45 protein-coding genes (2 of these 45 running past the window's edge) are annotated in these 57,671 nt (G+C 73.1%); 23 read left to right on the top strand and 22 right to left on the bottom strand.

The window, feature by feature from the left end; all coding sequences use genetic code 11:
• Together CRP52_RS17280 and CRP52_RS17275 are read right to left on the bottom strand one after the other, a co-directional pair.
• Window positions 1–712 carry the 5' portion of a chlorinating enzyme gene (locus CRP52_RS17280; protein WP_097237228.1) on the bottom strand. It extends 245 nt beyond the left edge of the window, so the window shows 712 of its 957 coding nt (coding positions 1–712); its start codon is at window positions 710–712; its stop codon lies beyond the left edge, outside the window.
• Between the two features lie 10 nt (window positions 713–722).
• The gene (locus tag CRP52_RS17275; protein WP_097237226.1) at window positions 723–977 is read right to left on the bottom strand and encodes an acyl carrier protein; all 255 of its coding nucleotides are present in this window, start codon (window positions 975–977) and stop codon (window positions 723–725) included.
• Between the two features lie 132 nt (window positions 978–1,109).
• Between CRP52_RS17275 and CRP52_RS17270 the strand changes: the two genes are divergently transcribed.
• The 5 genes from CRP52_RS17270 to CRP52_RS17250 are packed head-to-tail and all read left to right on the top strand — an operon-like array spanning window position 1,110 to window position 8,923.
• Complete coding sequence (locus CRP52_RS17270; RefSeq protein ID WP_097237225.1) at window positions 1,110–2,156, top strand: pyridoxal-phosphate dependent enzyme; 1,047 nt, start codon at window positions 1,110–1,112, stop codon at window positions 2,154–2,156.
• Window positions 2,153–3,604 (top strand): argininosuccinate lyase, encoded by a 1,452-nt coding sequence (locus CRP52_RS17265; RefSeq protein WP_097237224.1) that lies wholly within the window; start codon window positions 2,153–2,155, stop codon window positions 3,602–3,604. Before CRP52_RS17270 ends, CRP52_RS17265 begins: the two co-directional genes overlap by 4 nt.
• Window positions 3,601–4,812 (top strand): ATP-grasp domain-containing protein, encoded by a 1,212-nt coding sequence (locus CRP52_RS17260; protein ID WP_097237223.1) that lies wholly within the window; start codon window positions 3,601–3,603, stop codon window positions 4,810–4,812. Before CRP52_RS17265 ends, CRP52_RS17260 begins: the two co-directional genes overlap by 4 nt.
• Window positions 4,813–4,829: 17 nt before the next feature.
• Window positions 4,830–7,994: a non-ribosomal peptide synthetase gene (locus tag CRP52_RS17255; RefSeq protein ID WP_097240139.1), complete on the top strand. Its 3,165-nt coding sequence runs from the start codon at window positions 4,830–4,832 to the stop codon at window positions 7,992–7,994.
• Between the two features lie 5 nt (window positions 7,995–7,999).
• Complete coding sequence (locus CRP52_RS17250; RefSeq protein ID WP_257032535.1) at window positions 8,000–8,923, top strand: GHMP family kinase ATP-binding protein; 924 nt, start codon at window positions 8,000–8,002, stop codon at window positions 8,921–8,923.
• On the opposite strand, the gene CRP52_RS17245 is transcribed toward CRP52_RS17250, so the two are convergent.
• From CRP52_RS17245 to CRP52_RS17225, 5 genes are all read right to left on the bottom strand, one after another.
• Window positions 8,910–9,860, bottom strand: coding sequence for a TauD/TfdA family dioxygenase (locus CRP52_RS17245; RefSeq protein WP_097237222.1), 951 nt, complete (start codon window positions 9,858–9,860; stop codon window positions 8,910–8,912). The genes CRP52_RS17250 and CRP52_RS17245 overlap by 14 nt on opposite strands.
• A gap of 3 nt (window positions 9,861–9,863) precedes the next feature.
• On the bottom strand, window positions 9,864–22,493 hold the full coding sequence (locus CRP52_RS17240) for a non-ribosomal peptide synthetase (protein ID WP_097237221.1): 12,630 nt from the start codon (window positions 22,491–22,493) through the stop codon (window positions 9,864–9,866).
• 1 nt (window position 22,494) lies between these two features.
• Window positions 22,495–24,777 (bottom strand): ACP S-malonyltransferase, encoded by a 2,283-nt coding sequence (gene fabD, locus CRP52_RS17235; protein ID WP_097237220.1) that lies wholly within the window; start codon window positions 24,775–24,777, stop codon window positions 22,495–22,497.
• 54 nt (window positions 24,778–24,831) lie between these two features.
• Window positions 24,832–25,620 (bottom strand): DUF6039 family protein, encoded by a 789-nt coding sequence (locus tag CRP52_RS17230; RefSeq protein WP_097237219.1) that lies wholly within the window; start codon window positions 25,618–25,620, stop codon window positions 24,832–24,834.
• 80 nt (window positions 25,621–25,700) lie between these two features.
• Window positions 25,701–26,564: a DUF6039 family protein gene (locus CRP52_RS17225; protein WP_097237218.1), complete on the bottom strand. Its 864-nt coding sequence runs from the start codon at window positions 26,562–26,564 to the stop codon at window positions 25,701–25,703.
• Window positions 26,565–26,710: 146 nt separating this feature from the next.
• On the opposite strand from CRP52_RS17225, the gene rfbD reads away from it, so the two are divergent.
• From rfbD to CRP52_RS17210, 3 genes are read left to right on the top strand one after another with little or no spacing between them, the layout of a single operon-like run.
• Window positions 26,711–27,580 carry a dTDP-4-dehydrorhamnose reductase gene (gene rfbD / locus CRP52_RS17220; protein WP_097237217.1) on the top strand — a complete coding sequence of 290 codons (870 nt, stop codon included), beginning with the start codon at window positions 26,711–26,713 and terminating at the stop codon, window positions 27,578–27,580.
• Window positions 27,570–28,319 (top strand): TylF/MycF family methyltransferase, encoded by a 750-nt coding sequence (locus CRP52_RS17215; protein ID WP_097237216.1) that lies wholly within the window; start codon window positions 27,570–27,572, stop codon window positions 28,317–28,319. Before rfbD ends, CRP52_RS17215 begins: the two co-directional genes overlap by 11 nt.
• A 16-nt stretch (window positions 28,320–28,335) precedes the next feature.
• The gene (locus CRP52_RS17210; protein WP_097237215.1) at window positions 28,336–28,719 is read left to right on the top strand and encodes a DUF3224 domain-containing protein; all 384 of its coding nucleotides are present in this window, start codon (window positions 28,336–28,338) and stop codon (window positions 28,717–28,719) included.
• 61 nt (window positions 28,720–28,780) lie between these two features.
• Here CRP52_RS17210 and CRP52_RS17205 read toward each other — a convergent pair whose 3' ends face one another.
• From CRP52_RS17205 to CRP52_RS17180, 6 genes are read right to left on the bottom strand one after another with little or no spacing between them, the layout of a single operon-like run.
• Window positions 28,781–30,034 (bottom strand): cytochrome P450 family protein, encoded by a 1,254-nt coding sequence (locus CRP52_RS17205; protein ID WP_097237214.1) that lies wholly within the window; start codon window positions 30,032–30,034, stop codon window positions 28,781–28,783.
• Window positions 30,031–30,843: an enoyl-CoA hydratase-related protein gene (locus CRP52_RS17200; protein WP_097237212.1), complete on the bottom strand. Its 813-nt coding sequence runs from the start codon at window positions 30,841–30,843 to the stop codon at window positions 30,031–30,033. The genes CRP52_RS17205 and CRP52_RS17200 overlap by 4 nt, the downstream gene beginning before the upstream one ends.
• A gap of 7 nt (window positions 30,844–30,850) precedes the next feature.
• Window positions 30,851–32,083, bottom strand: a complete 1,233-nt coding sequence (locus CRP52_RS40510) for a hydroxymethylglutaryl-CoA synthase family protein (protein WP_179852828.1) — start codon at window positions 32,081–32,083, stop codon at window positions 30,851–30,853.
• A 5-nt stretch (window positions 32,084–32,088) separates the two neighbouring features.
• Window positions 32,089–32,940 carry a DUF6039 family protein gene (locus tag CRP52_RS17190; protein ID WP_097237211.1) on the bottom strand — a complete coding sequence of 284 codons (852 nt, stop codon included), beginning with the start codon at window positions 32,938–32,940 and terminating at the stop codon, window positions 32,089–32,091.
• Window positions 32,937–34,157 carry a nucleotide disphospho-sugar-binding domain-containing protein gene (locus tag CRP52_RS17185; RefSeq protein WP_097237210.1) on the bottom strand — a complete coding sequence of 407 codons (1,221 nt, stop codon included), beginning with the start codon at window positions 34,155–34,157 and terminating at the stop codon, window positions 32,937–32,939. Before CRP52_RS17185 ends, CRP52_RS17190 begins: the two co-directional genes overlap by 4 nt.
• Window positions 34,158–34,160: 3 nt before the next feature.
• Window positions 34,161–34,520 carry a nuclear transport factor 2 family protein gene (locus tag CRP52_RS17180; RefSeq protein WP_097237209.1) on the bottom strand — a complete coding sequence of 120 codons (360 nt, stop codon included), beginning with the start codon at window positions 34,518–34,520 and terminating at the stop codon, window positions 34,161–34,163.
• 127 nt (window positions 34,521–34,647) lie between these two features.
• Between CRP52_RS17180 and CRP52_RS17175 the strand changes: the two genes are divergently transcribed.
• The 7 genes from CRP52_RS17175 (at window position 34,648) to CRP52_RS17145 (ending at window position 40,847) form a co-directional block, all read left to right on the top strand.
• Window positions 34,648–35,847, top strand: coding sequence for a class I SAM-dependent methyltransferase (locus CRP52_RS17175; RefSeq protein ID WP_097237207.1), 1,200 nt, complete (start codon window positions 34,648–34,650; stop codon window positions 35,845–35,847).
• A gap of 1 nt (window position 35,848) precedes the next feature.
• Window positions 35,849–36,241, top strand: a complete 393-nt coding sequence (locus tag CRP52_RS17170) for a RidA family protein (RefSeq protein WP_097237206.1) — start codon at window positions 35,849–35,851, stop codon at window positions 36,239–36,241.
• Window positions 36,242–36,292: 51 nt separating this feature from the next.
• On the top strand, window positions 36,293–37,141 hold the full coding sequence (locus CRP52_RS17165; RefSeq protein ID WP_097237205.1) for a hypothetical protein: 849 nt from the start codon (window positions 36,293–36,295) through the stop codon (window positions 37,139–37,141).
• Window positions 37,142–37,170: 29 nt separating this feature from the next.
• Complete coding sequence (locus CRP52_RS17160; protein ID WP_097237203.1) at window positions 37,171–37,380, top strand: hypothetical protein; 210 nt, start codon at window positions 37,171–37,173, stop codon at window positions 37,378–37,380.
• Entirely contained in the window at window positions 37,373–37,759 is a 387-nt protein-coding gene (locus tag CRP52_RS17155; protein WP_097237202.1) for a DUF3224 domain-containing protein, read from the top strand. The genes CRP52_RS17160 and CRP52_RS17155 overlap by 8 nt, the downstream gene beginning before the upstream one ends.
• Complete coding sequence (locus tag CRP52_RS17150; RefSeq protein WP_097237200.1) at window positions 37,749–39,233, top strand: class I adenylate-forming enzyme family protein; 1,485 nt, start codon at window positions 37,749–37,751, stop codon at window positions 39,231–39,233. The genes CRP52_RS17155 and CRP52_RS17150 overlap by 11 nt, the downstream gene beginning before the upstream one ends.
• 87 nt (window positions 39,234–39,320) lie before the next feature.
• A complete protein-coding gene (locus CRP52_RS17145) occupies window positions 39,321–40,847 on the top strand; it encodes an MFS transporter (protein WP_097237199.1) in 1,527 nt (508 codons plus the stop codon).
• 79 nt (window positions 40,848–40,926) lie between these two features.
• Here CRP52_RS17145 and CRP52_RS17140 read toward each other — a convergent pair whose 3' ends face one another.
• Genes CRP52_RS17140 through CRP52_RS17125 form a run of 4 tightly spaced genes read right to left on the bottom strand, consistent with a single transcriptional unit; the run spans window position 40,927 to window position 45,810 of the window.
• Window positions 40,927–42,519, bottom strand: a complete 1,593-nt coding sequence (locus CRP52_RS17140) for an ABC transporter ATP-binding protein (protein WP_097237198.1) — start codon at window positions 42,517–42,519, stop codon at window positions 40,927–40,929.
• On the bottom strand, window positions 42,516–43,304 hold the full coding sequence (locus tag CRP52_RS17135; RefSeq protein WP_097237197.1) for an ABC transporter permease: 789 nt from the start codon (window positions 43,302–43,304) through the stop codon (window positions 42,516–42,518). Before CRP52_RS17135 ends, CRP52_RS17140 begins: the two co-directional genes overlap by 4 nt.
• Window positions 43,301–44,257 carry an ABC transporter permease gene (locus CRP52_RS17130; RefSeq protein ID WP_097237196.1) on the bottom strand — a complete coding sequence of 319 codons (957 nt, stop codon included), beginning with the start codon at window positions 44,255–44,257 and terminating at the stop codon, window positions 43,301–43,303. Before CRP52_RS17130 ends, CRP52_RS17135 begins: the two co-directional genes overlap by 4 nt.
• A complete protein-coding gene (locus CRP52_RS17125) occupies window positions 44,257–45,810 on the bottom strand; it encodes an ABC transporter substrate-binding protein (RefSeq protein ID WP_097237195.1) in 1,554 nt (517 codons plus the stop codon). Before CRP52_RS17125 ends, CRP52_RS17130 begins: the two co-directional genes overlap by 1 nt.
• A 179-nt stretch (window positions 45,811–45,989) precedes the next feature.
• Here CRP52_RS17125 and CRP52_RS17120 point away from each other — a divergent pair, with 179 nt between their 5' ends.
• Genes CRP52_RS17120 through CRP52_RS17105 form a run of 4 tightly spaced genes read left to right on the top strand, consistent with a single transcriptional unit; the run spans window position 45,990 to window position 49,413 of the window.
• Window positions 45,990–46,250: an acyl carrier protein gene (locus CRP52_RS17120; RefSeq protein WP_097237194.1), complete on the top strand. Its 261-nt coding sequence runs from the start codon at window positions 45,990–45,992 to the stop codon at window positions 46,248–46,250.
• Window positions 46,251–46,254: 4 nt separating this feature from the next.
• Window positions 46,255–47,394, top strand: coding sequence for a beta-ketoacyl-[acyl-carrier-protein] synthase family protein (locus CRP52_RS17115; protein WP_097237193.1), 1,140 nt, complete (start codon window positions 46,255–46,257; stop codon window positions 47,392–47,394).
• Window positions 47,391–47,969, top strand: a complete 579-nt coding sequence (locus tag CRP52_RS17110) for a hypothetical protein (RefSeq protein WP_097237192.1) — start codon at window positions 47,391–47,393, stop codon at window positions 47,967–47,969. Before CRP52_RS17115 ends, CRP52_RS17110 begins: the two co-directional genes overlap by 4 nt.
• 49 nt (window positions 47,970–48,018) lie before the next feature.
• Window positions 48,019–49,413: a class I adenylate-forming enzyme family protein gene (locus CRP52_RS17105; RefSeq protein ID WP_218893098.1), complete on the top strand. Its 1,395-nt coding sequence runs from the start codon at window positions 48,019–48,021 to the stop codon at window positions 49,411–49,413.
• Window positions 49,414–49,513: 100 nt separating this feature from the next.
• Here CRP52_RS17105 and CRP52_RS17100 read toward each other — a convergent pair whose 3' ends face one another.
• Window positions 49,514–50,323, bottom strand: coding sequence for a class I SAM-dependent methyltransferase (locus CRP52_RS17100; protein ID WP_097237189.1), 810 nt, complete (start codon window positions 50,321–50,323; stop codon window positions 49,514–49,516).
• A gap of 18 nt (window positions 50,324–50,341) precedes the next feature.
• The gene (locus tag CRP52_RS17095; protein WP_179852827.1) at window positions 50,342–50,746 is read right to left on the bottom strand and encodes a pyridoxamine 5'-phosphate oxidase family protein; all 405 of its coding nucleotides are present in this window, start codon (window positions 50,744–50,746) and stop codon (window positions 50,342–50,344) included.
• Between the two features lie 172 nt (window positions 50,747–50,918).
• Here CRP52_RS17095 and CRP52_RS17090 point away from each other — a divergent pair, with 172 nt between their 5' ends.
• On the top strand, window positions 50,919–51,452 hold the full coding sequence (locus tag CRP52_RS17090) for a DUF1697 domain-containing protein (protein ID WP_097237187.1): 534 nt from the start codon (window positions 50,919–50,921) through the stop codon (window positions 51,450–51,452).
• 91 nt (window positions 51,453–51,543) lie between these two features.
• On the opposite strand, the gene CRP52_RS17085 is transcribed toward CRP52_RS17090, so the two are convergent.
• The 3 genes from CRP52_RS17085 to CRP52_RS17075 all read right to left on the bottom strand — a co-directional run bounded on the left by CRP52_RS17085 (window position 51,544) and on the right by CRP52_RS17075 (window position 53,998).
• Window positions 51,544–52,923 carry a cation:proton antiporter gene (locus CRP52_RS17085; RefSeq protein WP_097237186.1) on the bottom strand — a complete coding sequence of 460 codons (1,380 nt, stop codon included), beginning with the start codon at window positions 52,921–52,923 and terminating at the stop codon, window positions 51,544–51,546.
• 1 nt (window position 52,924) lies between these two features.
• Window positions 52,925–53,632, bottom strand: a complete 708-nt coding sequence (locus CRP52_RS17080) for a Crp/Fnr family transcriptional regulator (RefSeq protein WP_218893097.1) — start codon at window positions 53,630–53,632, stop codon at window positions 52,925–52,927.
• Between the two features lie 81 nt (window positions 53,633–53,713).
• Window positions 53,714–53,998 carry a hypothetical protein gene (locus tag CRP52_RS17075; RefSeq protein WP_097237185.1) on the bottom strand — a complete coding sequence of 95 codons (285 nt, stop codon included), beginning with the start codon at window positions 53,996–53,998 and terminating at the stop codon, window positions 53,714–53,716.
• 631 nt (window positions 53,999–54,629) lie between these two features.
• Between CRP52_RS17075 and CRP52_RS17070 the strand changes: the two genes are divergently transcribed.
• The 3 genes in view from CRP52_RS17070 to CRP52_RS17060 are tightly spaced (each overlapping or abutting the next) and all read left to right on the top strand, a layout consistent with a single transcriptional unit that may run on beyond the window.
• On the top strand, window positions 54,630–56,375 hold the full coding sequence (locus CRP52_RS17070) for a type I restriction-modification system subunit M (protein ID WP_097237184.1): 1,746 nt from the start codon (window positions 54,630–54,632) through the stop codon (window positions 56,373–56,375).
• Window positions 56,372–57,628 (top strand): restriction endonuclease subunit S, encoded by a 1,257-nt coding sequence (locus CRP52_RS17065; RefSeq protein WP_218893096.1) that lies wholly within the window; start codon window positions 56,372–56,374, stop codon window positions 57,626–57,628. The genes CRP52_RS17070 and CRP52_RS17065 overlap by 4 nt, the downstream gene beginning before the upstream one ends.
• Window positions 57,628–57,671, top strand: the 5' portion of a protein-coding gene (locus CRP52_RS17060) for a type I restriction endonuclease subunit R (protein WP_097237183.1). The gene runs 3,100 nt beyond the window's last position; the window shows 44 of its 3,144 coding nt (coding positions 1–44); it begins with the start codon at window positions 57,628–57,630; the stop codon falls past the right edge of the window. Before CRP52_RS17065 ends, CRP52_RS17060 begins: the two co-directional genes overlap by 1 nt.

Raw genomic sequence — 57,671 nt, 5'->3', positions numbered from 1 at the left:
AGAACATGATCGCCTCACCGGGGCGCATGACCATCGGCACGGCCCGGGACTCGTCCGGGACGAAGTCCTCGTCGATCTGCAGCTCGCGGTAGTCGTAGCCGAAGAAACCGCGCTTGATGCCGCCCTTGTCCTCCACGTTGATGCGGTGGGGGTCGTAGTGCATCTTCTTGGTCTCGTCGTACATCATCGCCTCGTGCGTGCCCGGCATGAACTGCAGGCAGCCGGTGTCCTCGTTGGCCTCGGTGAAGGCGGTCCAGACCGTCAGCGTGCCGCCGAAGTGCACCGACTCCTCGCCGGTCCAGACGATCTGCGGGGTGCCCGAGGCGTTGGCGAAGGTGTCGGCCTGGTGCCAGTCGGTGCCCTCGTCCCCCGGGTACTTCGGGAAGAACTCGGTGCGCCAGCAGAGCACGTCCGGGCCGAGCACGCTGGCGACCTTGTCGACGATCTTCGCGTGGGAGACGTGGTCGGCCAGGAAGTCGTTGTCCAGGTGCCGGTCGTAGTTGGAGATGTTGGTGTTGCCGGACTGCGCGGCCTCCTCCTGGTAGACCGCGTTGGTGCGGTCCATCAGGGCGAGACGCTGGGTGCGCCAGATCTCGCGCATCTCCTCGATCTCGTAGACCTTGAACGGGCCGAAGAAACCGTCGCGCTGGAACTGCGCCAGCTGCTCCGGCGTGAGCGCGAACTCGCGCGCCGTGGCCTGCTGCTCCGTCATCGGGACTCCCTTAGCTCTCTGCGGCCGTGACGGCCGGTACGGCGGCGGCAGCGGCGCACGCCGCCAGGTTGCGCGGCGTCGCGACGCCGCCCAGGGCGGTGGCGGACACCCTGACGCCGAGGTCCTGGTTGATCCGGGCGAGCACCCGGACGAAGGACAGCGAGGTGCCGCCGTGGTCGAACAGGTCGTCGTCGGGGCTCAGCTCGGGCCGGCCGAGCACGTCGCGGACGATCGCCAGAACCGTCTCTTCCTGCGTGGCTTCCATGGCTGCGAACGTAAACAGCCCAGGCGAGGGCGTCTGTTCACTGTTGAGCAGACGGCCTGAGGCACCGTCGGCGACCGTGGACCAGCCACGGCGAACCCGTCGCCGAGATGGCGACCTCCCCGGGGGAGCACAATGGCTGGAAACGTGTACCGCGAGACGACAGAGGCGCTGCTGCTGCCCCGGATCATCCGGTTGGGCGGCAATCTGTACGGCGCGGCCTTCACCCTGATGAAACTGGTGCCGGCCCGGCACATCCTGCTCAAGGCCGAGGAGTCCGGCCTGCTGGGGCCCGAGACGTCGATCGTGGAGACCACGTCCGGGACCTTCGGCCTCGCGCTCGCGATGCAGGCCTCGCTGATGCGGCGCCAGCTCACCCTGGTCAGCGACCCGGCGATCGACGCCAACCTGCACCGCCGGCTGACCGATCTGGGTGCCCGGATCGAGATCTGCGCCGAGCCCGCCGAGGTCGGCGGCTACCAGGAGGCCAGGCTCCGGCGGCTCGCCGAGGTCCGCGCGGAGCAGCCCGACAGCTTCTGCCCCGAGCAGTACAGCAACCCCGACAACCCCGCCTCGTACGCCCTGGTCGCCGAACACCTGGAACGCGCGCTGGGCGAGGTCGACTGCCTGGTCGGCCCGGTCGGGTCCGGCGGCTCGATGTGCGGCACCGTCCGGGGGCTGCGCTCCGGCCGGCCCGGGGTGCGCGCGATCGGCGTCGACACCCCCAACAGCGTGCTGTTCGGCCACCCCGACGACAGCCGGGTGCTGCGCGGGCTGGGCAACAGCCTGATGCCGGCCAACCTGGACCACCGGGACTTCGACGAGGTGCACTGGTGCACCGCCGGCGAGGCGTTCGCCGCCACCCGTCGACTGCACGGCCGGCACGCCCTGTTCCAGGGCCCGACCAGCGGCGCCGCCTACCTGGTCGCCCGCTGGTGGGCGGACCAGAACCCGGACGCCAAGGTCGTGGTCATGCTGCCGGACGAGGGCTACCGCTACCAGGAGACCGTCTACGACGACGCCTGGCTGGCCTCGCAGGGCCACACCGCGCCGCCCCCGTCGGCCCCGGTCGAGGTGGACGACCCGACCCGGCCGACCCACCGGTGGAGCCGGTACGCCTGGAACCGCCGCTCCCTCGCCGAGGTCGTCGGCGGGGCCCGCACCCTGGCGGCGGTCCGATGAGCCGCCTCACCGCCACCGTCGGCGCCCGCATCCAGTCCATCGTCTACGGCTCCCCGAGCCCGGCCGAGATCACCGACGAGCTCCGGCTCACCAGCGACATCGACCTCGCCCACCTGGTGATGCTGGTGGAGTGCGGGCTGGTCACGGCCGCCGACGGCGCCGCGCTGGCCCGGCGGATCGAGCTGCTGCGGGCCGACGGCTTCCGGCCGCTGCACGACGTGCCCACCCCCCGCGGCCTCTACCTGGCCTACGAGCAGCAGTTGATCGCCGACCTCGGCGCCGGGATCGGCGGACGCCTGCACACCGCGCGCTCCCGCAACGACCTCAAGGCCACCGCCACCGCGCTGCGGCTGCGGACCCGACTGACCGACCTGGTCTGCGAACTGACCCGGCTGCAGGCCGTCCTGCTCAGCCGCGGCCGGGCCCACCGGCACGCGGTGATGCCGATCCACACGCACTACCAGGCGGCGCTGCCGATCACCTACGGCTACTACCTGGTCGGCGTGGCCATCGCCCTGGGCCGGGACATCGCCGCGCTGCGCCGGGCCGTCGACGCGCTGGACCGCTGCCCGATGGGCGCGGGCGCCGTCGCCGGCACCGACCTGCCGATCGACCCGGCCGTCACCGCCGACCTGCTCGGCTTCGACGGCCCCGCCCGGCACGCGGTGGACGCGGTCGCCAGCCGGGACGGCGCACTGGCGGCGCTGGCCGCCGCAGCCGGAGCGGGCCTGACCATCAGCCGGCTCGGCACGGACCTCCAGCTGTGGAGCAGCGCCGAGTTCGGCTTCGTCGCCTTCCCCGACCGGCTGGTCGGCGGCAGCTCGGCGATGCCGCAGAAGCGCAACGCGTTCCTGCTGGAGCACGTCAAGGCCAAGGCCGGCACCGCGATCGGCGCCTGGACCACCGCCGCGACGATGATGCGGTCCACCCCGTTCACCAACTCGATCGAGGTCGGCTCCGAGGCGGTGGCCGCGGTCTGGCCCGGCCTCGACGCGGTGCTGGACGCGACGGTGCTGGCCCGTGCGCTCGCGGGCGGCGCCCGCCCGGTGCCGGAGCGGATGCTCGCCCGGGCCGAGGACGGCTTCGTCGGGGCGACCGCGCTGGCCAACCGGCTGGTCCGTCAGGACGTGCCGTTCCGGACCGCGCACCAGTTGGTCGGCGGAGCCGTCCGGCACGCCGTCGACCGCGGCGCGACCCGGCTGACCGCCGAGGACCTGCCCGCGGAGCTGGCCGGCGCGGAGACCTCGCTGCCGGCGCTGGTCGCCGAGCAGCGGGCCGGCGGCGGCCCCGGGGACTTCGACGGCGTCTTCGCCGCCGGGTACCGGGACCTGACCGACCACGACGCCTGGTGCCACACCGTCAGAAGCCGGTGGGCCGCAGCACAGCAGCGGCTCGCCGACGCCGTCGCACGGATCGTCCGACACGGAGAGCGGGGAGACCGCGCATGACCTGGTTCGTCCTGGTGGAGAGCAACACGACCGGCTCCGGGCGGCAGTTCTGCGCGGCCGCCCGGGAACTCGGCCTGCGGCCGGTGGTGCTGACCCGCCACCCCGAGCGCTACCCGTACCTGGCGACGGACGCGGTGGACCACCTGCCGGTGGACACCGCCGACCAGGAGGCGGTGTCCGAGGCCTGCCGGGCGCTGGCCGAGGACGGCGGCCTCGCCGGCGTCACCTCCAGCTCCGAGTACTTCATCGCCGCCGCGGCCTCCGCGGCCGCCCGGCTCGGCCTGCCGGCCGCCGATCCGCAGGCGCTGACCCGCTGCCGGCACAAGGACCTGCAGCGCGCCGCGCTCGCCGCCGCCGGGGTCCCGGTGCCCGCCCACCGGGCGGTCGGCGGGCTCGCCGAGGCGCTGGCCGCCGCCGACGAGCTCGGCTACCCGGTGGTGGTCAAGCCCACCACCGGCTCGGGCTCGGTCGGCGTCCGGCTCTGCGCCGGCCCCGAGGACCTGGCCGCGCACGCGGCGCCGCTGCTCGACTCGCCGGTCAACGAACGCGGCCAGGCGACGCCCGGGCTGGTGCTGGTGGAGGAGTACGTCACCGGCCGCGAGTTCTCCGTCGAGACCTTCGACCACGAGGTGGTGGGCGTGGTGGGCAAGCACCTCGGCCCGCCGCCGCACTTCGTCGAGACCGGGCACGACTTCCCCGCGCCGGCCGCACCGGCCGAGCTGGAGCGGCTGGCCGACACCACCACCCGGGCGGTGCGGGCGCTCGGCCTCGGCTGGGGGGCCGCCCACACCGAGCTGCGGCTGGGCCCGCGCGGGCCGGTGGTGATCGAGGTGAACCCACGGCTGGCCGGCGGGATGATCCCGTCCCTGGTCCGGCTGGCGACCGGCGTCGACCTGGTCGCCGCCGTGGTCGCCCGGGCCGCCGGGACCGGGCCGTCCCTCACGCCCGACCGGGCCGGCCACGCCTCGATCCGGTTCGCACTGGCCCACCGGGCGGGCACGGTCAGGGCCGTCGACGGCGCCGAGCGGGCCGCGGCGCTGCCCGGCGTGGAGCTCGCCGAGACCACCGTGGCGCCGGGAACGGAGTTCGAGCCCACCCACTCCTTCCGCGACCGGTTCGGCTACGCCGTCGCGACCGGACCCGACGCCGCCACCGCCGCCGACCGCGCCACGCGGGCCGCGGCCCTCCTGTCCATCGAGACCTCGTGAACAACCCGGGAGACCAGATGACCGACACGCCCCCGCCGGCCGGCACCACCCTGCCGCGCTGGACGATCGCCGGCCAGGCACCCGAGGCCGGCTTCGACCGGCACCGGGTGAGCCTGCCGCCGGAGCTCGTCGGCGCGCTCTGCGGCCGCGCCGACGAGCTCGGCGTCGAGCTGGCCGCGGTCCTGTTCGCCGCGCACCTCAAGGTGCTCGCCGCGCTCACCTCCGAGCGCGAGCTGGTGACCGGCCGCCGCACCAACACCGGGACCGCCGCGCACGCCGCCACCGTCGCCGACGGCTCCTGGGCCGAGCTGGTCGCCGAGGCGGCCCGCGCCGCCACCGCCCCGCTCGACCCGGTGGCCGAGACCGTGCTCGACCTCCGCACCGGCGAGGCCCGGCCGCCGGAGCCGGACACCGTGCTCGCCGTGCACTACGACGCCGATCTGACCATGACCCTGACCTACCGCAGGGACGCGATCACCGCCGACCACGCCGAACGGATCGGCGGCTACGTGCTCACCGCCCTCGGCTCGCTGGCCGCCGACCCGCAGGCCGCCCACCACGAGCGCACCCTGCTCTCCGACGAGGAGATCGCCTTCCAGCTCGGCGCCTTCCGCGGGCCCGACCGTCCGCTGCCCGACCGGCTGTTCGTCGAACTCTTCGAGGAGCAGGTGGCGCTGCGCCCGGACGACCCGGCCGCCTCGCACGGCGAGCAGCGCTGGACGTACCGGGAGCTCAACGAGCGGGCCAACCGGATCGCCCACGCGCTGCTGGAGCGCGGCCTCGGCGACGAGGACGTGGTGGCCGTGGTGATGGACCGCAACCTGCACTGGCTGGCCGCCACCCTGGCCGTGCTCAAGGCCGGCGGGGTGTACCTGCCGGTCCGTCCGGACTTCCCGGCCGGGCGGGTCGCCAACCAGCTGGAGCGCAGCGACTGCCGGTTCGCGGTGACCGAAGCCGGCAGCGAGGAGCTGCTGCACGCCGCCGTCACCGAGGCCGGCCGGGAGTGCCGGACGGTACTGGCGGCCGAGGCCGCCGCGGCCACCGACTCCGCCGGGGCCGGGAACCCCGGCCGCGCGATCGCCCCCGGTCAACTCGCCTACATCTACTTCACCTCGGGCTCGACCGGAGCCCCCAAGGGCGCGATGTGCGAGCACGAGGGCATGCTCAACCACCTGTACGCCAAGCTCGACGACATGGAGCTGACGGCCGGCGAGGTGGTCACCCAGATCGCCTCGCAGTGCTTCGACATCTCGCTCTGGCAGCTGCTCGCCCCGCTGCTGGCCGGCGGCTCCACCACGATCGTCGACACCGAACTGCAACTGGACGTCGAACGCTTCATCGGGCTGCTCGCCGACGGCGGCATCCAGGTGATCCAGATCGTCCCGGCCTACCTCGACGTGATGCTCTCCAACCTGGAGAAGCACCCCCGCGCGCTGGGCGACCTCCGTTCGGTCTCGGTGACCGGCGAGGCGCTCAAGGTCAGCCTGGTCAAGCGCTGGTTCGCGCTCTACCCGGACATCCGGCTGGTCAACGCGTACGGGGCGACCGAGGTGTCGGACGACACCATGCACGCGGTGCTCGACCGGGTGCCCGAGCGCGACCTCGCCGTGGTCAACGTCGGCCGGTCCCTGCGCAACGTCGACACCTACATCCTGGACGAGCAGCTGCGGGCGGTGCCGCTCGGCGCCCCCGGGGAGATCGCCTTCTCCGGCGTCTGCGTGGGCCGCGGCTACATCAACGACCCCGACCGCACCGCCCAGGCCTTCACCACCGACCCGTTCAAGCCCGGCGTCCGGCTCTACCGCACCGGCGACTACGGCCGCTGGCTGCCCGAGGGCACCATCGAGTTCCTCGGCCGGCGGGACGAGCAGGTGAAGGTGCGCGGTTTCCGGATCGAGATCGGCGAGATCGAGAACCGCCTGCTGCAGATGCCCGGCGTCGCCGAGACCGCCGTGGTCATCGCCGGGGCCGGGGACGCCACCAAGAACCTGGTCGCCTTCCACACCGGTTCGGACCAGCTCCAGTCCGCCGACCTGCGGGACTTCCTCGCCGCGGCGCTGCCCGACTACATGGTGCCGTCCCACTTCCACCGGCTGGAATCCCTGCCGCTCACCGAGAACGGCAAGACCGACAAGAAGCTGCTCACCGCCCGGGCCGAGGAGCTCGGCCAGGACGTCGCGGGCTACGTGCCCCCGGCCACGGAGACCGAGCGCCGGCTCGCCACCGCCTGGGCCGAGGTGCTCAACGTGCTGGTCGGCCGGATCGGCCGGGACGACGACTTCTTCCGGCTCGGCGGCACCTCGCTGGCCGCCGTCCGGCTGGTGGTCAAGCTCGACCGGCTGATCTCGCTGCGCGACCTCGTCGCCCGGCCGGTGCTGCGCGACCTCGCCGCGGCGATCGACGCGGCCGCGCCGGACACCGCCGACGACCTGCTCCAGCAGTTGTCCGCGCCGACCGCCGACACCCGGGCCACCCTGGTCTGCTTCCCCTACGCCGGCGGGAACGCCGTCAACTTCCAGCAGCTGGCCCGAGAGCTGGCGCCCCTCGGGATCGCGGTGTCCGCCGTCGAGCTGCCCGGGCACGACCTCAGCCGCCCGGACGAGCCGCTGGCCGACGTCGCCGAGATCGCCCGCCGGGTGCAGCGCGGCCTGCCCGACGGCCCGGTGCTGCTCTGGGGCCACTGTGCCGGCGCCGCGTACGCGGTCGAGCTGGCCCGGCTGCTGGAGGGCGCCGGACGGCCGGCCGAGCGGGTGTTCCTCGCCGCGCTGCTGCTGGATGACCCGGCCGAACTGCGCCGGGAGAGCGCCGAGGTGAGCGCCCTCGGGGACGCCGAGCTCATCGCCCGGCTCCAGGACGACAGCGCCTACGTCGAGCTGGACCTGATGAAGTCGGAGCGGGCCGGCCTGGTCGGCCGGGCCTACCGGCACGACGTCCGCTCGACCAACGACTACCTGATCGCCCTCCAGGACGGCTCCGCGCCGGTCCGGCTCGGCACGCCGGTCGAGGTGGTGGCGGCCGCCGACGACCCGACCACCCGCGAGCCCGGGCAGCGCTACAAGCTCTGGGAGCAGGCCGTCGACACGCTCACCCTGCACCTGCTGGACGAGGGCGGCCACTACTTCGCCAGGACCCGGGCGGCGGAGGTGGCGGCCCTGGTCTCCGTCCTCCGCCCGCAGGCGTGATGCCGGTGAGCGCCGGCCCGATCGCCGTCCCCACCGACGGCGCCCCGACCCAGCCGTACCGGGGCGCCGTCGGCGTCAGCACCTGCTTCGGCACCTTCGGTGAACTGCTCCAGGGCGTGCTGCCCGAGCCCGACGCCGACTTCCTGGTCACCCTGCCGGTGGCCCGCTGGACGATGGCCAGCTTCCGGGTCGACCCCGGGACGACCGCCGTCGAGGTCCACCCCCCGCACAAGGGGAAGGCCCGGCGGATCGCGGAGATGGTCCTGGAATCCGTACCGGGCCGGCCCGGCGGCGTCCTCACCGTCGACAGCAACCTGCCCGAGGGCAAGGGCATGGCCAGCTCCTCGGCCGACCTGGTGGCCGCCGCGCGGGCGGTCGCCAACGCCGTCGGCCTGGACCTGCCGCCGGAACGGCTGGAGGACCTGCTGCGCCGGATCGAGCCGACCGACGGCGTGCTGTACCCGGCGGTGGTCGCCTTCGACCACCGCCGGGTCCGGCTGCGCGCGCGGCTCGGCTCGCTGCCCACCATGACCATCGTCGGCCTGGACGAGGGCGGGACCGTGGACACCGTGGCGTTCAACCGGATCGCCAAGCCGTTCACCCCGGCTGACCGGCGCGAGTACGCCCGGCTCCTCGACCGGCTCTCCGGCGCGGTCGCCCGGGGCGACCTGGCCGAGGCCGGCGCGGTCGCCACCCGCAGCGCCGAGATGAACCAGGCGCTGTGGCCCAAGCGCACGCTCCCGGACGTGCTGCGGGTCTGCGCGGACGTGGGCGCGCTCGGCGTGGTGGCGGCGCACAGCGGCACCATGCTCGGGGTGCTGCTGGACGCCGCCGATCCCGACTACGTGGAGAAGGTCGCCGCCACGGTGCGGGCCTGCTCCCTGATCAGTCCGGACGTGTCGCTGTACCGCTCGCTCAGTTTCGACTGACCGCCACGGGATCCGCCAGGGCGACGGCGATCCGCCGCTCGCCCTGGTACGGGTCCCGGCTGTGCGCCATGCGCAGGTTGTCGACGACCAGCAGGTCGCCGTCCTGCCACGGCTCGCGCACCGTGTGCGCCTCGTAGACCTCGTTGATCAGGTCGACGGTGGCCCGGTCCAGCGGGGTGCCGTCCCCGCAGCGGGTGTTGAACGGCAGGCCGTCCGGGCCGCACTCGAAGAGCAGGTACTCCCGCACCACCGGGTCCATCGTCCACTCGTTGAGGAACGCGATCTGGTTGAACCAGACCCGCTCGCCGGTGCCCGGGTGCCGCAGTACGGCCGGCCGGACCCTCCGGGTCCGCAGCCGGCCGTCCGCGTCCCAGGCGAACTCGACGCCGTTCTCCTCGCAGTACCGCTCGACCTCGGCCCGGTCGGTGGTGGCGAAGGCCTCCTGCCACGTCACCCCGACCGGGCCGCCGTGCGTGCGCCGCAGCTCCCAGCCGTGCCGCTCGAACCGCTCGACCAGCTCGGCCGGGAGGTCGCGCAGCACCGCCGCGCCGTCGGCCAGCGCCACCGCGCCGCCCGCGGCCGGCGCCGTCAGGCAGCCGAACACCTGGCGCGACGGCGCCCGCAGGGCGTAGCTGAGCTCGTGGTGCATGCACATCGGCTGGTCGGACGGCCACTCCGTCGAGCTGTAGAGGCCGGGCAGGTGGGCGGTCCGCGGGGCGAACGGCTCCCGCTCGTCCATCTGTTCGTCGGTCAGCGCCCGCACCGCCTCCTGGACGGCGGCCGCGTCGGGCAGGCTCAGGCCGCGCAGCAGCACCGCGCCGTGCTCGGCGACCAGCGCGTCGACCGCCGGGCGGTGCCCGGCCAGCGCCCCGACCGGGCCGTCCAGCCGGGCCACCGGCGGCCGGCCGGCCGCCACCGTCACATCGAACACGGTCATGGGTCAGACCTCCAGGTTGGAACGGAAACTGAGGTTCAGCACCGAGCTGCCCGCCGGTGCGGCCGGCTTCCGGCCGTCCGGCCGGTCCCACCAGAGGCGCCGGCGGCGGAAGACCGGGGCCGGCAGCGCCGCCCGGACCTCCGGGACCGGGCGGTCCTCCGGGGCGGCGGAGGCGATCACGTGCGCGTTGGTGCCGCCGAGGCCGAAGGCGCTGACGCCGGCGATCCGCCGCCCGGGCCAGGCGCGAAGCCCGGTGTTGGGGACGAACGGCGAGGCCGCGAAGTCGAACCGCGGATTGGGGGTCTCGCAGAACAGCGTCGGCGGGATCTCGGCGTTGCGCAGCGCCAGCAGCACCTTGATCAGCCCGGCGATGCCGGCCGCGCTCAACAGGTGCCCCAGGTTGGACTTGACGCTGCCGATCGCGCAGAAGCCCGTCCGGTCGGTGTGCTCGCGGAACACCCCGGTGAGCGCCCGGAGTTCGATCGGGTCGCCGATCATCGTCCCGGTGCCGTGCGCCTCCAGCATGCCGACGTCCTGCGCGCCGACCCCGGCCAGGGCCAGCGCCCGGCGGACCACGTCGGCCTGGGCGACCGGGTTGGGCGTGGTCAGGCCCATGGTGTGCCCGTCGTTGCCGACCGCCACCGCGTCGATGACGGCGTGGACGCGGTCCCCGTCCGCCAGGGCCCGGTCGAGCGGCTTGAGCAGCAGCAGACCGCAGCCCTCCCCCGGGACGAATCCGTCGGCGTCCCGGTCGAAGGTGGCGCAGCGGCCGCGGGGCGACAGCGCCCGCGCCACGCTGAACTCCAGGTACGGCTCCTCGTCCAGCAGCACCTCGACGCCGCCGGCCAGCGCCACCCGCGACTCGCCGGACAGCAGGCTCTGGACTGCCAGCTGCACGCTGACCAGGGCCGAGGAGCAGGCGCTGTCGACGACCAGGGACGGGCCGCGGAAGTCGTACTGGTGCGAGACCCGGGCGGCGATGAAGTTCTGGTCGCCGCCGAGACCGGTCGCCGAGCCCTCCAGGCCGATCCGGCGCCGGTAGCCGGACATCCGGGCACCCATGAAGACGCCGACGTCGGTGCCTCGCAGTTCGGTGTCGGAGTACCCGGCGTCCCGCAGGCAGCCGGCTGTCGCCTCCAGGGTGAGCCGGATCGCCGGGTCGAGGTTGCGGGCCTCGGCCTCGGTCATGCCGAAGAAGTCCGGGTCGAACTCCTCCAGGGCGTCGACGAACCCGCCCCACTTGCTGATGCTGTGTCCGGGCGTGCGCTCCGGCCGGTACAGCCGGTCGGCGTCCCAGCGGCCCGGCGGCACCTCGGTCACGGCGAACCCACCGGACCGCAGCAGCCGCCAGAACGCGTCCAGGTCGGGAGCCCCCGGGAACCGGCAGGCCATGCCGATGACGGCGATCCGGCCGTCGGAGCGGTCCGCGGGGCCGGAGGCGGTGCGATCGGCCGGGCGGTCGGCCGGGCGGTCGGCGGGGGCCGGTGCCTCCTGGTCCACCCGCACGGGCGGCTCGGGCGCGTGGCCGGTCGCCGCCAAGTGGGCGGCGAGCTGCTGCAGGGTCGGGTACTCCAGCAGGGCGGTCGGCTCCAGCGGGTGGCCCCAGCGGGACTCGATCGCGGTGACCAGCTCGGCGAGCAGCACCGACTCCACCCCGAGGTCGCCGAAGGGGACGTCGTGCTCCAGCTGGTCCGCCGGAATGGCGAGCGCCTCGGCGAACAGGGCGACCAGCCAGGCCGGCGGCTCCACCGGAGCGGTCCAGGGCGCCGCGACGGCGGGCACGGACGGGGTGGCCGCGGACCGAGGCCGGTTGGCCCGCAGGACGGCGTCGGCGTCGAAGACTCCCTCCTCCGCCACCGGGCAGGGCAGCAGGACGGCGGCCGGCGGAAGGTCGAGCACCCGGTCGAGCAGGCGCAGGCCGGCCGCGTCGGTCAGGGCGTCCAGTCCGATGCCGACCGCCGCGTCCGGGCGGTCGGTGCCGCCGCCGGTCTCCGCCCAGACGGGCCAGTTGACCGCCCGCACCCCCGGTCGACCGGCCGCCGTCAGTCGGCGGGCCACGAGGTCCAGGTAGGCGTTGGCCGCGGCGTAGTCGCTGACCCCGGAGGCGAGCGCGGGGGCCGCCGCGCTGACCGAGGAGAAGAGCAGCACGAAGTCGAGGGGGTCGGCCCCGGTCAGCTCCAGCAGGGTGTCGAGACCGTCCCCCTTGGGCTCCAGCACCCGGCGCAGGTCCGCCGGGTCCTTGCGGACGAACGGCGCCGGACCGGTGGTGGAACGGCCCGCGCAGTGCACCAGGCCGCCGATCGGCCCGAGCGCGGTCCTGACCTCGGAGAGGAACCCGTCCAGCGCCGCGCCGTCGCTCAGCGGACCGGTGTGGGTCATCACCCGGGCTCCGAGGCGCTCCAGCTCCTGGATGTTGGCCACGGCCTCGGCCTCGGGGCCGGTCAGGCCGCCGGCCTGCCACCGGTGCCGGGGCGGCAGGGGCCGCATCCCGAGCACGGCGAGCCGGCGCGCACCGCGCGCGGCCAGGTGTCGGGCCGTCAGTGCGCCCAGCCCCCTGGTCCCGCCGGTGACCAGGTAGACCCGGTCCGGGTCGGGCCGCCAGTCGGCGCGGCCGTCGGACACCGGCACCAGCGTGGGCCGGTGGCGCAGGCCGGCGCGCAGGCAGAGCTCGCCGTACGGGCCGGTGTCGCCCCAGGCGGCACGCAGCTCGGCGGGGTCGTCGGGGCGGTCGGTGTCCAGCACGGTGGACCGCACCCACGGGTACTCGGCGCCGAGCGACCGGAGGAAGCCGGCCAGCCGGGCACCGGACCGCGCCGGCGCGACGCCGGGAAGGCCGGACAGCCCACTGGTCACCTGGAGGATCCGCACCCCGCCGGCGGGGCGGGCGGCCAGCACCTGCTGGACGATCGCCAACCGGGCCAGCCAGGGCCCCGAGTCGTGCTCGTCGCCGGGCTCCGCGGAGGGTGCGCAGAGGTCCAGCAGGCCGGTGACCGGCGTGCGGTCCAGCACCGCGCGCACGGCCCGCAGCGCACTGGGAACGTCCGTGAAGTCCACGCCCTGGCGCAGCGTCACCAGCTCGGCCGGGGCGAGGGCCGCCGCGATCGCGGGACGCTCCTCGGTGGTCAGACAGAGCACCGTTCCCGACGGCGTGTCACCCGGGCCGGCGAACGGCTCGGGCTGCCACTCGCGGGCCAGCAGCGGGATGTCGGAGCCGGACCGCGGAGCTGCCACCGGCGGTTCCGACGGACGGTCGGACACGCCGGCCGGGGCGTCCACGGGGGCGCCGGCGGTCGCGCCGTCGGCGACCGGGTCCCCGTCGGCCCAGCAGTGGACCGCGGCGAAGGGGTAGCCCGGCAGGTCGACGATCCGGCGCGGGGCCGGGTGCAGCTCGGTCCAGTCCACCGTGCCGCCGTCGGCCCAGTGCCGCGCCAGCCCGTCGAGCGGGGTGCCCGGCGCGGGCCGCTCCCCGGGGACGGAACCGGCCCGGCCGCGGACCACCGCGGACGCGTCGCCCGCGCGGAACCGGCCCAACCGGTCCGCGAGTTCGTCGAGGTCGCGGACCACCAGCGCCAGGCGTTCCCGCAGCGGTTCCCGGCCGACCTGCGCCGTGTACGCCAGCTCGGCGAGCGAGGCGTCACCGTCCCGCAGGACGGTCAGCCAGCCGGCCGCGAGCTCGCGCAGCTGCTCCTCGGTCCGGGCCGACAGCACCACCAGCTGCGCACCGTCGTCGTCCGTGCGGTCCGCGCCGGACTCGTCCGGCCGGTAGGCCTCCACCACCACGTGCGCATTGGTGCCGCCCGCGCCGAAGGAGCTGATCCCGGCCCGGCGCGGCAGCCCGCTCGGCCACGGGGCGGCTTCGCGCTGCACCCGGAACGGGCTGCGGGCCCAGTCGATGTGGGGGTTGAGCTGCTCGGCGTGCAGCGAGGGCACCAGGGTGTCGTGCCGGAACTGCAGCAGCACCTTGGTCAGCCCGGCGAGGCCGGCCGCCGCCTCCAGGTGTCCGATGGCGGACTTGACCGAGCCGATGGCCCGGCTGCCCGGGGCGAGCCCGGCCGGGGCGAAGGCGCGCTCCAGCCCGTCGAGCTCGATCGGATCGCCCAGCGAGGTGCCGGTGCCGTGCGCCTCCAGGTAGCCGACGTCGGCCGGGCCGACGCCCGCGTCCCGCAGCGCCGAGGCCACCAGCTCGCCCTGCGTCACCGGGTTGGGCACCGTGTACCCGTTGGTCTTGCCGTCGTGGTTCACCGCCGTGCCGAGGATGACGCCGTGGATCCGGTCGCCGTCCGCGACGGCCCGGGCGAGCGGCTTGAGCAGCACCGCGCCGACGCCCTCGCCGGGCACGAAGCCGTCGCCATCGGCGCCGAAACTGCGGCAGCGGTGGTCGGAGGAGGCCATCCCCAGGGTGCGCAGGGTCGCGAACTTGTTGGGGTGCAGCGAGAGGTTGACCCCGCCGACCAGCGCGGCTTCGCACTCGCCGCGGCGCATCGCGGCCACCGCGAGGTGGATCGCGGTCAGCGAGGACGAGCACATGGTGTCGACGGTCAGGCTCGGCCCGTTGAGGTCGAGCAGGTAGGAGAGGCGGTTGGCGATGCCGGCGATCGCCGAGCCGACGGGCCTGGTCCGGCCCAGCCCGAAGAACGGGTACTCGTTGTACATCGAGCCGACGAACACCCCGACCCGGCCGCCGTGCCGCTCGCGCAGGCGGGTGCGGCTGTAGCCGGCGTCCTCCAGCGCGTGCCAGCCGACCTGGAGGAAGAGCCGCTCCTGAGGGTCCATCGCCGCCGCGTCGCGCGGGGTGATCCCGAAGAACAGCGGATCGAACCCGGCGACGTCGTCGAGGAAGCCGCCGATCATGTCCTGCTGCCCGGCACCGTCGGTGCGGCGCCCCGGCGGCAGCTCGGTGATCAGGTCGTCGCCGGCCAGCAGGTGCTGCCAGAACGCTTCCAGGTCGGCGGACTGCGGGTAGCGGCCGGCCAGGCCGATCACCGCGATCCGTCCGTCGGCCGGGGCGGGTGCGCCCTGCCCTCCCTGGGCGAGCCCGTCCAGGGCGCGTCCGGCCGGCGGGAGTTCGGCTGGCGGGAGTTCGGCCAGGGCCCGGGCGACGGAGCCGAGGTCACGGTGGGCGAAGAACAGGGTGCTCGGCACCTCCCGCCCGAGGTCGGCCGAGAGGCGGGCGACGAGCTGTACGACCTGCTGGGACGAGAGTCCGTAGGACTCCAGCGGTTCGCGCAGGTCGAGCCGGTCGACGGGGACGCCGGAGACCTCCGCGTAGACGGCCTTCAGGTGTCCGGTGAGGTCCGCGGTCGGCTCCCCGGTGGCGGCGCGCTCCCCGGCCGACGGTTCGGCCGCCGGCTGCTCCGGCACCCAACCGGCCGGGCGGTACCGCTCCGGCTCGAAGGGCAGGCTGGGCAGCGGCACCCGGCAAGCGCCGCTCGGACGACGGGCGGACCAGTCGACCGCGGTGCCGGCCTGCCAGGCCGCCAGCTCGGCGTCGGCGGGGACCGGGTTCTCGCCGCGCGCGACCGCGGCCAACCCGGCGCGCAGACCGGTCAGGTCGGCCGCCTCGATCACCGCCCGGCAGCGCAGGTGGTTCCGCCCGTCCTGCAGGGTGAGCGCGACGTCGCCGAGGGCGGGGGCCCGGCCGGAGCCGAGCCGGCGGTCCAGCTCGCCGGCCAGCTGCGCGAGCCGGTCCGCGTTCTGCGCCGACAGCGGGAAGGCGAGCCGCGCTTCGCGTCCGGTCCCCGGTCCGGCCTCGGCCGGCCGGACCGCCCGGACCACGACGTGGCCGTACGAGCCGGTGGCACCGACGGCGTTCACCAGCGCCCGGAACGGCCCGGGGCCGGTCCAGAACGCCAGGTGGTCGGCCGGGCGCAGGCCGTCCGGCCAGGGCGCCACCGCGCCGGTGCGCCCGGAGACCACCGTCGGGGCGATCTGCCCGTGCCGGAACTGCAGCAGCACCTTGACCAGTTGGGAGAGCCCGGCCGCCGCCTCCAGGTGGCCGATGTTCGGCTTGACGGTACCGACCGTCACCTGGTGGCCGTCGAAGACCAGGCCCAGTGCCTCCACCTCGGCGGCGTCGGCGAGCACGGCGCCGGCCGCCGCGCACTCGACGTAGCCGATGTCCTCGGGGCCCAGGCCGCCGTCGGCCAGCACCGCCCCGATCGAGCGGGCGAGCTGCCCGGCCTGCGGTGTGCCGAACCGGCCGGCCCCGCCGACGTGACCCACCCGGGTGGCCTCGACCACCGCGAGCGCGGTGTCGCCGTCGGCCTCGGCGGCCGGGGCCGTCCGCAGCAGCACGGCGGCGACCCCCTCGCCCGGCGACCAGCCGGGCGCGGCGTCGTCGAACGCGCCGTCCGGCAGCTGCTCGGCCAGCAGACCGAGGTCCGTGAGCAGCCGCAGGTGGTACGGGTGGCCGAGCAGGTTGGCCGCCGCGACCACCGCCGAGTCGCACTCGCCGCGGCGCAGGCTCTCGGCCGCCAGGTGCAGGGCGGTGAGCGAGGACGAGCAGGAGGTGTCGACGGCCAGGCTCGGGCCCTCGAAGCCGAAGAAGTGCGAGATCCGGTTGGCGGCCTCCGAGGCGGTCGCCGAGATCGTGGCCGGCTTCCCGGCCCGGGCGAGGTCGGCCCCGACGTGCTGGTGGTCCTGCCACATGGCGCCGCAGAACACCCCGACCCGGCCGCCGCGGTTCAGCGAGGCGGCGGTGTGGCCGGCGTTGTCCAGGCACTCCCAGACGCTGTGCAGCAGCAGCCTCAGCTGCGGGTCGAGGGCGGCGGCCTCGGCCGGTGCGACCTTGAACAGCAGGCTGTCGAAGGAGTCGGTGTCGGCGAGGTAGCCGCCGAGCGGCGCGCGCAGGGGCAGCTGCTCGCGCCGCTGCTCCGGCACCTCGACCAGCGAGCGGGCGCCGCGGCTGAGGTTGCGCCAGTAGGCGTCGAGGTCGTCGGCCCCGGGGAACCGGCCGGCCGCGCCCACGATCAGCACCTCCGGCCGGTCGGCCGGCTGCGGCTCGGGGCGCGGGCCGGACTCGGGCTCGGGCTCGGGCCGCGCGGAGAGCGCGGAGCCGGCCGGTCGCCGGCCGGCTTCCCGCTCGGCCGTGGTGAACAGCGGGTGGCTGCCGTCGGCCGCCGGGGCGGGCGGCTCCGCGAGCGGGCCGCCGAGGAAGGCGTGCAGGTAGCGGTGGTGCTCCCGCAGGCCGAGGTCGGCCCGCAGGCCGTCGAGGGCGAGGGTGCCGACCGGGCAGAGGCCCGCCCCCGTCCACGGCTGGCCGAGCATCAGCAGCTGGCCCAGGTAGCCGGCCTCCAGGAGCTCGAACCGTTCGGCGTCGGCGCCGTACAGCGGCTCGACGGCCTGGTCCGCGCCGAAGAGGTACAGCTCGAACCCGGCCTCGTCGAACACCGGCCGGTTGTAGACGAAGTGCATTCCGCGGTCGATCGCCGGACGCGGGTTGACCAGGTGCAGCGCGTGCTCGACGGGGTGGTAGTAGTACAGGCCCGCGGGGACGCTCTCCACGCCGCCGGGGCGGACGTGCAGGTAGACCTGGACGGCGTAGCTGTCCCCGGCCGAGGGGTAGAGCCGCCGGCGGCGGCCGTCCCGCTCGGTTTCCCGGAGCAGACCGAGCAGCCGGCCCAGGCTCCGGTACGGGAGCGGTCCGGGCCCGAAGGTGCGCCGGCTGGCCCGCCAGTCCAGGTGCTCACCGGCGACGGCCTCGTCGTCCAGCGCGATCACGGGGGCGTCGGCCGAGGGGCGGCGCAGGTCCCAGCGGGCCTGCTTGAACGCCTCGCGCTCCTGCGGCGAGAAGAAGTCGACCGGCCCCGGGCCGTCGGCGGGCGCGGCTTCGGGCACGGCTTCGGGCGCGGCTTCGGGGGCCTGTACGGGCTCGGGGGCGACGGCGGAAGCGGGGGCGGGCGCGGCGGCGGGGGCCGTCGCCGGCTCCTCGGCCACGTCCCCGGTGTGTCCGACCACGGCCCGGGCGATCCCGGCCACCGTCGGGTCGGTGAGCAGGGCGGAGACCGGCACGCGCCGGCCGAACCGCTGCTGGAGCACGCCGGAGACCTGGACCATGGTGAACGAGGTCGCGCCCTGGTCCCAGATGTCCTCCTCGACCTCGACCGAGGAAAGGCCCAGCAGTTCGGCGAAGATCTCGGCCAGCACCGTCACCAGCTCGCCCACGGACTGTCCGCCGGCTTCGGGGACGGCCTCGGGCAGCGCTCCGGGACAGGCGTCGGAAACGGCATCGGGAACGGCGTCGGGAACGGCCCCGGCGGCCGGCTCCGGACGGCTCGGCGCCAGCACGTGGCGGCTGCCCGGCTCGACCGGCCACGGCAGCGCCGCCCGGTCCAGCTTGCCGTTGGAGGTCGCCGGGAAGGTGTCCACGAAGGCGACCACGTTGGGAACCATGTAATCCGGCAGGGCCTGCGCCGCGTGCCGGCGCAGCTCGCCCACGGCCGGCGGCTCGTCACCGGCGGCCAGCACGTAGGCGACCAGCTTGCGGTCGCCGGAGCCGTCCTCCCGGGCCAGCGCCACCACGTCCTTGACCCCGGGGTGGGCACGCAACCGGTGCTCCACCTCGGAGAGTTCGACCCGGAAGCCGCGGATCTTCACCTGGCTGTCGGCCCGGCCCTGGAAGGAGATCACCCCGTCCGGGAAGAAACTGGCGCGGTCGCCGGTGTGGTACATCCGCGCCCCCGGCCGGGCGTCGAACGGGTCGTCGACGAAGCGCTGCCGGGTCAGCTCCGGCTGCCGGTAGTAACCGGCGCTGAGGCATTCCCCGCCGATGTAGAGGTCCCCCTCGACGCCGACCGGGCAGGGCCGCAGTCGCTCGTCCAGGACGTAGTAGCGGGCGTTGGAGATCGGCCGGCCGTACGGGATGGACCGCCAGGCCGGGTCGACGGTGCCCACCTCGAACCAGTTGGACCAGACGGTGGCCTCGGTGGCCCCGCCCAGGCTGACGATCCGCGCCTGCGGGAAGAGCCGGCGGACCTCGTCGGGCAGCGGGAGCGGGGTGTAGTCGCCGCTCAGGTAGACCAGCCGCAGGGTGTCCGTCCCCTGCTCGCCCAGCCGGCCCGCGAACAGCGGGGAGAGCTGGTTGAGCGTGGTGGGCGCGGAGTTCCAGAAGGTGATCGGCTCGCGCAGCAGCACGTCGAGCAGCAGGTGCGGGTCGCGCTGCTCCGCCTCGTTCGCCACGTAGACCGAGGCGCCGTACCCGAGCAGGCCGAGCAGGTCGAAGACGGACAGGTCGAAGCCGAGCGAGGTGACGCACAGGCCGACGTCGGAGGGCCCGAAGCCGTGCGTGCGCCGGCACCAGTCCAGCAGGTTGAGCAGCGGGCGGTGGGTGACCTCGACGCCCTTCGGGCGGCCGGTGCTGCCGGAGGTGAAGATGACGTAGGCGGTGTCGTCGACGGTGCCCACGGGCTGCGGGTCGTGCTCGGGCCCGCCCGAGGCGTCGACCGGCACCCGGCGCAGCTCCTCGGGCAGCTCCCAGCCGGTCCGCGGGCCGGTGCCGGTCACCAGCAGGTCGATCCCGGCGTCGGCCAGGATCCCGCCGGCCCGCGCGGCGGGCAGCGACGGCTCCAGGGGGACGTAGAACCCGCCGGCCTTGAGCACGCCGAAGACGGCGGCGACCATCTCCGGGCCCCGGGGCACGCTGATGCCGACCCCGGTGCCCGGGCGGACGCCCTGCTCGCGCAGCGCCCAGGCGAGCCGGTTGGCCCACCGGTTGAGGTCGCCGTAGGAGAGGGAGCCGCCGGACCACCGGACGGCGACCGCCTCCGGACGCAGGGCCGCCTGCTCCTCGAAGAGCAGCTGGACCTGCCGGTCGGCGGGGAAGTCCCGGTCGGTGGCGTTCCACTGCTCCGGCCCCTCGGGCCGCGCGGCGACGGGCGCCGGCCCGTCCTCCCCGGCCAGGCCGTCGAGCAGCTCGCGGTAGCGCTCGAACATCGACTCCAGCTGCCCCGCCGGGAACTGCGAGACCGTGGCGTCCCAGTAGAAGCGCAGCTCGTCGCCCTCGTCGATGGCGATGCAGTCCAGCGCCACGTCCGGGGTGCAGGTCAGCCAGGGGCCGAGCCGGACACCCTGCGGCAGCTGCTGGGCGGAGAGGTCGAGCAGCCCGGTGTAGACGACCGGCAGCTCGAACGCGCCGTTGCGCCGCTCCCGCATCACCCGGCGGCGCAGCTCGGCGAGGCCGCTCTCACCGTCCGCCTCGCGGTCCCCGGCGATCACCCGGGCGAACTCGGCCGCCTGCTCCCACACGCCCAGGGCCGCGTCCTCGCGGGTGACCCAGCTCAGCGCGGTGTACTCGCCGGGACGGTACTGCGCCGACCGCTCCGTCCAGCGCACCACCGGCACGCTGAACGGGGTCGGGTACTGCTCGGCCAGCGCCGTCGTGTACGCGGCCGCCAGCAGGTCGTCCGGGCTGAGCCCGGCCTGCTCGGCGCGGGCGCGGACGGTCCGCCAGCCGGTGAGCCGGCCCTCGAACCGGCGCCGGGCCCGCTCGCCGCCGGCGTCCCGCACGCGCGGGCCGGGGTGCAGCGCGGCCACCCGGCTGCGCCAGTGCTCGACCCGCGCCGGGCGCTCGGCGCTCCTGCGCTGGGCGGCCCGCTCGACCAGGTACGCGTCGTGGCCGGCGGAGGGCACGAGGTCGGCCTCCGGGTCGGCGTAGAGCCGGAACAGCTCCCGGACCAGGAAGTGGATGCTGCGGCCGTCGAGGATGGTGAGGTCGGTCGTCAGGTGGACGGTGGCCGCCCCGTCGTCCGCCGCGAGGGTGACCCGCAGGTCGGACTGCGGCCCGCGGCCCAGCGGGAACGCCCGGCCGACCATCCGCTCCTGCAGCTCGGTCAGGTACGCCGCCGGGTCCTCGACCCGGGCCAGGTCCAGGACCGGGATCCGGCGCTCGGTCGGGACGTGCGGGCAGACGGCCAGCCGGCCGTCCTGGGTGACCACGGTCCGCAACACGTCGTAGGCACCGACGAGGCGCAGCCAGGCGCCCTCCAGCCGGTCGAGGTCCAGCGCGTCGACCTCGAAGGTGTGGTGGACCTGGCAGCCGTCCCAGGGGCCCGGCCGGTCGACCGCGCGGGGGACGAAGTAGGCCTGCTGGAGCTCGTTCATGGCGCGCTGGACCGTCGGCCGGTCGTCCAGTGCGTGCAGGGAGTTGACGAAGACGGCGAACAGGTCGTCCAGTTCGCCGGGGCGGAACCGGTCGGCGACGGCGTCCCACCGGATGTGCAGGGCACCGTCCTGTTCCCACATCTGGTGGTCCAGGGCGACGCCGGTGGTCTGGCTGAGGGCGTACCGCACCGAACCGGCGAAGCCGTCCGCGCCCGCCCGGCCGGTGCCGAGCAGGCTGGTGAAGACGACCGGCAGGCTCGGGGCCGGACCGCCTCCGCCCTTGGCGCGCAGTGCCCGCAGCGCGGAGACGCCGGACACGGCGGCGTGGTCCAGGCCCTCCCAAAGCCGCTCGTGGACCGCGCCGACGGCGTCGCGCAGCGACCGGTCGAGGGTGTCCGGCAGGGGCAGGACCAGGCTCGACGTGAAGGGGCCGACCAGGTCGTCCGCCTCGGCGGGCAGCCGGGAGCGGTGGCTGCTGGTGAGGATCAGGGAGAGCGGGCGGGAGTCCCGCTGCCAGCCGAAGGCCTCGGCGAACAGGGTCAGCACCAGGGCGGTGGGCGACGCCTCCCACTGCGCCGCCAGCCGGCCGAGCGCCGCCCAGTGGTCGGCGTCCAGCCGGGCGGCGAGCGCGGTGCGGTGCGGCCGTTCCCCGGCCGGGGCGGCCAGGTCCGGGCCGTCCGGCAACCCGGCCAGGCGCTCGGTCCAGTGGTCGAGGTGGGCGCGGTACTCCGGGGTGCGCTGCTGGGCGGCGAGGTCCAGGACGCAGTCGCGGACGGTCAGGTCCGGCCGGGCGAGCCGGTGGTCCCGGTCCCGGTAGCAGCGCCACCAGTCGTCGAGGACCACGCCGAGGCCGTGGCCGTCGATGAGCAGCGCGTCGATGCTCAGGTGGACGACGGCCCGTCCGTCCGGCTCGTGGGAGACCTCGACGGTGTGCATCGGCCATTCCCCGGGCTCGTAGCGCCGGTGCGAGAGCCGCTCGCGGGCCCCGGCCGCCGAGCCGGGACCGCCGACGGCCAGCGGCGGCAGGTCGGCGTGCTCGCGGACCTGCTGGCGGCCGTCGGCGGTGATCACGGCGCGGAGCATGTCGTGGTGCGCGACGACCGCGCGCCAGGCCGCCTCCAGCGCCTCGACGTCGAGGTCCTCGACCTCGAATTCGCGGTACACGTGGCAGCCGATCGGGTCGCCGCCGAGCTGCGGGTCCTTGGCGACCACGTAGGCCTGCTGGAGGTCGGTCAGCGGGAACGGCGCGAACCGGTCGGCGGAGTCCGCCGACCGGTCGGGCCCGGCCGGGGCCCCGTCGCCCGGCGCGCCGTCGGCGGTGATCCGGGCCAGCAGCTCCGCCGGGGACGGGCACTGGCGCAGCCAGGAGACCGGCACGTCCACCCCGAACTCCTTGCGGAGCTGGAACCAGAGCCGGGTGAGGGCCAGCGACTCCAGGCCCTGCTCGCGCAGCGGCAGGTCGAGCGTGACCTCCTGGTCGGGCATCATCCCGCCGAGGATCCGCAGCAGGCGCTCGGCCGGTTCGTCTTCCCGCACGTCATTCTCCCGGGGTGTGCTGGGCCAGGGTGCGCAGCGAGCCGTCCAGCAGCTCGGCGGCACCGGTCATCAGGGTCTCGGCGATGGCGTCGACATGGCGCTCCCGCCATGCCTGCAGCGGGGTTCCGGCGACCGCGCGGTTGAACGCGCCCATCGCCGGCCCGCAGTGGATCTGGTAGTTGACCTGCTCGCCCGGTACGCCGCCGAGGGCGGCCCGGGTGGAGTGCACGAAGTACCAGCGGAACACCTGGGCCATCCGGGCCTTGGGGCTCCGTTCGGCCCGGGCCAGGTCGTCGGGCCGGTGCTCGCGCAGGTAGGCCTCGGTCTCCGCCCAGACCTCGGCGAAGGAGCGGCGGAAGTACCGGTCCTCGATGGTCCGGCGGGTCGGCTCGTCGATCTCGTCCAGGCCCTCGTACCGGCGGTAGACCTGGTGGAGCTTGTTGGCCCGGGCCGGGAAGAGCGTGCTCTTGCGCACCACCTGGACGCGGGCGCCCAGCTCGAACATGTCGCCGGCCGGCGCGTAGGCGGTGTCCTGCACGTCGATGGTGGCCAACAGCTCCTTCACCGCCTCGGAGGTGCCGGCCTCCGGGGAGCACTGGTTGACCGAGCCGGTCAGCACGAAGTCGGCACCGAGCACGAAGGAGGCGGCGACCGACTCGGGGGCGCCGATCCCGCCGGCCGCGCCGACCCGGACCGGCCGGCGGTAGCCGTGCTCGGCGGTCAGCGTGTCGCGCAGCCGGAGCATGGCCGGCAGCAGCACGTACGGACTGCCGGCGTCGGTGTGCCCGCCGGAGTCGGCCTCGACGCAGACCTCGCCGGCCACCGGCAGGGCGGTGGCCGCCTCCGCCTCGGCGGGGGTGAGGGCGCCCTCGGCGACCAGCCGGTCCAGCAGTCGGGCGGGCGGCGGGCTCATGAAGGCGGTGGCCACCTCGGGCCGGGACACCTTGGCCAGCACGTGCCGGACCGCCACCGGGGTGCCGTCCGGCGTCCGGTGGGCACCGGCGAACCGGTAGCGCACCAGCGCGGGCGTGACGCCGGTGAAGGCGGCGGCCTCGACGTGGCGGACGTCGTGGCGCAGGTACAGCTCGACCAGCTCCCGCTCGGCGGCCGGGCGGTCCGGGTCGGCCAGCAGGTTCATCCCGAACCGGCCGTCGGGGCCGAGCCGTTCGCGGATCGCCAGGATCGCGGCCGCCACCTCGTCCCGGGTCAGGCCGCCGGTGCCGAAGAAACCCATCAGCCCGGCCCGGCCCATCCGGACGACCAGGTCGACGGAGGCCACGCCCTTGAACATCGCCCCCGCCAGGTAGGCGTATCGCAGGCCGTAGTCGGCGCGGAAGCCGGCCGAGCCGAGCTGCTCGGGGCGGATCCCGGCCGGACCGGACACGGCGGCGGGCGCCGAGACCGGCGCGGCGGGCGTCACCGGGGCGGGCGCCGGCGCCGGCCGGCGGCGGGCGGCCTTCCACAGGTCGGTCAGCACCCGGCCCGGGCCGACCTCGACCAGCTCGGTCACCCCCCGGTCGAGCAGGTGGCTCATGCTCTCCCACCAGCGCACCGGGGCGGCCACCTGACGGGCCAGCAGCTCCTTCACCGCGCCCGCCCCGTAGGGCAGCGCGGTGACGTTGGCGATCACCGGAATCCGCGGGTCGGCGATCGGGATCCCGGCCAGGAAGGCGCCGAACTCCTCCGCCGCCCCGCCCATGTACCGGGAGTGGAACGGCGCGCTGACCTGCAGCGGGACGCACCGGCCCGACCCGGCCGCCCGGACCGCCTCGGCGGCCCGGCGCAGCGAGTCCAGCGGGCCGGCCAGCACCACCTGCTCGGCCGAGTTCCGGTTGGCCAGGTCGACGTCGTCGATCCCGGCACCCGCCAACAACTCGGCGAGCCGGTCGGGCTCGACACCGACGACGGCGGTCATGCCGCCGCCGCCGGCCCGGCCCATCAGCTCGCCGCGCCGCTGCACCAGCCGCACGCCGGTGGCGAAGTCGAAGCACCCGGCGGCGAAGAGCGCGTCGTACTCGCCCAGGCTGTGGCCGGCCAGGTAGTCCGGGGCCGGGTGCTCCTCCCGCATCGCCAGCCAGCTCAGCGCGTTGACCACGAACAGCGCGGGCTGCACCGACCGGGTGTCCTTCAGCCCGGGTTCGGCGCCCTCCAGGCACACCTCCCGGAGCCGGTACCCGAGGATCTCGTCGGCCTGGCGCAGCAGTTCGGGATAGCGGTCGAGCACCTCCGCACCCATCCCGATCCGCTGCGCCCCCTGCCCGGGAAACACCCACACCGTGGTCATCACGTCACCCCCTGATCAGCCGTACGGCCCTGCGACTCGTGGAACCGACGGGCCCTACTGGCCCTGTCGGGTGGCGTAGAGGCCCCAGTGGTGCGGGGTGAGCGCGGTCTCCCGCGCGCTGCCGTCCACGAAGGTGCCCGGACGGCCCTCGGCGGCCAGCGCCTGCCGCAGGCGCCCGTACACGGTGAGGTCCTGGAGGCCGACCAGCCAGTGGACCTGGTCGCCGTCGCCGAACGCCTCGTCGAACAGCGTCACCGAAGCCTGCCCGGCGAACTCCTTGTTCACCGAGGTGGTGATCTCCTCGGCCAGCTCCCGGCCCTCGGCCCGGAAGCCGTGCCCGATCCGCGTCGAACGGAGCAGCACGATGCCGGAGTTGGCCGAGTTGAGCGGCTGCTCCGACTGACCGGCCCAGGGCAGCAGCACGTTGGACCGGACGCTGCCGTCGACGAACAGCCGGTCCCAGGCGCCGCCGCCAGTGTCCTCCTGGACGCGCTCCTTGGCGATGGACTCGCGGTACGCGCGGTCCTGGTCGCCCATCTCGACCAGGTCGTAGTAGGTGTCCAGGGAGCGGAGGTGGATCAGGAAGTGGATCCGGTCCTCGTAGCCGAAGGACTCCTCGTAGACGAAGGCGGTGGCGTTCCCGGCCTGCCGGGCGTTGACGTGCTTGGCCACCTCGCGGGCGAACATCCGGCCCTCGTTGCGGAATTCGGACTTCAGCTGGCCCACCTTCTGGACCACCACGCCGGCGTTGCCGGTGTGCAGCAGCTGCTCGGCGGGGATCTCGCACTGGTGCGCCGCGGGCGGGACGATCTGGGCCCGCCGCTCGTCGGTCATCGGTGCCATCGGGGTTCCTTCCGGTTGGGTTTCTGCTCCGGCGCAGCGGCGGTCCGGCCCCTGCGCGGCGGGTTTCGGTGCAGCGGGATTCAGTGCAGCGGGGTGAGCGCGACGTCGGACATGGTGCCGTCGAGGAACAGGCCGGCCCAGGTGCCGCCGCCCTTCTCGGCCGGGATCCAGTCGCGGAAGTAGATGTCGCGCACCTCCTCGTCCCTGACGTGCAGTTCGAGCAGGCGCATGTAGGTGTTGATGTCCTTGAGGTGGATCAGCCAGTGCAGCTGGTCGGCCTGGCCGAAGGCCTCCTCGTAGACGAAGACCGTGCACTCGCCGGGCAGGTTCTTGTTGATCGACTCGGCGACCACGCGGCCGAACTGGCGGGCCTCGGAGCGGTACTCGGAGGCCATCTGGCCGGTCCGGTGCATCACGATCCCGGCGTTGCCCGAGTGCAGGATCCGGTCCAGCGGGAGGCTGCTCTGCTCACGGGCCGGCGGCAGGGAGACCGGGCCGGCGTTGCGGTAGACGGTGCTCTGCTTCTCCAGCTCGCCGTCGACCTTGGTGCCGTACATGCCCCAGAACTGCGGCATCAGGACGGTCTCCTGGACGCTGCCCTCGACGAAGAGACGGTTCCACTCCTCGGCGCCGTGCTCCGGCTTGGCCTCGTCCCACATCCGGAGCAGGTCCTCGTAGCAGGCCAGCGAGTCCAGGTGGATCAGGAAGTGGATGCGGTCCTTGGTGCCGAAGGTCTCCTCGAAGACCTGGGCGCCCAGCACCCCGGCGTGCTCGGTGCTCAGCCGCTCGACGGAGGCGCGCGCGAACGCCAGCGCCTCGGCGCGGTGGCCGGCCCGCACCTGGGCGACGCGTTCCACGACCACCCGGGCGTTGACGGTGTGCAGCTGCTCCTCGGGGGGCAGCGAGGTCTGGTTCTGGGCCTGCGGCACGCTCTGAGCGGTCATCTGGCGCGGCGTCCTTCCGGGTCGGTCCTGACAGTCGTCAGGCCGGAACGCTAACCACGGCCCGGGGATGAAGCTGCTCAGTTTGGAGCAGACCGCTCGGCCGCCCGTCGCCGACGCTGGCCGCTACATAGCGGAAGGTGGGAGCGATGCGAATTCTGCTGCTCGGAGCCGAGGGACTGCTCGGCACCACGGTGCGGACCACCGCCGAGGCGGATCCCCGAGTGACCGAACTGGTGGCGCTCGGCCGCAAGGACGTCGACATCACCAGCCAGGAGCAGGTGAGCCGGATCGTCCGGGAGGTGCGGCCGGACGCCTGCGTCAACACGGCCGCGCTGATGCCCGCCGACCTGTGCGACCGGACGCCCGAGCAGGCGTACGCCGTCAACGTGCTCGGCGCGCGGTGGGTCAGCCAGGCGTGCTCGGCGGTCGGCGCGGTACCGGTGTACATCAGCACCGACTTCGTCTTCGACGGGCAGGGCGACCGCGCCTACCGTCCGGACGATCTGCCGCGGCCGGTGCAGACCTACGGCATCACCAAGCTGGCCGGCGAACACGAGACCCGGCTCGGCAGCGAGCGCCATCTGATAACCCGCACCGCCTGCCTGTTCGGCCCTCCGCCGACCAGCGGGACGGCCCGGGCCTCGTTCGTCGACCGGGTGGCCGAGGTCGCCCGGGCCGGCGGCGACCTCAAGGTCGTCGACAACGTCGTGATGTCCCCGACCTACACGGTGGACCTCGCGACCACGATCCTCGACCTGCTGCACCACCGGGCCGACAGCGGCGTCTACCACGTGACCAACGAAGGCAGCACCTCGTGGTACCGGCTCTGCGTGGCCGCCCTGGAGCGGCTGGGCATCGACGCCCCGGTCACCCCGGTGGAGGAGCAGTTCTTCACCTCGGCACCGCGCCCGCACCACACCCCGCTGACCGGTGGACTGCCCGCGTTCGTCCGGCGGATCCGGCGCCCGTGGCAGGACGCACTCGACGAGTACTTGGGAGCACGCGATGAGCGATGACCGCGACCGCTACCTGGATCTGATGAAGCGGATCCTGACCAATGTGATCTACCAGGACCCGCCGACCGAGGTGTTCTGGCTCGACGGCAAGGGCTACAACGCCGAGCGCCGCGAGAACGGCGTGGACTGGCCGACGGTCGCCCACACCATGGTCGGCCGCAAGCGGCTGGACAACCTGCAGGACTGCGTGGAACGGGTGATCGCCGACGGCGTCCCGGGCGACCTGATCGAGACCGGGGTGTGGCGCGGCGGCGTCACCATCTTCATGCGCGCCCTGCTGGCCGCGTACGACGAGAAGGACCGGACGGTCTGGGTCGCCGACTCCTTCGAGGGCATCCCCGACTCCACCACCGGGGACGAGCGGGACCGGAAGATCGCCCTGGACCGCTTCAACGACGTGCTGGCCGTCTCCCAGGCGGAGGTCGAGGAGAACTTCCGCCGCTACGGCCTGCTCGACGACCAGGTCCGCTTCCTGCCGGGCTGGTTCGAGACCACCCTGCCGGCGGCGCCGATCGACCGGCTGGCCGTGCTGCGGCTGGACGGCGACCTCTACGGGTCGACGATGGACGCCCTGGTCAACCTCTATCCCAAGCTGTCCGTCGGCGGCTACGTGATCGTCGACGACTACGTCATCTCGGCGTGCCGCGAGGCGATCCACGACTACCGTGAGGCGCACGGCATCACCGACGAGATGATCCCGATCGACGACAGCAGCGTCTACTGGCGACGGACGTCCTGACCTGAAAGGCCACACCATGACCACCCACGCAAAGGGCACGCTCGACGTCACCGACTGGGTCGAGTCGCTGATCGCGGAGACCGACGGCCAGGCCAAGCAGGCCACCGCCCACTCGCAGGCCGCGTTCAGCGGCGACCTGGAGGGCAACGGCCGCTCCGACTGGCTGCTCACCTACCCGGCCGACGGCCCCGCGCACTTCGTCGGCACGCAGCGCTTCGAGGGCAAGGTGGCCGGCCGGGCCGGCTCCTTCGTGCTGCACGTCCGTGGCACCTTCGACGGCGCCGGCGCCCACGTCACCTGGGACGTCGTCCCGGGCTCGGCCTCCGGCGAGCTGGCCGGCCTGACCGGCTCGGGCGGCTACGAGAACGCGGACTACACCCTGGACTTCTCCCTCGCCTGACCGCATGCCGGAGGGGGCCGACGCGGAATGCGTCGGCCCCCTCCGGCGTTCGGCGCCCCGGTCAGTCGGCCCGGAGCAGGACCGGCAGGGCGGCCAGTCCGCGCATCACCCGGGTGGGCCGCCACTGCAGCTCCTCCGGGGCGCAGGCCAGGCGCGGCCGCGGGAAGCGGCGCAGCAGCTCGCCGAAGGCGATCTCCCCGGTCATCCGGGCCAGCGGGACGCCGAGGCAGCGGTGGATGCCGTGCCCGTAGGCGAGGTGCGGGTTCGGGTGGCGGGTGATGTCCAGCCGGTCGGGGTCGGTGAAGCGGCGCTCGTCCCGGTCGGCCGAGTTCATGATGACGGAGACGATCCCGCCCTGCGGGATGACGGTGTCCCCCAGCTCGATCGGCTCGCGGGCGATCCGCAGGGTCGACAGCGCCACCGAGCCGTCGTAGCGCAGGAACTCGTCGATCGCGGTCGGCAGCAGACCGAGGTCCGCGGTCAGCAGCTCCAGCTGGTCCGGGTGGTTCAGCAGGGCGAGCACGCCGTTGGCGAGCATGCTGACGGTCGGCTCCTGACCGGTGTTCAGGAGGAAGATCAGCAGCGCGATCGTCTCCTGCTCGGTCAGCGGGTCGCCGGCCTCGCGGGCCAGCAGCAGCGAGGTGAGCACGTCCGGCTCGCCGGCCGGAGCGGCGCCGACGGCGTCGCGCAGCTCGGCCACCCGGCGGCCGATCAGCTCGGCGAAGAACCGCCGCATGTGGGTGTACGCCTCGGCCCTGCTCATCACCGCCCCCGCGGCACCGGGCCGGGTGAGGCCGGCCGACGCCCAGACCCGGTACTCGTCGAAGTCGTCGACCGGCACGCCGAGGATCTCGCCCATGGTGCGGACCGCGAGCGGCAGCGCGTAGTCGGCGATCAGGTCGACCGGCTCGCCCGGGTCGAGTCCGTCGAGCAGCGCGGCGGCGGTCCGCTCGATGCGCGGGCGCAGCGCGGCGGCCCGGCCGGGGCTGAAGCTGCGCTGGATCATGCCGCGCAGCCGGGTGTGGTCCGGCGGGTCGGAGTTGAGCAGGTGGAACATGTACTGGTCGGTCTCGGCGTCGCCGGTGACGTACCCGGCGGCGAGCAGCTCGTCCCAGGCGGCGCGCGGGTCCTTGGTCAGGCGCGGGTCGGCCAGCATCTGCCGGCCGTGCTCGTAGCCGGTGACGGTCCAGCGGCAGAGCCCGGTCGGCTCCTGGACGAGGTGGACCCCGCCGGCGGCCCGCAGGGCGGCGTAGCGGGGGTACGGGTCCGGGTCGGAGCCGTCCGGGAGCGGTACGGGTGCGGGGCGTTCGGTCACCGGTTCTCCCACGGCATCTGCTGGTGGCTGGCGAAGTTGGCGATCCGGTGCTGGACCACCGGGGAGGACATCAGCCGGGCGAACTCGGTGACGGCGGTCCGCTCCAGTTCCTCGGCGGGCAGCCACATCCGCTCGAAGTACCGCTTGCCGTCGGCGATGACGCGGTCGTCGAGCTTGCCGAGTCGGGCCGCGAGGCGGCGCAGGGTCGGCTCCGGGTCCGCCAGCAGCTCGTCCACCAGGTTCACCTGGGCCGCCCGGGCCGCGGTGACCGGCAGCGTGCTCATGGTCATCGAGTAGGCCGGCTGGAACCCGGCACGGCGGACCAGGAAGGGCATCACGCAGCAGGGCAGCAGGCCCCAGAGCGCCTCCGGCAGGGCGAAGGTGCTGCGCTCGGTGGCGTAGACGAAGTCGCTGGCGGCCACGATGCCGACACCGCCGCCGGTGACCCGGCCGTCCACCACCGAGACGATGATCCGGGGGCTGGTGGTGAACCGCTTGAGCAGCCCGTAGAACACCTCGCCGCCGCGCACCGCCAGTTCGTCGCCGGCCCGGTTGCTGCCGGCGGCCGCGGTGAAGTCCATGCCGGAGCAGAACACCGGGCCGACCCCCTCCAGCACCACCATCCGCAGTGCCGGGTCGGCCTCGGCCCGGTCGAGCACGGCGTGCAGCTCCTCCATCAGCACGCCGTTGATGCTGTTCCCGTACTCGGGGCGGTTGATCACCACGCGGAGCATCTCGCGCCGGCGGGTGACCACCAGGGTGCGGTACCCCGGCTCGGTGGCCGCGGTCAGGTCGGGTGTCCCATCCATGTCGCTCTCAGCTCCAGCGATACCGGCGGTGGAAGTCCACCACCTCGTCGAGTACCAGCAGCCCCCGCCCGGCGAAGTGGCTGTCGTAGACGGCGGCGTAGGGCGAGACGTCGTACGTGTGGTCGCGCACCCCGCACATCCGGTCCAGGCTCAGGTCGCTGATCAGCTCGTACTCGGGCATGCTCAGCGCGTACCGGTCGGCGATCGCGGCGGCGATGCCGCGCTCGGCGAGCCGCTGCCCGCCCTGCGGGGTGACCACGCCGCTGTAGAACTCCGAGGCGCAGCCCGAGCCGTACGAGAACATCCCGAGCCGCCTGGGCGCGCTGGTGTCCACGTTGTCGATCAGCGAGCAGAGCGCCAGGTACAGCGCGGCCGAGTAGACGTTGCCGACCTGCGTGGCGTACCGCAGGCACGGCTCGACCCGGGCCGCGAAGTCCGCGTCGACCTCGGCGGCGGGGGCCGGGCTCTCGGCCCGGCGCAGCCGCCGGTAGGCGCCGGTGACCATGCCGGCGAAGGGGGTGTGGAAGACCAGGTGGTCGAAGGTGGTCATCAGGTCGGCCGACGGCACGCGCTCCCGGTACGCCCGGTAGCTGTGCACCAGGCACTCCATGTAGGCCATCAGCGAGAGGTCGGAGTTCCCCGCCTCCAGGTCCGGGCGGGGCCGGAGGGTGTCCATCACCTCGAAGCTGTGGAAGCCGTTGGCGCCCGGGTCGAGGGCCAGGACCTGCGGGTCGTGGCCGACCAGCATGGCCACCGAGCCGGCGCCCTGGGAGGGCTCCCAGTAGGTGTCGCGGGCGGCGACGCTCGACGCGTCGGCCGCGATCACCAGCGCCTTGGCCCCGGGGACGGGACTGGCGCCGATGATCCCGGCCGCGCTCTGCAGCGCCGCCGTCCCGCCGTAGCACGCGTGCTTGACCTCGTACGAGCGGCAGCGCTTGCCGAGGCCGAGGTAGTGCTGCACGTAGGTGCTGATCGGCTTGCCGAAGTCCAGGCCGGACTCGGTGCCCACGATGACCAGCTCGATGCGGTCCCGCTCCTGCGGCGTCAGCGCGTCCACGAGCGGCTTGGCCGCGTTCACCGCGTTGGTGACCGGGTCCTCGCACGGCAGGTTGACGGACTTGCGCTCCATCAGGAGGTTGCCCATGCGGCGGTCGTCCAGGCCGCGGGCCTCGAAGAGCTGCTGAACGCCGAGCGAGGCCCGCCCGACGTAGGCGTTGATCGCCTCGATGCCCACGGCCATCGCGCTCAGCCCGCCGTCGGGGCGTACGGGACCAGGACGGTGTCCTGGATGCTGCCCGGGACGAACAGGTCGCCCCAGCCACCACCGCCGTGCTCGTCCGGCACGCGCTTCTTGCCGTGCAGCTCCTGGTAGCCGGCGTCGGCGGCGAGCGCGTCGATCTTCTCGTAGGCGTCCAGCGAGCGCAGGTGGATCAGCCAGTGCAGGGTGTCCTGGCGGCCGAAGATCTCCTCGTACAGGAAGGAGGTGACCTCGCCGGGCAGCGCCGTGTTGACGTACTCCGACCACTCGACGCCGTAGTAGCGGGCCTGGTCGCGCAGCGAGTAGCGGGCCTTGGCGGTGCGCAGCACGATCGCGCCCGCGGTGGCGGTGGTCAGCTGCTGGTCGACCGGCTGGCTGGTCTGGTACTTGGCCGGGTCGGTGAACATCTCGGCCGGGTCGATCTCGCCCTCCGGCGGGTGGCCCACGCCGTGCTGCGGGCAGAGGATGCGCTCGGAGAAGGTGCCGGGCATGAACATCCGCTCCCAGTTGCCGCCGCCCTTGGCGGGCAGCCGGTCCAGGGTGGAGATGTCCTGGTACTCGCGGTCGTGGTCGACCATCTTCAGCAGGCGCTGGTAGTCGTGCGGCGACTTCAGGTGGACGAACCAGTGCATCCTGTCCTTGGTGCCCAGCACCTCCTTGAAGAGGTAGGTGCCCATCACGTCGCCCTGGGCGTTGTTCAGGTAGTTGACCAGGTCGATCGAGAACTTGCCGCCCTCCTCGGCGAATCCGTACTCAAGCTGACCGGTGCGGTGCACGGTGAAACCGGAGTTCGCCGAGTGCAGGGCCGGCGCCTTCGGCTGGAGCGTCTCTTCCGTCATGAGTCCACCTCTGTTTCGTCTTCGGGTGTCGAGGCCCACCGGACCAGCCGGTCGGCGGTGTCAGCGGGGCTGGGCAGGGTGGCCAGCTCGGCGCGTACCTGCTGTGCGGCGGTGCGCAGGCCGTCGTCGCCGACGAGGCGGGCGAAGTCGCCCGCGAGGTCGCTGCCGTCCTCGCCGGACAGTCCGCAGCCGCGCCGCCGGACGGCCTCGGCGTTGATGAACTGGTCGGCGATGTGCGGGATCACCAGCTGCGGGAGCCCGGCGTCCAGGGCGGTCATCGTGGTGGACGAGCCGCCGTGGTGCACGATCGCCGAGCAGGAACGCAGCAGCGCGCCCAGCGGGACGTAGCCGCAGCCGCGCACGTTGGGCGGCAGCGGGCCCAGCTCGGCCAGCTGCCGTTCGTCGGCGGTGAGCACGAAGTCCGCGTCGGTCCGCGCGGCGGCCGCGACGACCTGACCGAAGCCGTCCGAGCCCAGTTCGGGCAGGACGGTGCCGAGGGTCACCGCGATGCGCGGTCGTTCCTGCTCGGCGAAGAGCCAGTCACCGGCCGAACCGCCGCCGTTGAACGGCACGTAGCGCATCGGCAGGCCGTACGCGGGGCCGACCGCCATGCTCGGCGGGCAGACGTCCAGCGCCGTGTGCCGGGCCGGCCGGCCGACGCCGTACCGCTCGTACTCGGCGGCCAGCGCCGCGGCCACGGCGTCGACGGCCTCGGGGCCGCGGGCGAAGCCGATCGGGTGCTCCACCGCCGGCACCCCGAGCAGGGCGGCCACCAGCGGGCCGCCGCCCTGCATGGTCTCGTACACGACCAGGTCCGGCTGCCAACGGGTGGCGACCTCGACCAGGCCGTCCAGCGTGGCGGCGGAGATCTGGCCGAAGATCCGGCTCGCGAAGGCCCAGCCGTTGCCGTCCGCCACGTGCCGGGCCAGGCGGGCGGCGTCGATGTGACGGGCGGCCAGCTCGGCCGGGCTGATCCCCAGGCTCCGGGCCTCCTCGGCGGTCCGGGCCCGCATCCGGTCGCGCAGCTCGGCCATCCGCTCGCGCGAGGCGATCTCGGCGACGGTGACGCCCGCGCCGACGATGGCCGGCAGGTCACCGGGGAGGCGGCCCGCCGTGGCGAACAGCACCTCGTGCCCGGCGGCGCGCAGCGCCCAGGTCAGCGGGACGGTGGCGAAGGTGTGGCCGGCGCCCGGCGAGGCCGTGACGAGAACGCGCACGGACTACGCCCACCAGTCCCGGACGCCGCCCTCGTCGCAGCCGAACTGGCGCCAGATCATGTCGTCCTTGACGACGTACGAGCCGACCGCGACGATCTCCTCGCCCTTGATGCGCAGCACCGTGCGGGTCATGATCTGGTCGTCGCTGTGGACGTACTCCAGGACCTCGACGAACTCCGGGTTCAGCTCGTCGTACTTGTCCAGCAGGTCGCTGATGGCCTCGCGGCCCTCCAGCACGCCCTGGAAGCGGAGCGACTTGACCTCGGGGTGGTAGCAGGTCATCAGCAGATCGCGGTCGTTGGCCATCATGGCCTGGATCTGGCGGCGGAAGACGGGGTGGAGGGCGGCAAAGGGGTCGGACACGCTGGTCTCCTGGCGGTGGTGGGTCGGTTCGGCGGGTCCGCCGATGCGGCCAGTCTCCGGAGCCGTCCACCGCCCGTCTGCTCAATTGGGAGCAGCTGCGACGGACCCCACCGCCCATGCTCGCGACATGACCACAGAATCCGATTCCGGCGTCGCCCCGACGCTCGACAACGCGGCCATCGAGCAGCTGATCCTGGCCGCCGACGGCCGGGACGAGAACATCCACGAGGTCGTCGAGAAGCTCGGCGTCCCCGAGGTCTGCGCCGTGCTCGCCGACGAGATCGCCTTCCGCGCCGACGTCCCGATCATGGACCTCTTCGACACCGAGCTCGACCTCCAGCTCGACGTCGTCCACGGCGACCTCCGGGTCAGCCACGTCCTGACCGCCGTGCACGGCGAGCCGGTCCGGCTGCGCCCCGGCACCGGCGAGTACGCCGCGATGGTCATCGAGTACGACCTGACCGACCTGGTCCGCGACCTGTTCGGCCCGGCCCGCGAGCACCGCACCGGCCGCCGCCGCACGGTGCCGCAGTTCGAGAAGGCCGCCGCCCGCCGCTCCGACCTGAGGATCCTCGCGGTCACCCGCTCCGCCACCCAGGCGATCACGGCCGTGCTGTCGGGCATCGACAAGCCGGGCGACCTCGGGAACCTGGCCGCGCGCTACTACTCGGACAAGTGGGGTGGGATGCACTGGTTCACCTCGCACTACGAGAACCACTTCAAGGACCTGCGGGACAAGCCCGTCCGGGTGCTGGAGATCGGCGTCGGCGGCTACATGACCACCACCTTCGGCGGCGGCTCGCTGCGGATGTGGCGGCGCTACTTCACCCGCGGCCTGGTCTACGGCCTGGACATCTTCGACAAGACGGTGGCCGACCAGCCCCGGGTCAAGACGCTCATCGGCAGCCAGAACGACCCGGAGTACCTGAACCGGATGGCCGCCGAGTACGGCCCGTTCGACGTGATCGTCGACGACGGCAGCCACGTCAACGAGCACGTGCTGACCTCGTTCCGCACCCTGCTTCCGCACCTCAACCCGGGCGGCGTCTACGTGATCGAGGACACCTGGACCGCGTACGCCCCCGGCTACGGCGGCGTGGAGGGCAAGGCCGCCGGCCAGGGCACCTCGATCGGCCTGGTCAAGGAGCTCGTCGACGCGATCCACCACGAGGAGCACACCGGCCCCGACGCCGGGGGCGAGCCCTCCTTCCAGGAGGCCAACGTGGTCGGCCTGCACGTCTACCACAACCTCGCGGTGATCCAGAAGGGCATCAACGCCGAAGGCGCCGTGCCGTCCTGGTGCCCGCGCACCCCGCCGGCGGCCTGAGATGGCGCAGGCCCCCTTCACCCTGGTCGACCCGGAGGACGGCCCCGGGTACGTGCCCAGCTACGCCCAGGCCGTGCTGGTGCCGACCACCTCGAAGCTGCTCTTCATCAGCGGTCAGGCACCGCAGACCGCCGACGGCTTCGTACCCGAGTCCTTCGAGGACCAGTGCCGGCTGGCCTGGAGCAACCTCGTCTCCGTCCTCGCCGCCGCCGACATGACGGTCGAGAACCTCGTCCGGGTCACCATCACGCTCTCCGACCTGAGCCACCGCGAGGCCAACTCCCGGATCCGCAGGGAGTTCCTGGGCGATCACCGGCCGGCCCTGGTCGGCATCGTCGCCGACATCTGGGTGGACTCCTGGTTCCTGGAGATCGAGGCCGTCGCGGCCGCCTGACCCGACCCGCACCCCACCGAATCCCACGAAGAATCACGAACGGGACCGCCCATGACCAAACCCGAGGCGTTCAACGTCCTCCGTACCACCGACAGCGGCGAACTGATCGTCGTCGCCGACTACGCGGCGAACGGCCGTCCGGCCGCCAACTTCCACGACCTGGCCAAGCTGCTCCGGACCGAGCACACCATCTGGGAGACCGCTCCCGTCCCGTGGGGGCAGGAGAGCGGGCTCACCGGTCAGGACCAGGCCGAGCGCTGGCTGCGCGGCATCCGCGACAGCGGCCTCAAGGTCCGTGCCCTGATGGGCTTCTGCGGCGGCGGCATCTACGCCTCCGTGATGGCCGACCGGATCGCCGAGTGGCAGGGCGAGCACCCGGAGCTGCTGCTCTTCGACCCCGGCTTCGCCGAGCGGCGGATGCTCACCGAGCACATCGAGAGCTTCTACCGCCGACTGGCGAAGGCGTTCACCGAGGACCAGCTCGCCGACGCCAAGGAGCGGCTGGCCGAGGCGGACGCCGGCGCGTCGAACGCGCTGGAGCTGGCCGGCCGGCTCACCCCGCTGTGCCAGGAGGTGCTGAAGTCCGCCATCGTCCGCGCCGGTTGGAGCGAGCAGGCGGCCGGCAACACCGCCGACCTGGTCAACGGCTACCTGCACTGGCTGGGCGCGGCCGTCGACCTGGACCCGCGGCCGGGCTGGGCGCGGGCGAGCGTGCTCAACTCCTCCAACCCGGACATCGGCCTGCACATCATCCCCGAGCCGGAGCGCTCGGAGATGTTCGGCGAGGCGCACTTCTTCGACGTGGTCCACGCCGACCTGCTGAAGACCCCCGAGGTGGCCCGCACGGCGGACGAGCTGCTGGCCCGGCCCGTCGTCACGGCCGGATCTGCTCAGAAATGAGCAGACCCACGCGATCCGGAGTGGACAGCATGCCCGTGCCCGGAGTGGCGCGTCGACGGACGGACGGCACGGCGACCGGCGAGGACCGGGGCTCGCGGCTGCGCGCCTCGGTGCGGCCGTTCGCCGAGCTGATGACCCGTCCGGAGATGGTCGCCGCGGTCTTCGCGATCTGGCCGCAGCCGATCCCGCCGCTCCTCCCCCTGTATCAGACCAACAGCGAAGAGGCAGACCATGAGTAAGCGCGTCACCGGCTCCTTCACCTTCTCCACCTGGGAGGGCGAGGACGTCGTCCAGTGGGACGAGGCCCAGATGCAGCGCAACAAGGGCGCCAAGATCTTCACCGGTGACATCACCGGGACCAGCCGGCTGGAGTGCGTCATGCTCGGCTCCGAGGGCGGCGCCGCCGTCTACGTGGGCGCCGAGCGCCTGGAGCTGGAGTTCGACGGCCTCAAGGGCAGCTTCTTCCTCACCCACCGCTCGATGGCCTACGACGGCAAGTACGACAAGACGCTGGTCATCGTGCCCGGTTCGGGCACCGGCGACCTGGTCGGCATCACCGGCAAGGCCGAGATCCTGCCCGGCCACGACTTCGTCCTGGAGTACGACCTTGAGTCCTGAGACTCCGACCGTGCTCACCACGCCCGACCTGCTCCGGCACCGCGCCGGCGTGCAGCCCGACGGCGTCGCCTTCATCGTCGACGGCGGCGGCGAACTCACCTACCGCGACTGGGACGAGCGCTCCGACGCCGTCGCCAACCAGCTGGTCGCCGACGGCGTCGGCCGCGGCGACCGGGTCGGCCTGCTGTTCGGCGGCCTGGAGTGGACCGACTACGCCGTCGGGTACTTCGGCGTGCTCAAGGCCGGCGCCACCGCCGTCCACCTGAACGCCGACATGCCCGCCTGCGAGCTGAGCCGGCGGCTGACCCTCACCTCGGTGTCCGGGCTGCTGCACGCCGACGGCCGCGCCCTGCCCGCCGGGTTCTCCGGCTGGTCGGCCGCGGTCTCCGGGCTCGACGGCGGACCGGGACCGGTCAAGGCCGAGGTCGAGCCCGAGGACATCGCGGACATCGTCTTCACCTCCGGCACCACCGGTGCCGCGAAGGCGTACACCGTGCCGCACGGCAACGCCACCTTCGGCCGCACCATCGGCGCGATGAGCGCGTTCGGCGACTCGGCGTACATGCTGACGATGCTGCAGATCGCCACCAGCAGCAGCGCCACCGCCCTGAACATCTCGACGATCTCCCAGGTCGTCACCGTTCTCGGCCCGCTGCGCGACGCGGACCGGCTGGGGCAGCTCATCGAGCAGTACCGCACCGGCATCGTCGCCATCACGCCGTACTTCGCCGACCGGCTGGTCGCGCTGCGGCTCGCCGAGAAGTACGACCTGTCGTCGATCACCATGTTCGCCTGCGGCTCCTCACCCCTGGCCCCGGCCCGGGCGAAGAAGCTGCTGGAACTCGTGCCCGGCGCCGCGATCACCAGTGCGTGCTCGCAGTCCGAAGCCAACCCGGCGATCTGCATCAACACCTTCGACCCCGAGCGGCCGATGTCGGTCGGCCGGCCCACGCCGGTCACCGAGCTGCGGATCGTGGACGAGTCGGGCGAGGAGCTGCCCGCCGGGCAGCTCGGCGAGATCTGGCTGCGGCACCCCGCACCCAAGCGGCTCTACCTGGGCCTGGCCGAGGTGAACGCGCGGATCGAGGCGGACGGCTGGTACCGCACCGGCGACCTGGGCCGGCTGGACGAGGAGGGCTTCCTGCACTTCTTCGACCGCCGGGTGGACGCCGTGCGCACCGCGGACGGACTGGTCTCGACTCCGGCCGTCGAGGCGGCCCTGTACGAGCACCCCGCGGTGTTCGAGGCCGCCGCCTTCGGCGTCCCGGCGCCGGGGTCGCCCGACGGCGAGGTCCAACACGTGGCGGTCGCCGTCGTGCTGGACCCGGACGCCGGCGACGTCGACCTGGACGCGCACCTGGCCGGACTGCTCGAACCCGGCCAACGGCCGGTCCGCACCGTCGTCCTGGAGAAGTTGCCCCGCAACTCGCAGAACAAGGTGCTCAAGCGCGATCTCCGCGAGCTGTACTCCTGACCGCTCGACACGAGGGGGCTCCACCGGGAGCCCCCTCGTGTCGTGTCGGCACCGGCCCCTTCCCACTCCCCCGAGGAGAGAGACCCCATGACAGAAGCGAACCCGACCCCCGCGGGGGCCGAGGAGCTCGACCCGCGCCGGTGGCTCGCCCTGGTCGTGCTGCTGACCGCGAGCCTGATCGACGTCATCGACGTCACCATCGTCAACATCGCCATGCCGGACATCCGGACCGACACCGGCGCCTCGTACGCCGCGCTGCAGTGGATCAGCGCCGGCTACGCGCTGGCCTTCGCGGTCGGCCTGATCACCGGCGGCCGGCTCGGCGACATCTACGGCCGCAAGCGGATGGTCCTGACCGGCATCGGCGTCTTCACGCTGGCCTCCGCGCTGTGCGCCGCCGCTGCCAACCCGGAGATGCTGATCGGCGCGCGCGTCCTGCAGGGCGCCGGCGCCGCGCTGATGGTCCCCCAGGTGCTCTCGATCATCCACGTCACCTTCCCCGACCACGAGCGCGGCAAGGTCTTCGGGATGTTCGGCGGCGTGATCGGCATGGGCGCCGTGATCGGCCCGATCGTCGGCGCGCTCCTGGTCGAGTCCGACCTGGGCGGTCTCGGCTGGCGCAGCATCTTCCTGCTGAACCTGCCGCTGGGCCTGGCCGGCCTGGTGCTCGGCCGGATGCACATCGCCGAGTCCCGCGCCCCCCAGGCGCTGCGCCTCGACCCGGTGGGCATCGCGCTGGCCAGCGTCGGCCTGCTGATGCTGTTCCTGCCGCTGACCGTCGAGCAGGCCCGCGGCACCTGGGCCCCGGTGCTGCTGATCGGCAGCCTGGTGGTGTTCGGGGTCTTCCTCCGGTACGAGCAGCTGAAGAGCCGCCGGGACAACTCCCCCGTGGTGGAGCTGTCGCTGTTCAAGGTGCGCAGCTTCGCGGCCGGCATCGGCGTGCAGCTGAGCGTCAGCGCGGCCTGCGGCGTCTTCCTGCTGGCATGGACCCTCTACCTGCAGTTCGGGCTCGGCTGGAGCCCGCTGAAGACCGGTCTGACCAGTGTGCCCAACGCGGTCGCGACCTCGGTCGCGGCGGGCGTGGCCATGCAGAAGCTGATGGCGTACGGGCGCAAGGTGCTGCAGGCGGGTGCCCTGGTGATGGCGTCGGGCGCGCTGCTCTACGGCTGGGAGGCGGTCCACTACGGCGCCGGCATCCAGCCGTGGCAGATGATCCTGCCGCTGGCCGTGATGGGCACGGGCATGGGCCTGATCATCGCCCCGCTCACCGGGTCGGTGCTCTCCCAGGTGCCGTTCCAGCACGCCGGTTCGGCCTCGGGCCTGATCAACACGGCCAACCAGCTGGGCATCGCGCTCGGCGTCGGCCTCGCCTCGGTGCCGTTCCTCGGCGTCGTCGGCGACGTCACCCCGGTGGCGGGCCGGCAGAACTCGCCCGAGGTCTTCGGCCAGGGCTTCTCGGACTCACTGTGGTGGGTGGCCGGTGGCCTGCTGATCGCCTTCCTGCTGATGCTGCTGCTGCCGGGCACCGCCCCGCAGCCGGGGGCGATGCCCGCCCCGGCCGAGCCCGCCGAGCAGGGCGAGCCGACCGCGCAGGGCGAGCCGGCCGCGGTCTGACCGGTACGCGAACGGAGGAGGGGCCCCGGCGTCCGGGGCCCCTCCTCCGTCGTTCCCGTCCCCGGGTAGGCCCTGGGGCCTACCCGGCCGCGACGGCGCCGCGGGCCGGGACCAGCGTCGGCGCCGCCTCGACCAGCGATCTGGTCCACTCGTCCTGCGGGTCGGTCAGCACGGTGGCGACCGGGCCCTCCTCGCGGACCAGGCCGTCGACCAGGACCAGCACCCGATCGGCGACCCGGGCGAGCACGCCCAGGTCGTGGGTGATGAACACGACCGCCAGGCCGAGCCGGGCCCGCAGCCCGTTGAGCAGGTCCAGCACCCCGGCCTGGACCCTGACGTCCAGGCTGGCCGTCACCTCGTCGCAGATCAGCACGTCGGGCCGGGCCGCCAGGGCGCGGGCGATCGCCACCCGCTGCCGCTGCCCGCCGGAGAGCTGGTGCGGGTAGCGGTCGGCCAACGCGGGGTCGAGGTCCACCAGGGCGAGCAGGCGGTCCGCCTCCGCGGCGGCGGCCTCCCGCCCCAGCCCGTGCAGCCGCCGCAGCGGCCGCACGAGGGCGGAGGCGACGGTGCGGCGCGGGTTGAGCGAGAGCGTCGCGTCCTGGGCGATCAGCTGGACCCGCCGCCGTTGGTCGACGCTGCGGGCGCGCAGCCCGGCGGGCAGCGGCTCGCCGTGCAGCTCGACCGTGCCGCGGTCGGGGCGGTGGTGACCGCTGACGCAGCGCGCCAGGGTCGTCTTGCCGGCGCCGGAGAGCCCGAGCAGTGCCACGCACTCGCCGGCCGCCACCTCGAAGGACACACCGGGCGAGCGGTCGGTGCTCGGCCTGCGCCCGTATCCGGCGCGCAGTCCGTCCACCCGGAGCACGGGCGGCCGGTCGCGGCCGGCGTCCGGCGGTGCGGCCGGCGGTGCGTCCGCGTCGAGGAGCTGGGAGACCACCGGTGCGGCGCTCAGCAGTTCGGCCGTGTACGGCGCGGCGGGCGCGCTGAAGGCCCGGGCCAGCGGGGCGTCCTCCACGACCGCGCCGTCGCGCATCACGACCAGCCGGTCGGCCATCCGGGCCACCGCGGTCAGGTCGTGGGTGATGAAGAGCAACGTCAGCTCCTGGGCGGTGACCAGCTCGTCGATCTGGTCGAGCACCCGGCGCTGGGTGAGCATGTCGAGCCCGGTGGTCGGCTCGTCCAGGACGAGCACCCGCGGGTCCGGAGCCAGTGCCCTGGCCAGCGCCAGCCGCTGCTGCTGGCCGCCGGAGAGCTGGTGCGGGAAGCGCCGCTGGAACGCCCGGTCGGTGGGCAGGCCCACCCGCTCCAGGTGCCCGGCGACGTCCCGGCCGGCGGCCGGGTCGGCGAGTTCGGCGATCTGCTCGCCGACCCGGAGGGTCGGGGTCAGGTGCGCGGGCGGGTCCTGCGGCAGGTAGGAGACGACCCGGCGGCGGACGGAGCGCAGCGCGGCCGGGTCGAGGTCCAGCACGTCGTGGCCGGCCAGCCGGACCCGCCCGCCGGCCCGGCGCAGGCCGGGGCGGACCGAGCCGAGCACGGCGTGCGCCAGGGTGGTCTTCCCGGAGCCCGACTCGCCGACGATGCCGACGCGCTCGCCGGCGGCGACGCTCAGGGAGAGGCCGTCCAGGACGACCCGGCCGTCGGGGGCGCGCAGGTCCAGACCGGATATCTCGATCATGACGGGATCCTCGCGGTCAGCCGGTCGAGGACCAGGTTGGCCGACACGGTCAGACAGCTCAGCGCCAGCGCGGGCACCACGACCCCCCACGGTGACAGCCCCACTCCCTCGATGTTCTCGCTGATCATTGATCCCCAGTTGGCGTCGCCCGGCCCGAAACCGAGGAAGCCGGCCGAGGCGGTGATGAAGATGGCGATCGCGAAGCGGCTGCCGGCGTCGGCCAGGATCGGCCGGGCGATGTTCGGCAGGACCTCGCGCACCATCACGGTGATCGGTCCGTCCCCCAGGGCCACCGCCTGCTCCACGTAGCCGCTGCGGACCACCGTCAGGGTGGCCGTCCGGGCCATTCGGGAGACGAACGGCACGCCGGTGACCAGCACGGCCACGACCAGCGTCGGCCCGGAGTAGCCCCAGCCGTGCAGCAGGATCAGCAGCAGCAGGATCGGCGGGACGACCAGGAAGAGGCTGCTCAGCCGCGACAGCACCGCGTCGAGCGGGCCGCCGAGGTAGCCGGAGACCAGGCCGACCGCGGTGCCGAGCACCAGGGTGAGCAGCGTGCCCAGCAGCGGCAGCAGGACCAGGTCCCGGCCGCCGCAGAGGAACCGGACCCAGACGTCCCGGCCGGAGCCGTCCGCGCCGAGCGGCAGGGCGTCCCCGCGCAGCGCGTACGGGACCGCCACCACCCGGCCCGGGTCGTGGTCGGCGAGCAACGGGCCGAACAGCGCGACCAGCAGCACCACGGCGACCGGGGCCAGCAGCAGCGCCCGCAGCATCCGGCGCGTCATGAGGCGCTCCGCAAGCGGGGCGTGGCCAGTACGGCCAGCGCGTCGGCCAGCAGCAGGCAAACCACGGTCACCCCGGCGAGCAGCAGGCCGACCCCCTCCAGCACCGGCGTGTCGTGGTGGCGGACGGCGCCCACCATGGTCTCCGACAGCCCCGGGTAGTTGAAGACCCGCTCGACCACGGCGGTACCGCCGAACAGCGCGGCGACCAGCCAGGCGAAGGTCTGGGCGCAGGGCGCCACGGTGGCGGGCAGCAGGTGGCGCCAGAGCACCCGGCGCTCCGGCAGCCCGGCCAGCCGCGCCGCCTCGACGTACGGGGCCGCGTTGGCGTCCACCACCGCGGCCCGGACGATCCGGCTGGCCCACGCCGCCGCGAAGAACGAGAGCGAGAGCACCGGCAGCACCAGGATCTCCGGCCGGTCCAGCGGGGTGCCGCCGAACGGCACCAACGAGACCGCGGGGAGGAGGCCCAGGCCGGTGCCGAGGCCCAGCACGAGCAGCACCGCGATGACGAACTGCGGCACCGACACCACGGCCACGGCCGCACCGGAGAGCACCCGGTCGAGCCGGCCGCCGGGGCGCAGGCCGCAGGCCAGGCCGAGCGCGGTCGCCGCCACCAGGGTGACCACCACGGTGATCCCGACCAGCAGCGCGGTGTCCAGGAAGGGTTCGGTCACCACCTCCAGGACCGGCTTGCGGTCGTACAGGCTGTGGCCGAGGTCGCCGCGCACGGCCCGGCCGATCCAGGAGAGGAACTGCGTCGGCAGCGGCCGGTCGAGACCGTACTCGGCGCGCACCCGGGCCACCTCGTCCGGCGTCGCGCTGGCTCCGAGCGAGGAGCTGGCCGCGTCGCCCGGCAGCACCGCGGAGCCCGCGAACAGGATGACCGAGGCGCCGAGGAGAGTCCCCAGCGCCCCGGTCAGCTGTCGGACCGCGGCCGGTATCGGCCGCCGCATCAGGCCGCCGTGGCCGTGGTGAAGACCGGCAGGCCGCCGATCCGGGTGACGCCGGAGAGCTTCAGCCGCGAGGCGTCCATCTGCTCCTGGAAGCCCCAGACGACGTCGCCGCCGTTGTCGTAGAAGTCGCGCTCGATCTGGGTGAAGGCGTTCGCGCGCTGGTTGTCGTCGACGATCAGCTGCGCGTCGGCGAGCTTCTTCCAGTGGTCCGGGCCGGCGCCGGTGACGTTGAAGAACGCCACCTGGGTGGTGGTCGCCGCCAGGTGCAGGGCCGCCGGACGGTTGGCGTAGTAGAACGCCTGGAACGGGTTCTTGGTCAGGTTCGGCATGTCGGCGTAGTACGAGTCGGCCGGCACGGTCTGCAGCTTGAGCGTCACGCCCGCGTCGGCGAGCTGCTGCTGGAACAGCTTGGAGGCCTCCAGCATGCCGGGGACGATGTCGCCGGTGCGCAGCGTCAGTTCGGTGACGCCGGCCTCCTGGAACAGCTTCTTGGCCTCGGCCACGTCACGGCCGCGGGTCGGCAGGTCGGTGGCGTAGCCGGGCAGGCCCAGGCCGACCACGTCGTTGCCGACGGTGCCGCTGCCCAGCAGCGCGGTGTCCGTCAGCTGCTTGCGGTCGACGGCCAGTCGCACCGCCTTGCGGACGTTCGGGTTGTCGAAGGGGGCGATGGTCTGGTTCATCGAGAAGGACAGCGCGCTGGCGCCGGCCACCCCGCCCTTGGTGATGGTGATCGCGCTGTTGGCCTTCTCGGCGGCGGCGCCGACCGGGCTGATGCCCACGGCGTAGTCGACCTGGCCGCTCTTCACGGCGTTCAGCCGGGTCGCCGCGTCGGCGATCTTGATCAGTTCGAGGTTCTTCACCTGCGGCTTGGAGCCCCAGTAGTCCTCGTTGGCGACCAGCTTGACGTTCTGTCCGTCCACGCCGGCCAGCTTGTACGGGCCGGAGCCGATGCCCTTGGAGAAGTCGGTGGTGCCGTCCGGGAAGACCGGCGAGTACGTGACCAGGACGCCCTCTCGGAAGTCGCCGCGCGGGCGCTTGAGCGGGACCGTCACGGTCTGCTCGTCGACCGCCTTGATGCCGGCCAGGTCGACGTCGGCGTAGACGGAGGCCCGGCTGCTCGGCGCGGTGCCGACGGTCCGCAGGCTGTACGCGACGTCGTTGGCGGTCACCGGCCGGCCGTCGTGGAACTTGACGCCCTTGCGCAGGGTGATCGTCCACAGCGTGCCGTCCTGGTTCGGCTGCACCGAATCGGCCAGGACGTTGGTGTACTTGTCGCCGTTGAGCACCATCAGGCTGTCGTACAGGTGGTACATGACCATGGTGCTCAGGCCGTTGCCGATCGAGCGCGGGTCCAGACCGGCCGAGGTGGTCGGGTCGGTGACCGCGATCTTCAGGCTCTCCACCGGCTTCGCCGCCGCGACGGCGGCGGGGCCGGCGGCCTCCGGCTTCCCGCAGGCGGTGAGCAGACCGCCACCGGCCGTCACGGCAAGGGCCACGGCCCCGACCTTCTTCAGGAACGCGCGGCGTACCAACGCCGGCATGGTGGCAGACATCTCTTCGTCCCCCTCGGGATACGACTGTGGATCGATGCCCAGGAGAGTCACACCGCCGCCGCGAAAGGGCTGCTCAATACTGAACAGACCGACCGGACCGGCCACCGCGATGGTGGCGGTGCCAACCGGTGCGGCCAGCCGCCGCACCGGACGCCACGTGTCCCAGGAAAGGCCGGTTCATGGTCGTCGCGGAAATCATCAAGGACATCCTCGTCACGGACGTGTTCGTGGAGGTGCCGGTCGAGCAGATGAAGGAGGACGACAGCCTGCGGGACGTCTACGGCCTCGACTCGCTCGGCTTCGTGGAGCTGCGCGCGCAGTGCGAGAACCGCTTCGGCGTGACCATCTCCGCCGACGAGTTCACCCCCGACCAGTTCGGCACCATCGCCGACGTCGCCGCCCTGGTGGAGCGCCTCCAGAGCGCCCCGGCCGCGCGGTAACGCCGTGGCCGCCGAGGTCCGCCCCGACGACGTCTGCGTCACCGGTCTGGCCTGGACGACCCCGCTCGGCGACACGCCCGACGGCGTGTGGCGGCGCCTGCTGGCGGGCGAGCACGGGTTGCGGGAGACGCCGTCGCCCTACCCGGTGCGCAACGTCCTGGCCGCCACCGTGCCCGGGCTCGACCTCGCGGCACCGGCGACCGAACGCCAACTCGCCCTGACCGTCGAGACGCTGACGTCGGGCCTGGCCTCGGCCGGGCTCGACCCGGCCGACCCGGGCGTCCGCATCGTGCTCGGCACGAGCTACGGCCCGCTGCTGGACGAGCCGGCGGCCGTCGCCGACGACTGGGCGGTGGCCGCCGCCCGCCGGATCGGGCACCCGCACCGGCCGGTCACGGTCAGCACCGCCTGCTCCGCCGGGTCCGACGCGATCCTGCTCGCCGCCGAACTGATCCGCGCCGGCCACGCCGACGCCGTGGTGGCCGGCGGCGTGGACGTGCTGACCCTCGGCAAGCGGCTCGGCCACACCGCCCTCGGCACCATGAGCCCCGACCTGCTGCGTGCCTTCGACCGGGAACACTCCGGCATGCTGCTCGGCGAGGGCGCGGCCGTCCTGGTGCTGGAGCGGGCCGAGGCCGCCCACCGGCGCGGCGCACCCGTCCGGGCCGTGCTGCGCGGCGCCGGCTCCGCCAACGACGCCTCCGGCCTGACCGCCCCCGACCCGACCGGCGACAGCATCGTGCTCGCCGTGCGGCGCGCCCTCGCCACGGCCGGCCGCACCACGCGGGACGTCACCGTCCTCAACGCCCACGCCACCGGGACACCGGTCAACGACGCGGTGGAGAGCACCAGTCTGCGCCGGCTCTTCGCCGGGACGGACGGCCCGCCGGTCGTGTTCGCGACCAAGGGAGCGCTCGGCCACAGCCTGGGCGCCACCGGCGCGATCGAGGCCGTGTCGGTCCTGCTCGCACTGCGCGACCGGCTCGTCCCCCCGGTGTACGGGCTGCTGGACCCGTTGCCGGACTTCCCGCTGCCGCTGGCCGTCGACGGCCCGCGCGCGGTGGCCCCGGGGCTCGGGGCCAGCCTGACCATCGGCTTCGGCGGGTTCAACACCTGCCTGCTCTTCGAGGGAGTGGACGCGTGAGGCCCGAAGCACCGCCCGCGCTCGCCGTCGCGGCACTCGGGGTGGCCCGTGCGGCCAACCCCGCCGAGTACGCGCGCAACGCGCCGTCCTTCTTCGCCGACCCGGTCGCCTGGCTGGTCGCCGCCGCCGTGGAACGGGCCCTGGAGGCGTCCCCGGACGACCTCACCGCGCAGCCCGACCACGTCGGTGTGGTGGCCCTGAGCGGCGACTGCTCGGCCATCACCATGGCGGCGGTGGCCGCCTCGGCGAGCCGCGGCATGGTCTCCCCGCTGCGGTTCGCCGGCTCCAACCCCGGAGTGCTGGCCGGCCTGCCGTGCATCCGCTGGAAGTTCCGGGGCCCGACCCTGACGCTGTCCATGCCGCCGGAGCACGGCCTGCCGGCGGCGGCCGTCGCCGCCTCCGCCTGGCTGCGCGACGGCCAGGCGCGCCACGTCCTGATCGCCACCCACCTGGTCGAGGACGGGGTGCACGTGGCGCGGTGCGCCGTCACCCGGGCCACCGGGCCGGGCGGAGACGGCCGGCAGGAGCTCGACCTGCTCCTCGGCGACCGCCCCGCGGCCGCCCGACCCGCGTGAGGTCCGCGTGAGCCGGACCCGCGCAGCCGAACCTCGTACGAGCAACGGAGTGACCGCAGTGAGCCTGGACCTCATCGACCTGCCCTTCGGGTGGGACGACGTCAACGCCTTCCTCGACCGCGCCGTGGACCTGAACCGGACCGGCACCGGAGCCGGCTTCGCGGACGTCACCGCCGACGTGACGGGCCTGGGCCTGGCGCCCGGCACCCCGGTCGTCATCGCCCTGCCCAACGGCCGGCCCCTCCTGGAGCACTGGTTCGCGGTGCTGCTGACCGGCGGCGTCCCGCTGACGGTGTCACCCGCCACCTCCTCGGCCCGGATCGCGGAGCTGTCCGCCCGCACCGGAGCCGGCGCCGTGATCGCACTGCGGCCCGACCCGGCCCGCTACGGCGCCGCGGACAGCCTGCCCGTCGGCGACGCCCGGGCCGTGCTGCTGCCGACCGACGGCCCCCGGCACCCGGCCGGCTCGGTGCTGATGCTCACCTCCGGCACCTCCGGGCTGTTCAGCGCCTGTCTGCACCGGGCGGACTCGCTGGTCCGCAACGCACGCCGGCACGCCGAGGCGGTGGGCCTGCGGCCGGACGACACCGTCTTCGTCAACCTGCCGCTGTTCTACTCCTACGCGATCGTCGCCCAAGCCCTCGCAGCCCTCCTGGTCGGCGCCCGACTGGTCATCTCCGGGCCCCCGTTCTCGCCGGCCACCTACCCGGGCCTCCTCGACGAGCACGGGATCACCTCGTCCTCCGTCACCCCGACCATCGCGCGGCTGCTCCTGCGCCGCGGCGAGAAGCTGCCGTCCGGCCTGCGGATGCTCACGGTCGGCGGCGACCAGCTGCCCGCCGAGCAGGTCGCCGGTCTGCTCCGGGCCGTCCCGGACACCGAGCTGTACGTGACCTACGGGCTCACCGAGGCCGGGCCCCGGGTTGCCACCCTGGCCGCGCACCGGGAGCCGGAGCACCGATTCGGCTCGGTCGGCCTGCCGCTGCCCGGCGTCGGCGTCGAGCTGCGCGACGTCCGGGACGGTGTGGGCGAGCTGCTCGTCCGCACCGACACCGCGCTCGTCGCCAAGCTCGGCGGGAACGGCGACCGCGCGCTGGCCACACCCGGATTGGTCGCCACCGGCGACCGCTTCCGGATCGACGAGGACGGCTACCTGTACTTCGACGGCCGCCTCTCGGACTTCCTCGTCGTCAAGGGCGAGAAGGTCTCGCTCTCCGCAGTGCGCCGGCTCGCACTGGCCCAGCCGGGCGTGGTCGGCTGCACCACCCGGGTCGGCACCGAACCGGACGGTTCCCCGCACTACGAGCTGGACATCCGACTCGACGAGGACGCCGCCGGGCAGGCCGAGCGGATCAGACGGTCGGTGCTGTCCTTCCTGCTGCCGGGAGAGCGGCCGCGGACCGTCTCGATCGGCGCGGCGGACCCGGCGGCCCTGCAGAAGTGATCCGCCCGCCCGGAACGCACCGCGGCCCGCCCGGAAGACTCCGGGCGGGCCGCGGTGCGTTCGGTGGCCACGGGGCGTGCGCCACGGGCCCGGGGCCTGTCTAGGGCCGCTCGGCCAGCGTCAGCCGGATCGGCTGGGTGATCCGGTAGTGCCCGTCCGCCGTCCGGTACGGCTCCAGGAACTCCCCGGCCGCCGCCCGCACCCGGTCGTGCTGCTCCACCGGGATCCGATCCCAGGTGGCCCGCTGCCCGTGCGACCTGGACCACTGCTGCCAGTGGTCCAGGTCGCGGAGGAGCACGTCGAGCTCGAAGGTCGTGGTCCTCGCCGCGGTGAAGCCCGCCGAGGTGACCAGCCGCTCGACGCCCTCGTCGCTGTCGAAGGGGCTCGCCGCCGAGAACGCCCGCGGCGGCAGGAACGACCGGAACACCCCGTCCAGCCAGCCCGAGGAGTGGTCGGAGAACGTCGACAGGCCCAACCGGCCGCCGGGCACCAGGAGTTCGCGCCAGGCCCGGAGTGCGCGGCCGGGCGCCGGAAGGAAGAAGACCACGAAGGACGCGACCGCCACGTCGTAGCCCCCGGTGGGCAGCTCCGGCGCGCCGGCGTCCATCACGGCCACGTCGACGTTGCCGAGCCCGCGCGCGGCCGCGTCCTGCCGGGTCGCCGCGACCATTCCGGATGACAGGTCGATCCCGGTCGCCCGTCCCTGCGGCCCTACCGCTTCGGCCAGCGCGAAGAGCGCCGCACCGCGGCCGCAGCCCAGGTCCAGCGCCCGCTCCCCCGGCCTCGCCCCGGTCTCCCGGACCAGCCGCTCGGCGATCGGCGTGAACCAGGGCACGCCGACGTTGTCGTACTCCTCGACCACGCGGTCGAAGACCGCCGCGACCTGCGCACTGCGTTGCGCTACCGACATGACACTCAAGGGGTACCCCTATCGTCGTGGCCGCCCGTCGAGCGTACTGCGGACGTGCAGCGGCTCCAGCTGAATGATCACCCGTTGCATCGGTGCGACGGCCCGGTAGGGCTCGCCCCGGTATCGGTACGACAACCGGTCCAGGTGTGCCCCGGCTCCCTCGGTCCGGGTGGCGACCAGCGCCGTCTCGACGTGCACCACCCGGTACATGTCCTGCGGGTCCATCAGCAGCAACGTGGCCTGCCGGTCCCGTTCGACCTGGGCCAGCCAGTGCGCTCCGCGCCAGCTGTTGAACCAGAAGTACCCGTCGTGGAACTCGAACCAGGCCGGGTTCATCTTGACCGACCCGCTCTGTCTGCGGGTGCCCACGATGATCGGGAGCGGCTCCCCGAGAAAGGCCAGCGTCGCCTCGCTGATCAGCACCGTCGTTCCTTTCGCAGGCGGCCGAGAAGGGGCGGGTCCATCGTTCCGGCGGCGCGGCGGGCGGTCTGTGCACAATTGAGCGGCGGATCCCGGGATCTTCTGATGTCGTCCGGGGTGTCGTCGGGGCGCCCGTCCGGGTGGGCCCCGTACCGGGTGGAAGGGGAGTGCACTCGTGCCTCGTTACGCGGTCCTGCTCAAGGGGATCAACGTCGGTGGCAAGAAGAAGATCTCGATGGCCGAGCTGCGGGAGCTGCTGACCCGGCTGGGCTTCACCGAGGTCGCCACCTACCTGGCGAGCGGCAACGCCCTGGTGGCCGCCGAGGACGGCCCCGAGCAGGTCGCCGAGCGGATCGAGGCCGGCATCCGGGACACCTTCGGGATGACCGTGCGCTGCCTGGTCCGGACCGGCGAGGAGCTGCGGGCCGTGATCGACGGGCACCCGCTGGCCGACGTGGCGGACAACGGGTCGCGGATGTTCGCCCTCTTCCTCTCCGACGACCTCTCCCCCGAGGTCCTGGCCGAGCACGACCCGCGCTCGCTCGCCCCCGACGAGGTCCGGCTCGGCGACCGGGTGATCTACCACTGGTGCCCGGACGGCGCGCTGGAAGCACCCAACGTCCCGGCCTTCGTGGAGAAGCACCACAAGGTCACGGTCACCGGACGCAACTGGAACACCGTCACCAAACTGGCCGCTCTGCTCTCCTGACGCCACGGCCAGGGCCTGTCCTGGCAGCGTCGCCGGAACGCCACGGAGGGCCGTGGGGGTTGCCGTGCCCCCCACGGCCCTCCGCCTGCGTTCAGGCTTCGGACGGCGTCTCCCGAGCCGCGGGCGCCAGCTCCAGCTCCGCCTCCCGGAGCCGCTCGTCCGCATTCTGCTCGATCCGGGCCATCGCCCGCCGGAGCACCGGCGGCGCCATCATCGAGGTGAAGACCGCGATCAGCACCACGACCGTGTAGGTCGCGGTGGTCAGGACCCCGAGTTTCAGGCCGATCGAGGCCACCACGATCTCCACCGCCCCCCGGGCATTGAGACCGGCGCCGATCGCCAGCCCCTCCCAGCGGGTGAGCCCGCTGGTCCGCGCGCCCAGGTACGCCCCGGCGAACTTGCCGACCACCGCCAGCACCAGCAGCGCCACGCCGGTCAGCAACACGGACGGGTCGAGCAGAGCGCCCAGGTCGATCCGCAGCCCGGCGTTGGCCAGGAAGAGCGGCGCGAAGACCGACACCGTCACCGTCCGCAGCGGCGCGAGCAACCGGTGTTCGACCACCGAGGAGAGCAGCACGCCGGCCACGAAGGCGCCGAACACCGCCTCCAGGTTCAGCAGTTGGGTGGCACTCGCGCAGAACAGGATGACCACCGTCGCAACGACCGCGGTCGGACCGGGCTGGCCCGCCCCGCCCGCCCGGCGCATCGCCCACCGCACCAGCGGCCGGCCGAGCACCAGGGCCACCAGCAGGAAGCCCGCCAGCGTCGCCACCGCCAGACCGATGTGCAGCACCCCCAGCGAGCCCGCCGCCATGGTCGCCACCAGCGACAGCAGCATCCAGCCGATCGCGTCGTCCACCGCCGCACTGGCCAGGGTGAGCTGGCCGACGTCCCGGTGGAGCAGGTTCATGTCGGCGAACGTCTTGGCGATCACCGGGATGGCGCTGACGCTCAGCGCCACCCCGAGGAACAGCGCGAAGACCAGCCCGTGCCCGGACTCCCCGATCAGCGCGGCGGGCACCACGTACCCGGCCGACACCCCCAGGGCGAGTGGGAGCAGCAGGCCGGCCAGCCCGATCTTCGCCACCACGGTCCGCCGCCGCCGGAGCATCCGCAGGTCCAGGTGCGCCCCGGCCACCCCGACCAGCAGCAGCACCGACAGCTGGGCCACCGCGTCGAGCAGGTGGGCCTGATCGGCGCGGGCCGGGAACAGCCAGTCGGCCGCGCCCGAGGCGATCCGGCCGAAGACGGAGGGCCCGAGCAGCACGCCGGCGGCCAGCTCGCCGACGACCGGGGCCAGGCCGATCCGGTTCGCCAACCGCCCCAGGCAGAAGGCGACGAGGAGCAGCACACCGAGCTGGAGCAGGAAGACCAGCACCTGGTGCGAGGTCAGTTGCGGGGCCGTACGCACGGCCGCGAGGTGCGCGGTGGCCGTCTGCACGGCCGCGACCGTGCTCTGTGCGAGGGTCATCTCAGGCCGCCAACGGCGGGGAGAAGGACATGGCGAGGTCGCCGTCCGCCATGAAGCGCTGCACCCGGGGCTCGTGGACGGTCAGGAAGCAGTCCCGGGCGCGCCCCACCAGCCCGGCGTCCCGGAAGCGCTTCAGGAACAGCCCGACCCGCGAGCGCGTCGTGCCGACCATCGCGGCCAGCTCCTCCTGGGTGATCTTCTCCTCGATCAGCAGCAGCTGCGCCTCGCGCCGGCCGAGCTTGCGCCCCAGGTGCAGCAGCGTCGCCGCCAACCGGTACTCGCTGTCCTCGGTGACCAGCCCCATGATCGACTGCTGCTGTTCGAACAGCCGCCGGGCCATGTACCGCACGAACTCCTCGCGCAGCCCCGCGTCCGCCAGCGCGGCGAGCACCTTGGCCGCGGAGATCCGGCGCAGCACCGTCGGGGTCATGGCGGTGGCGGTCTCGAAGCGGCCGTCCGCGACCAGGCAGAGCTCGCCGAAGACGTCGCCGACGGTGTAGATGTCCAGCAGGCACTCCTTGCCGTCCCTGGACGGCACGGTCGCCTTGACCTGGCCCTTCTCGACCAGGTAGATGCTGCTGTCCCGGTCGAGCGAGCCGTAGACGACGTCGCGGCGCGCGACCTCGATGGTGGAGGCGCTGAGCGCCCTGCAGCGGATGAGCTGGGCCAGGGTGGTGCCGAGGCCGTCCGGAGGCAGCTGGACGATCACCGACAACACTCCTCGGCCACGCGTGCGGAAGCCTGGGCTCCCCGATGATGGCGTCTGTATCTCACAGACCCGTCCCCCTTCTCAGAAGTCGTCACCAGTCCAGACGCGCTGGCCGATGTACTGCAGATGCCTCAGCTCGGCACTGACCTGCCAACCGATTCGGCGCGCGAAATCGCTGGCGTCACCGGCGGTCCGGGCCGCCAGAAAGGCGACGACGAACATGGCCTGCGCAATTCGACGGACCCGCAGGTGTTCCAACCGCGTCCGGCCTCCACAGCCGTTGCGCAGCACGCTCGCCTCGACCGTCTCGGTCGACGGCGGCACTCCGACCCGATCGACAGTGAAACTCAACTCCACTGCGAACACAGCCGGTTACTCGCCTACCGGCGCCACGATGAGCGCCCCGGGTGCAGCCGAAACAGGCACGGTGATCCTCTGGTCCGAAACGATGACGAGCTGACGGAAGAATCCTGCCGGTCGATTTCCACGCCGCAGGCGAAATCGGGGTGGGAGAAACTGCCATGGCCTCCACTGTCATCCGATCGACCACGGAACTCCCGCTCCCTGCCCCACCCGCGGCACCCTCCCCGCCGCCCCGGCCGCCGCCGAGGACACCGTGAAACCCGCCCCCGCCGGCGGAAGCCCGAAGCCGAGACGCACGCCCAGGAACGCCAAAAAGGCCCAGGTCACGAGTTACGTGACCTGGGCCTCCACTGAGCCGCCTGCGGGATTCGAACCCGCGACCTACGCATTACGAGCCCGAGAGTGATCATGTTGTCGGCTGCCAGCATCGACTACTTGGTGATGAACTCGCAGGTCAGAGCGTTGCATAGTGATCCACGATCCCGCCCGAACCGGCACGTGCTGCCCCGTCCGCTCACGCATCGCTCACGCAGAGCAGCCCTGGCCAAGGTCACCGAAAGCTGAACCCTGGGACGCTGGCTGCTGCCTCTGGCAGAGTGGTCGTCTCTGCTAGACGATTCTCGTGAGGAACCTTGTGAGCGCGCTCGGTAGCTTCATCTGGTCAATCGCTGACCAGCTTCGAGGCCCCTACCGTCCCAACCAGTACGGGACAGTGATCCTCCCGTTCACGATCCTGAGACGGCTCGACTGCGTACTCGAGCCGGACCGCGCGGCGGTACAGGAGCTGGCTGCGAGGTACGAGAACCCGAACCGGCTCAAGGTCGAGGTCAAGAAGGTCACGGGGCGGACGTTCTACAACACCTCCAACTACGAGTTCGCGAACCTGCTGGCCGATGCGGACGGACTGGCGGACAACCTCACCGACTACATCGACCGGTTCTCCGCCGACGTGGACGTGTTCGAGTACTTTGACTTCAAGAAGGAGATCCTGGCCCTGGAGAAGGCCGGGCTTCTGCGCGAGATCGTCAAGTCCTTCGGCGCCGTCGACCTGCATCCCAACGTGGTGTCCAACGCAGACATGGGGGATGCGTTCGAGTACATCATCCGGAAGTTCAACGAGGCCGCGAACGAGACCTCTGGTGACCACTACACGCCACGCGACGCGATCCGACTGCTGGTCGACCTACTCTTCGCGGAGAAGGACGTCGACCTCTCCGAGGGCAGCATCATCCGGTCGCTGTACGACCCCACCGCTGGCACCGGCGGCATGCTCTCCCTAGCAGAAGAGCATCTGCTCGACCAGAACCCCGAGGCCAAGCTGAGCTTGTACGGCCAGGAGTACAACCCGCAGTCGTACGCCATCTGCAAGTCCGACCTGCTCGCAAAGGGCCACGACGCGACCAACATCGCGTTCGGCAACACGCTCACCGACGACGCCTTCAAGGGCCGCCAGTTCGACTATTGCATGTCCAACCCGCCCTACGGGGTGGACTGGAAGCAGTACGCCAAGGCGGTCAAGGAGGAGCGCGACTCCGCCGGCCCCTACGGCCGCTTCGCGCCGGGACTCCCCGCAACCTCGGACGGCCAGATGCTCTTCCTGCTCCACTTGGCCTACAAGATGCGGGCACCTGAGGACGGCGGCGGCCGCGTCGGCATCGTCATGAACGGCTCGCCACTCTTCAACGGCGGCGCCGAATCAGGCCCCTCCAACATCCGCAAGTGGCTGTTGGAGAATGACCTCGTCGAGGCGATTGTCGCCCTGCCAACCAACATGTTCTTCAACACCGGCATCGCAACCTATATCTGGATCCTCGACAACACCAAGCACCCCGACCGCCAAGGCAAGGTCCAACTCATCGACGGCACGTCGTTCTGGACCAAGATGCGCAAGAACCTCGGCGCCAAGGGCCGGCAGATCAGCGACGATGACCGCGCCGAGATCGTCAAGCTGTACGCCGACTTCACTGACGCCAACCCCGACACCTCCAAGGTGCTACCCAACAACGAGTTCGGCTACTGGACCATCACCGTCGAGCGTCCCCTGCTCGATGAGGACGGGAACCCTGTCGTCGACCGCAAGGGCAACCCGAAGCCCGACTCGAAGAAGCGTGACACCGAAAACGTGCCCTTCACCTACGGCGGCTCAACCGCCGGCGCGGCAGGGGAGCGCGAAGTAATCCAGACGTACTTCGACGCGGAGGTGAAGCCGCACGTTCCTGATGCCTTTATCGACTGGGCCAAGACCAAGACCGGCTACGAGATCCCCTTCACCCGCCACTTCTATAGGTACACCCCACCCCGCCCTCTCGCCGAGATCGACGCCGACCTGGAGAAGCAGGTCGCCAAGATCCTCGATCTCCTCCGCGAGGTGGAGCAGTGATCACCACGCCGCCGCCCGACTGGCGTGAGACAACGGTGCGACGAGTGTTGCGTCTGCTGGACCGACCTGCTCGATCGGGGCTCGGTGTTATCACCGCCTATCGGGATGGCACAGTCACTCTGCGCTCGAACCGCCGTGAGGACGGCTACACCTTCTCTGATACCGAGAACGGCTATCAGGAGATCCGCCCCGGCGACCTGGTCTTCCACGCCCTCGACGGTTTTGCTGGCGCCGTCGGCGTCTCGGACAGTCATGGCAACGGTTCACCCGTCTACCACGTCTGTGAGCCTGTGGCGGGCGACGATCCCGCTTACCTTGCCCGCCTGCTACGCCACCTCGGCACCTCTGGCTTCCTCGCCACCCAGGCGCCGAACGTCCGCGAGCGCAGCGTTGACTTCCGCAACTGGAGCACCTTCGCTCGCATTCCTCTGGTACTGCCCCCGGCTGACGATCAACGCTTCATTGCCGACTACCTCGACCGCGAGACGGCCCAAATCGACACGCTCATCGAAGAGCAGCAGCGGCTGATCGAGATGCTCCGCGAGCGGCGAGGGGCAGTGATCTCGAACGCTGTGGCGCGAGGCCTGGTTGAAACGGTTGCGCTCAAAGATTCTGGTCTCCCCGGAGCTGGACCAGTGCCGGCGCACTGGGAGGTCATGCCCCTTCGCTACACCATCTGGTTTCAGGAGGGGCCAGGCATCATGGCCGCGGACTTCCGCGAGCACGGCGTCCCGCTACTGCGGGTCAGCTCTGTGCGCACAGCGCGATCGACGCTTGAGGGTTGCAACTACCTCGACCCCGACGAGGTCGATCGGCGGTGGTCACACTTTCGGGTCGACCTCGGTGATTTGCTTATCAGTGCAAGCGCAAGCATGGGGACGGTCTCCGAGGTCACTGAGGAAACCACCGGGTCGGTGCCTTATACAGGGATCATTCGGATTAAGCCTGGAGGTATGCACAGGGACTTCATTCGGTGGTTCGTAGTCTCGGGCGAGTTCATTGACCAGGTCGATACACTCAAGACGGGGTCGACAATCCAGCACTTCGGCCCAACTCACCTCGCTCAGATGCGGGTCGCGTTGCCGCCCATTGATGAGCAGCGTCAGATTGCTGCGCATCTCGACGAACAGGTCGCGAAGATCGACAGGCTCATCGCCGAGACGGAGCGTTTCATCGAGATCGCTCGCGAGCGCCGGTCGGCGTTGATTACGGCGGCAGTGACGGGGCAGATCGACGTACGAGGGGTGGCGTGATGGCGGACCACAACGAGGTGGTCTTCGAGACTGAGATCTGCGA

This window comes from Streptomyces sp. 1331.2 (assembly GCF_900199205.1).
GTDB lineage: Bacteria > Actinomycetota > Actinomycetes > Streptomycetales > Streptomycetaceae > Kitasatospora.
Note: the sequence above shows the minus strand (reverse complement) of the source record. Positions and strands in the feature narration are given on the sequence as shown.

Excerpts from the sequence above, each read along its gene's own strand:
- CRP52_RS17275 (WP_097237226.1), bottom strand. The coding sequence starts at position 977 with ATGGAAGCCACGCAGGAAGAGACGGTTCTGGCGATCGTCCGCGACGTG.
- CRP52_RS17270 (WP_097237225.1), top strand. The coding sequence starts at position 1,110 with ATGGCTGGAAACGTGTACCGCGAGACGACAGAGGCGCTGCTGCTGCCC.
- CRP52_RS17265 (WP_097237224.1), top strand. The coding sequence starts at position 2,153 with ATGAGCCGCCTCACCGCCACCGTCGGCGCCCGCATCCAGTCCATCGTC.
- CRP52_RS17260 (WP_097237223.1), top strand. The coding sequence starts at position 3,601 with ATGACCTGGTTCGTCCTGGTGGAGAGCAACACGACCGGCTCCGGGCGG.
- CRP52_RS17255 (WP_097240139.1), top strand. The coding sequence starts at position 4,830 with ATGACCGACACGCCCCCGCCGGCCGGCACCACCCTGCCGCGCTGGACG.
- CRP52_RS17245 (WP_097237222.1), bottom strand. The coding sequence starts at position 9,860 with ATGACCGTGTTCGATGTGACGGTGGCGGCCGGCCGGCCGCCGGTGGCC.
- fabD (WP_097237220.1), bottom strand. The coding sequence starts at position 24,777 with ATGACCACGGTGTGGGTGTTTCCCGGGCAGGGGGCGCAGCGGATCGGG.
- CRP52_RS17230 (WP_097237219.1), bottom strand. The coding sequence starts at position 25,620 with ATGGCACCGATGACCGACGAGCGGCGGGCCCAGATCGTCCCGCCCGCG.
- CRP52_RS17225 (WP_097237218.1), bottom strand. The coding sequence starts at position 26,564 with ATGACCGCTCAGAGCGTGCCGCAGGCCCAGAACCAGACCTCGCTGCCC.
- rfbD (WP_097237217.1), top strand. The coding sequence starts at position 26,711 with ATGCGAATTCTGCTGCTCGGAGCCGAGGGACTGCTCGGCACCACGGTG.
- CRP52_RS17215 (WP_097237216.1), top strand. The coding sequence starts at position 27,570 with ATGAGCGATGACCGCGACCGCTACCTGGATCTGATGAAGCGGATCCTG.
- CRP52_RS17210 (WP_097237215.1), top strand. The coding sequence starts at position 28,336 with ATGACCACCCACGCAAAGGGCACGCTCGACGTCACCGACTGGGTCGAG.
- CRP52_RS17200 (WP_097237212.1), bottom strand. The coding sequence starts at position 30,843 with ATGGATGGGACACCCGACCTGACCGCGGCCACCGAGCCGGGGTACCGC.
- CRP52_RS40510 (WP_179852828.1), bottom strand. The coding sequence starts at position 32,083 with ATGGCCGTGGGCATCGAGGCGATCAACGCCTACGTCGGGCGGGCCTCG.
- CRP52_RS17190 (WP_097237211.1), bottom strand. The coding sequence starts at position 32,940 with ATGACGGAAGAGACGCTCCAGCCGAAGGCGCCGGCCCTGCACTCGGCG.
- CRP52_RS17175 (WP_097237207.1), top strand. The coding sequence starts at position 34,648 with ATGACCACAGAATCCGATTCCGGCGTCGCCCCGACGCTCGACAACGCG.
- CRP52_RS17170 (WP_097237206.1), top strand. The coding sequence starts at position 35,849 with ATGGCGCAGGCCCCCTTCACCCTGGTCGACCCGGAGGACGGCCCCGGG.
- CRP52_RS17165 (WP_097237205.1), top strand. The coding sequence starts at position 36,293 with ATGACCAAACCCGAGGCGTTCAACGTCCTCCGTACCACCGACAGCGGC.
- CRP52_RS17160 (WP_097237203.1), top strand. The coding sequence starts at position 37,171 with ATGCCCGTGCCCGGAGTGGCGCGTCGACGGACGGACGGCACGGCGACC.
- CRP52_RS17155 (WP_097237202.1), top strand. The coding sequence starts at position 37,373 with ATGAGTAAGCGCGTCACCGGCTCCTTCACCTTCTCCACCTGGGAGGGC.
- CRP52_RS17145 (WP_097237199.1), top strand. The coding sequence starts at position 39,321 with ATGACAGAAGCGAACCCGACCCCCGCGGGGGCCGAGGAGCTCGACCCG.
- CRP52_RS17140 (WP_097237198.1), bottom strand. The coding sequence starts at position 42,519 with ATGATCGAGATATCCGGTCTGGACCTGCGCGCCCCCGACGGCCGGGTC.
- CRP52_RS17135 (WP_097237197.1), bottom strand. The coding sequence starts at position 43,304 with ATGACGCGCCGGATGCTGCGGGCGCTGCTGCTGGCCCCGGTCGCCGTG.
- CRP52_RS17130 (WP_097237196.1), bottom strand. The coding sequence starts at position 44,257 with ATGCGGCGGCCGATACCGGCCGCGGTCCGACAGCTGACCGGGGCGCTG.
- CRP52_RS17125 (WP_097237195.1), bottom strand. The coding sequence starts at position 45,810 with ATGTCTGCCACCATGCCGGCGTTGGTACGCCGCGCGTTCCTGAAGAAG.
- CRP52_RS17120 (WP_097237194.1), top strand. The coding sequence starts at position 45,990 with ATGGTCGTCGCGGAAATCATCAAGGACATCCTCGTCACGGACGTGTTC.
- CRP52_RS17100 (WP_097237189.1), bottom strand. The coding sequence starts at position 50,323 with ATGTCGGTAGCGCAACGCAGTGCGCAGGTCGCGGCGGTCTTCGACCGC.
- CRP52_RS17085 (WP_097237186.1), bottom strand. The coding sequence starts at position 52,923 with ATGACCCTCGCACAGAGCACGGTCGCGGCCGTGCAGACGGCCACCGCG.